At 67.9% G+C, this 56,211-nt stretch carries 57 protein-coding genes and 2 tRNA genes (1 of these 59 only partly in view); 34 read left to right on the top strand and 25 right to left on the bottom strand.

The genetic code is table 11. The features are described 5' to 3' along the window. The 3 genes from Pth03_RS31405 to Pth03_RS31395 all read left to right on the top strand — a co-directional run. Window positions 1-191: the 3' portion of a serine hydrolase domain-containing protein gene (locus Pth03_RS31405; protein WP_203948054.1), read on the top strand. 937 nt of this gene lie to the left of the window's left edge; the window shows 191 of its 1,128 coding nt (coding positions 938-1,128); its start codon lies beyond the left edge, outside the window; the stop codon is at window positions 189-191. A gap of 122 nt (window positions 192-313) precedes the next feature. After that, window positions 314-940: a class I SAM-dependent methyltransferase gene (locus Pth03_RS31400; protein WP_203948053.1), complete on the top strand. Its 627-nt coding sequence runs from the start codon at window positions 314-316 to the stop codon at window positions 938-940. A 94-nt stretch (window positions 941-1,034) separates the two neighbouring features. Further along, entirely contained in the window at window positions 1,035-1,640 is a 606-nt protein-coding gene (locus Pth03_RS31395; protein ID WP_203948052.1) for an HAD family hydrolase, read from the top strand. Between the two features lie 73 nt (window positions 1,641-1,713). Here Pth03_RS31395 and Pth03_RS31390 read toward each other — a convergent pair whose 3' ends face one another. From Pth03_RS31390 to Pth03_RS31375, 4 genes are all read right to left on the bottom strand, one after another. Next, on the bottom strand, window positions 1,714-2,358 hold the full coding sequence (locus tag Pth03_RS31390) for a hypothetical protein (protein WP_203948051.1): 645 nt from the start codon (window positions 2,356-2,358) through the stop codon (window positions 1,714-1,716). Continuing rightward, complete coding sequence (locus Pth03_RS31385) at window positions 2,355-2,912, bottom strand: RNA polymerase sigma factor (protein WP_239119498.1); 558 nt, start codon at window positions 2,910-2,912, stop codon at window positions 2,355-2,357. Before Pth03_RS31385 ends, Pth03_RS31390 begins: the two co-directional genes overlap by 4 nt. Window positions 2,913-3,051: 139 nt before the next feature. Next, window positions 3,052-3,546 (bottom strand): P-loop nucleotide/nucleoside kinase family protein, encoded by a 495-nt coding sequence (locus Pth03_RS31380; protein WP_203948050.1) that lies wholly within the window; start codon window positions 3,544-3,546, stop codon window positions 3,052-3,054. Between the two features lie 34 nt (window positions 3,547-3,580). Continuing rightward, window positions 3,581-4,186, bottom strand: coding sequence for a PadR family transcriptional regulator (locus tag Pth03_RS31375; protein ID WP_203948049.1), 606 nt, complete (start codon window positions 4,184-4,186; stop codon window positions 3,581-3,583). A 96-nt stretch (window positions 4,187-4,282) separates the two neighbouring features. Here Pth03_RS31375 and Pth03_RS31370 point away from each other — a divergent pair, with 96 nt between their 5' ends. The 6 genes from Pth03_RS31370 to Pth03_RS31345 all read left to right on the top strand — a co-directional run bounded on the left by Pth03_RS31370 (window position 4,283) and on the right by Pth03_RS31345 (window position 12,926). Beyond that, window positions 4,283-5,200 (top strand): alpha/beta fold hydrolase, encoded by a 918-nt coding sequence (locus Pth03_RS31370; protein ID WP_203948048.1) that lies wholly within the window; start codon window positions 4,283-4,285, stop codon window positions 5,198-5,200. An 84-nt stretch (window positions 5,201-5,284) separates the two neighbouring features. Beyond that, the gene (locus Pth03_RS31365) at window positions 5,285-6,217 is read left to right on the top strand and encodes an NAD-dependent epimerase/dehydratase family protein (RefSeq protein WP_203948047.1); all 933 of its coding nucleotides are present in this window, start codon (window positions 5,285-5,287) and stop codon (window positions 6,215-6,217) included. Continuing rightward, complete coding sequence (locus Pth03_RS31360) at window positions 6,214-7,137, top strand: RNA polymerase sigma-70 factor (protein ID WP_203948046.1); 924 nt, start codon at window positions 6,214-6,216, stop codon at window positions 7,135-7,137. Before Pth03_RS31365 ends, Pth03_RS31360 begins: the two co-directional genes overlap by 4 nt. A gap of 160 nt (window positions 7,138-7,297) precedes the next feature. After that, on the top strand, window positions 7,298-7,579 hold the full coding sequence (locus Pth03_RS41745; RefSeq protein ID WP_308442394.1) for a glycosyltransferase: 282 nt from the start codon (window positions 7,298-7,300) through the stop codon (window positions 7,577-7,579). A 1-nt stretch (window position 7,580) separates the two neighbouring features. Next, window positions 7,581-9,728, top strand: a complete 2,148-nt coding sequence (helR, locus tag Pth03_RS31350) for an RNA polymerase recycling motor ATPase HelR (protein WP_203948045.1) — start codon at window positions 7,581-7,583, stop codon at window positions 9,726-9,728. Window positions 9,729-10,202: 474 nt separating this feature from the next. Next, on the top strand, window positions 10,203-12,926 hold the full coding sequence (locus tag Pth03_RS31345) for an RCC1 domain-containing protein (RefSeq protein WP_203948044.1): 2,724 nt from the start codon (window positions 10,203-10,205) through the stop codon (window positions 12,924-12,926). 72 nt (window positions 12,927-12,998) lie between these two features. Here Pth03_RS31345 and Pth03_RS31340 read toward each other — a convergent pair whose 3' ends face one another. After that, window positions 12,999-13,613 (bottom strand): trimeric intracellular cation channel family protein, encoded by a 615-nt coding sequence (locus tag Pth03_RS31340; RefSeq protein WP_239119497.1) that lies wholly within the window; start codon window positions 13,611-13,613, stop codon window positions 12,999-13,001. Window positions 13,614-13,856: 243 nt separating this feature from the next. Here Pth03_RS31340 and Pth03_RS31335 point away from each other — a divergent pair, with 243 nt between their 5' ends. Further along, window positions 13,857-14,423, top strand: coding sequence for a PH domain-containing protein (locus Pth03_RS31335; RefSeq protein ID WP_203948043.1), 567 nt, complete (start codon window positions 13,857-13,859; stop codon window positions 14,421-14,423). Between the two features lie 55 nt (window positions 14,424-14,478). Here the strand turns inward: Pth03_RS31335 and Pth03_RS31330 are convergent, their stop codons facing one another. Continuing rightward, window positions 14,479-15,342 (bottom strand): alpha/beta fold hydrolase, encoded by an 864-nt coding sequence (locus Pth03_RS31330; protein WP_203948042.1) that lies wholly within the window; start codon window positions 15,340-15,342, stop codon window positions 14,479-14,481. 257 nt (window positions 15,343-15,599) lie between these two features. On the opposite strand from Pth03_RS31330, the gene Pth03_RS31325 reads away from it, so the two are divergent. After that, window positions 15,600-16,214, top strand: coding sequence for a hypothetical protein (locus Pth03_RS31325; RefSeq protein ID WP_203948041.1), 615 nt, complete (start codon window positions 15,600-15,602; stop codon window positions 16,212-16,214). A gap of 258 nt (window positions 16,215-16,472) precedes the next feature. Here Pth03_RS31325 and Pth03_RS31320 read toward each other — a convergent pair whose 3' ends face one another. Beyond that, window positions 16,473-16,934, bottom strand: coding sequence for a winged helix-turn-helix transcriptional regulator (locus Pth03_RS31320; protein WP_203948040.1), 462 nt, complete (start codon window positions 16,932-16,934; stop codon window positions 16,473-16,475). Between the two features lie 99 nt (window positions 16,935-17,033). On the opposite strand from Pth03_RS31320, the gene Pth03_RS31315 reads away from it, so the two are divergent. The 4 genes from Pth03_RS31315 (at window position 17,034) to Pth03_RS31300 (ending at window position 19,075) form a co-directional block, all read left to right on the top strand. Next, entirely contained in the window at window positions 17,034-17,702 is a 669-nt protein-coding gene (locus Pth03_RS31315; protein ID WP_203948039.1) for a DUF899 domain-containing protein, read from the top strand. 53 nt (window positions 17,703-17,755) lie between these two features. Then, window positions 17,756-18,223, top strand: a complete 468-nt coding sequence (locus Pth03_RS31310) for a pyridoxamine 5'-phosphate oxidase family protein (RefSeq protein WP_203948038.1) — start codon at window positions 17,756-17,758, stop codon at window positions 18,221-18,223. A 124-nt stretch (window positions 18,224-18,347) separates the two neighbouring features. Continuing rightward, on the top strand, window positions 18,348-18,668 hold the full coding sequence (locus tag Pth03_RS31305) for a type II toxin-antitoxin system Phd/YefM family antitoxin (protein ID WP_203948037.1): 321 nt from the start codon (window positions 18,348-18,350) through the stop codon (window positions 18,666-18,668). Further along, a complete protein-coding gene (locus Pth03_RS31300; protein WP_203948036.1) occupies window positions 18,665-19,075 on the top strand; it encodes a type II toxin-antitoxin system VapC family toxin in 411 nt (136 codons plus the stop codon). Before Pth03_RS31305 ends, Pth03_RS31300 begins: the two co-directional genes overlap by 4 nt. Window positions 19,076-19,304: 229 nt before the next feature. Here the strand turns inward: Pth03_RS31300 and Pth03_RS31295 are convergent, their stop codons facing one another. Continuing rightward, window positions 19,305-20,690 carry a serine hydrolase domain-containing protein gene (locus Pth03_RS31295; RefSeq protein WP_203948035.1) on the bottom strand — a complete coding sequence of 462 codons (1,386 nt, stop codon included), beginning with the start codon at window positions 20,688-20,690 and terminating at the stop codon, window positions 19,305-19,307. 119 nt (window positions 20,691-20,809) lie between these two features. Here Pth03_RS31295 and Pth03_RS31290 point away from each other — a divergent pair, with 119 nt between their 5' ends. After that, the gene (locus Pth03_RS31290; RefSeq protein ID WP_203948034.1) at window positions 20,810-21,559 is read left to right on the top strand and encodes a TetR/AcrR family transcriptional regulator; all 750 of its coding nucleotides are present in this window, start codon (window positions 20,810-20,812) and stop codon (window positions 21,557-21,559) included. Window positions 21,560-21,861: 302 nt separating this feature from the next. Here the strand turns inward: Pth03_RS31290 and Pth03_RS31285 are convergent, their stop codons facing one another. After that, entirely contained in the window at window positions 21,862-22,344 is a 483-nt protein-coding gene (locus Pth03_RS31285) for a hypothetical protein (protein WP_203948033.1), read from the bottom strand. A gap of 164 nt (window positions 22,345-22,508) precedes the next feature. Here Pth03_RS31285 and Pth03_RS31280 point away from each other — a divergent pair, with 164 nt between their 5' ends. The 5 genes from Pth03_RS31280 to Pth03_RS31260 all read left to right on the top strand — a co-directional run bounded on the left by Pth03_RS31280 (window position 22,509) and on the right by Pth03_RS31260 (window position 26,455). Continuing rightward, window positions 22,509-23,843 (top strand): sensor histidine kinase, encoded by a 1,335-nt coding sequence (locus tag Pth03_RS31280; RefSeq protein WP_239119496.1) that lies wholly within the window; start codon window positions 22,509-22,511, stop codon window positions 23,841-23,843. Next, on the top strand, window positions 23,807-24,484 hold the full coding sequence (locus tag Pth03_RS31275; protein ID WP_203948032.1) for a response regulator transcription factor: 678 nt from the start codon (window positions 23,807-23,809) through the stop codon (window positions 24,482-24,484). The genes Pth03_RS31280 and Pth03_RS31275 overlap by 37 nt, the downstream gene beginning before the upstream one ends. Window positions 24,485-24,599: 115 nt before the next feature. After that, on the top strand, window positions 24,600-25,499 hold the full coding sequence (locus Pth03_RS31270; protein ID WP_203948031.1) for an aminoglycoside phosphotransferase family protein: 900 nt from the start codon (window positions 24,600-24,602) through the stop codon (window positions 25,497-25,499). 354 nt (window positions 25,500-25,853) lie between these two features. After that, entirely contained in the window at window positions 25,854-26,099 is a 246-nt protein-coding gene (locus Pth03_RS31265) for a hypothetical protein (RefSeq protein ID WP_203948030.1), read from the top strand. Continuing rightward, window positions 26,096-26,455 (top strand): YlcI/YnfO family protein, encoded by a 360-nt coding sequence (locus Pth03_RS31260; RefSeq protein WP_084463645.1) that lies wholly within the window; start codon window positions 26,096-26,098, stop codon window positions 26,453-26,455. The genes Pth03_RS31265 and Pth03_RS31260 overlap by 4 nt, the downstream gene beginning before the upstream one ends. Before the next feature lie 137 nt (window positions 26,456-26,592). On the opposite strand, the gene Pth03_RS31255 is transcribed toward Pth03_RS31260, so the two are convergent. Then, window positions 26,593-26,663 (bottom strand) — tRNA-OTHER (locus Pth03_RS31255). 125 nt (window positions 26,664-26,788) lie between these two features. On the opposite strand from Pth03_RS31255, the gene Pth03_RS31250 reads away from it, so the two are divergent. Then, complete coding sequence (locus tag Pth03_RS31250) at window positions 26,789-27,232, top strand: hypothetical protein (RefSeq protein ID WP_203948029.1); 444 nt, start codon at window positions 26,789-26,791, stop codon at window positions 27,230-27,232. A gap of 1,120 nt (window positions 27,233-28,352) precedes the next feature. After that, entirely contained in the window at window positions 28,353-28,706 is a 354-nt protein-coding gene (locus tag Pth03_RS31245) for a hypothetical protein (RefSeq protein WP_203948028.1), read from the top strand. A 127-nt stretch (window positions 28,707-28,833) separates the two neighbouring features. On the opposite strand, the gene Pth03_RS31240 is transcribed toward Pth03_RS31245, so the two are convergent. The 6 genes from Pth03_RS31240 to Pth03_RS31220 form a co-directional block, all read right to left on the bottom strand. Further along, a tRNA-Ala gene (locus Pth03_RS31240) sits at window positions 28,834-28,906 on the bottom strand. Window positions 28,907-29,013: 107 nt separating this feature from the next. Then, a complete protein-coding gene (locus Pth03_RS31235; protein WP_239119495.1) occupies window positions 29,014-29,727 on the bottom strand; it encodes an HAD-IA family hydrolase in 714 nt (237 codons plus the stop codon). 39 nt (window positions 29,728-29,766) lie between these two features. Beyond that, the gene (locus Pth03_RS41740) at window positions 29,767-29,886 is read right to left on the bottom strand and encodes a DLW-39 family protein (RefSeq protein WP_239119494.1); all 120 of its coding nucleotides are present in this window, start codon (window positions 29,884-29,886) and stop codon (window positions 29,767-29,769) included. A gap of 322 nt (window positions 29,887-30,208) precedes the next feature. After that, window positions 30,209-30,592: an ATP-binding protein gene (locus Pth03_RS31230; protein ID WP_203948026.1), complete on the bottom strand. Its 384-nt coding sequence runs from the start codon at window positions 30,590-30,592 to the stop codon at window positions 30,209-30,211. Window positions 30,593-30,719: 127 nt separating this feature from the next. Further along, a complete protein-coding gene (locus Pth03_RS31225; protein WP_203948025.1) occupies window positions 30,720-31,628 on the bottom strand; it encodes a Sco1979 family transcriptional regulator in 909 nt (302 codons plus the stop codon). A 77-nt stretch (window positions 31,629-31,705) separates the two neighbouring features. Continuing rightward, window positions 31,706-31,945: a DUF397 domain-containing protein gene (locus Pth03_RS31220; protein WP_203948024.1), complete on the bottom strand. Its 240-nt coding sequence runs from the start codon at window positions 31,943-31,945 to the stop codon at window positions 31,706-31,708. 132 nt (window positions 31,946-32,077) lie between these two features. On the opposite strand from Pth03_RS31220, the gene Pth03_RS31215 reads away from it, so the two are divergent. Together Pth03_RS31215 and Pth03_RS31210 are read left to right on the top strand one after the other, a co-directional pair. Then, complete coding sequence (locus Pth03_RS31215; protein WP_203948023.1) at window positions 32,078-32,665, top strand: ATP-binding protein; 588 nt, start codon at window positions 32,078-32,080, stop codon at window positions 32,663-32,665. 262 nt (window positions 32,666-32,927) lie between these two features. Continuing rightward, complete coding sequence (locus tag Pth03_RS31210) at window positions 32,928-33,527, top strand: DUF305 domain-containing protein (protein WP_203948022.1); 600 nt, start codon at window positions 32,928-32,930, stop codon at window positions 33,525-33,527. A gap of 19 nt (window positions 33,528-33,546) precedes the next feature. Here Pth03_RS31210 and Pth03_RS31205 read toward each other — a convergent pair whose 3' ends face one another. After that, window positions 33,547-35,370 carry a glycoside hydrolase family 15 protein gene (locus tag Pth03_RS31205; RefSeq protein ID WP_203948021.1) on the bottom strand — a complete coding sequence of 608 codons (1,824 nt, stop codon included), beginning with the start codon at window positions 35,368-35,370 and terminating at the stop codon, window positions 33,547-33,549. A 99-nt stretch (window positions 35,371-35,469) separates the two neighbouring features. Beyond that, entirely contained in the window at window positions 35,470-36,420 is a 951-nt protein-coding gene (locus Pth03_RS31200; RefSeq protein WP_203948020.1) for a lactate/malate family dehydrogenase, read from the bottom strand. 98 nt (window positions 36,421-36,518) lie between these two features. On the opposite strand from Pth03_RS31200, the gene Pth03_RS31195 reads away from it, so the two are divergent. After that, complete coding sequence (locus tag Pth03_RS31195; protein WP_444544181.1) at window positions 36,519-38,318, top strand: pyruvate dehydrogenase; 1,800 nt, start codon at window positions 36,519-36,521, stop codon at window positions 38,316-38,318. 3 nt (window positions 38,319-38,321) lie between these two features. On the opposite strand, the gene Pth03_RS31190 is transcribed toward Pth03_RS31195, so the two are convergent. Both Pth03_RS31190 and Pth03_RS31185 read right to left on the bottom strand, forming a co-directional pair. Next, on the bottom strand, window positions 38,322-39,266 hold the full coding sequence (locus Pth03_RS31190) for an aldo/keto reductase (protein WP_203948019.1): 945 nt from the start codon (window positions 39,264-39,266) through the stop codon (window positions 38,322-38,324). 53 nt (window positions 39,267-39,319) lie between these two features. Beyond that, window positions 39,320-40,183: an NAD(P)-dependent oxidoreductase gene (locus Pth03_RS31185; RefSeq protein ID WP_275413252.1), complete on the bottom strand. Its 864-nt coding sequence runs from the start codon at window positions 40,181-40,183 to the stop codon at window positions 39,320-39,322. 59 nt (window positions 40,184-40,242) lie between these two features. Here Pth03_RS31185 and Pth03_RS31180 point away from each other — a divergent pair, with 59 nt between their 5' ends. The 3 genes from Pth03_RS31180 (at window position 40,243) to Pth03_RS31170 (ending at window position 43,349) form a co-directional block, all read left to right on the top strand. Further along, a complete protein-coding gene (locus Pth03_RS31180) occupies window positions 40,243-41,514 on the top strand; it encodes an NUDIX domain-containing protein (RefSeq protein WP_203948017.1) in 1,272 nt (423 codons plus the stop codon). A gap of 108 nt (window positions 41,515-41,622) precedes the next feature. Continuing rightward, the gene (locus tag Pth03_RS31175) at window positions 41,623-42,066 is read left to right on the top strand and encodes a CBS domain-containing protein (RefSeq protein WP_203948016.1); all 444 of its coding nucleotides are present in this window, start codon (window positions 41,623-41,625) and stop codon (window positions 42,064-42,066) included. Next, window positions 42,063-43,349: an ArsB/NhaD family transporter gene (locus Pth03_RS31170; RefSeq protein ID WP_203948015.1), complete on the top strand. Its 1,287-nt coding sequence runs from the start codon at window positions 42,063-42,065 to the stop codon at window positions 43,347-43,349. The genes Pth03_RS31175 and Pth03_RS31170 overlap by 4 nt, the downstream gene beginning before the upstream one ends. Here Pth03_RS31170 and Pth03_RS31165 read toward each other — a convergent pair. Further along, window positions 43,337-44,173, bottom strand: coding sequence for an NAD(P)H-binding protein (locus tag Pth03_RS31165; RefSeq protein ID WP_239119493.1), 837 nt, complete (start codon window positions 44,171-44,173; stop codon window positions 43,337-43,339). The genes Pth03_RS31170 and Pth03_RS31165 overlap by 13 nt on opposite strands. 158 nt (window positions 44,174-44,331) lie before the next feature. Here Pth03_RS31165 and Pth03_RS31160 point away from each other — a divergent pair, with 158 nt between their 5' ends. From Pth03_RS31160 to Pth03_RS31145, 4 genes are all read left to right on the top strand, one after another. Further along, on the top strand, window positions 44,332-44,751 hold the full coding sequence (locus tag Pth03_RS31160) for a VOC family protein (protein WP_203948014.1): 420 nt from the start codon (window positions 44,332-44,334) through the stop codon (window positions 44,749-44,751). 130 nt (window positions 44,752-44,881) lie between these two features. Beyond that, complete coding sequence (locus tag Pth03_RS31155) at window positions 44,882-45,241, top strand: hypothetical protein (protein ID WP_203948013.1); 360 nt, start codon at window positions 44,882-44,884, stop codon at window positions 45,239-45,241. A gap of 455 nt (window positions 45,242-45,696) precedes the next feature. After that, window positions 45,697-45,939 carry a hypothetical protein gene (locus Pth03_RS31150; protein ID WP_203948012.1) on the top strand — a complete coding sequence of 81 codons (243 nt, stop codon included), beginning with the start codon at window positions 45,697-45,699 and terminating at the stop codon, window positions 45,937-45,939. A 530-nt stretch (window positions 45,940-46,469) separates the two neighbouring features. Next, on the top strand, window positions 46,470-49,592 hold the full coding sequence (locus tag Pth03_RS31145; RefSeq protein ID WP_203948011.1) for a discoidin domain-containing protein: 3,123 nt from the start codon (window positions 46,470-46,472) through the stop codon (window positions 49,590-49,592). A gap of 57 nt (window positions 49,593-49,649) precedes the next feature. On the opposite strand, the gene zwf is transcribed toward Pth03_RS31145, so the two are convergent. From zwf to Pth03_RS31125, 4 genes are all read right to left on the bottom strand, one after another. Next, on the bottom strand, window positions 49,650-51,026 hold the full coding sequence (zwf, locus tag Pth03_RS31140; protein WP_203948010.1) for a glucose-6-phosphate dehydrogenase: 1,377 nt from the start codon (window positions 51,024-51,026) through the stop codon (window positions 49,650-49,652). Window positions 51,027-51,209: 183 nt separating this feature from the next. Continuing rightward, entirely contained in the window at window positions 51,210-52,079 is an 870-nt protein-coding gene (locus tag Pth03_RS31135) for a dihydrodipicolinate synthase family protein (protein WP_203948009.1), read from the bottom strand. 83 nt (window positions 52,080-52,162) lie between these two features. Further along, window positions 52,163-53,170, bottom strand: coding sequence for an aldo/keto reductase (locus Pth03_RS31130; protein WP_203948008.1), 1,008 nt, complete (start codon window positions 53,168-53,170; stop codon window positions 52,163-52,165). Window positions 53,171-53,281: 111 nt separating this feature from the next. Further along, window positions 53,282-54,055, bottom strand: coding sequence for an SDR family NAD(P)-dependent oxidoreductase (locus Pth03_RS31125; RefSeq protein WP_203948007.1), 774 nt, complete (start codon window positions 54,053-54,055; stop codon window positions 53,282-53,284). Between the two features lie 348 nt (window positions 54,056-54,403). Between Pth03_RS31125 and Pth03_RS31120 the strand changes: the two genes are divergently transcribed. Beyond that, window positions 54,404-56,119 carry an ArnT family glycosyltransferase gene (locus Pth03_RS31120; protein WP_203948006.1) on the top strand — a complete coding sequence of 572 codons (1,716 nt, stop codon included), beginning with the start codon at window positions 54,404-54,406 and terminating at the stop codon, window positions 56,117-56,119. Window positions 56,120-56,211: the final 92 nt, after the last annotated feature.

Here is a 56,211-nt window from a genome sequence, read left to right as displayed (position 1 = left end):
CCAGAGAGCCGTTGAGCTGCGGCGGCTCCGCGTGGTTCCACGACGGCGACCTTCCCGGCGTGTCCACGGTGAGCGGAACCGACCGCAAGGGCAGGCAGGCGACCGTCTACGTCACGGGTTCGGCGGACACCCCCGCCAGACGGAGTGACCTGTACGCCGTATTCGATGCCGCGCTCTGTCTCAAGCACTGACCCAAATCCTTTGCTCACCGCCCGGTGCGTGTTTGAGCAAGGCCGTCGTGCCAACAAGGGATGTTCCGGCGGCTCATGTCGTGAAACGATCTGCGAACTTCCCGTTCTCGAAAGGTCGCATGATGCGGACGACCACGGATGCGGACGTGCGCCGGGTGTTCGACCGGCTCGCGGATCGGTACGACCCTCAAATGCTGGCCTGGGAGCGACGCCTCTTTCCGGGAAGCCGGGAGTGGGCCGTCGGCCAGGCGCGCGGCCACGTCGTGGAGATCGCGGTCGGCACCGGGCTCAACCTGCCGCTGTACGGCGCCGACACCACGGTGGTCGGGATCGAGCTGTCCGGGCGCATGCTGGAACTGGCGCGGCGGCGGGTGGCGCGGGCCGCCCTCGGTGAGCGGGTGGAACTGCGGCAGGGCGATGTGCAGCGCCTGGACCTGCCCGACGGCATCGCGGACACCGTATTGTCCACGTTCACGATGTGCACCATCCCCGACCCGGCGGCCGCGGCGCGCGAGGCCTACCGCGTGCTCAAGCCGGGCGGGCGGTTCGTGCTGGCCGAGCATGGGCCGTCGAGCAACCCGATCATCCGGGCTGGGATGCGGCTGCTGGAACCGGTGTCCGTACGGTTCGAAGCCGACTACCTCACCCGCGATCCCCGGCCGTTCCTGGAACAGGCAGGTTTCGAAATCGAGTCGGTGTCCCGGATGACGCGCGGCATCAGCTTCCGCGTGCTGGCCCTCCGACCATGACCCGTGCGCCGTAGCCGGGGCAGGCACGGCCACGGGTCTTCGAGGGCCCCCTGGTTAGGGTGGAGCGGCGACCCTTTCCCACAGTCAGGTGCTCATGCTCGACTCTTCGCTCCTCCCCGCCCTGCCGTACGCCGCACTGATCTTCGATTGTGACGGCACCCTCATCGATACGACCGCCGCCAACGAAAGCGCCTGGCGTGCCGCTCTGGCGGAGTGGGATGTCGAGCTCGACACGACGTGGTACCGCGCCCGCACCGGCTTACCCGCCGACGACCTGCTGATGGAGCTGGCGAAGGAGACCGACCGGGAGTTCGACCACGCCGCCGTCCGCGCCGCCGCACTCGACGCCTACAGCCGGCTCGTCGGCACGGTGGAGCCGAACGCGCCCGTGGTGGCCGTGGCCCGCGCGCATCACGGGCGAGTGCCGCTGGCGGTGGCATCGGGCGGCTCGCGGCGCGCGGTCGAGGAGAGCCTCCAGGCCACCGGCCTGCGTCCGCTGTTCGACGCGGTCGTCACCAGGGACGACGTGCGATACGGCAAGCCCGCCCCGGACGTCTACCTGCTCGCAGCTGAGCGGTTGAAGGCCGACCCGGCGCTCTGCGTGGCCTACGAGGACACCGACGAAGGCGCTGCTGCGGCGCTTGCCGCGGGCATACGGGTCATCGATGTACGGCCGATCCTGGGCCGGGCCACAACGTGACCGCGCTCCAACAGGGCCCTCCCCAATCTGCGCACCGTGCCGTAAAGCATCGCGTAGCCGCAGGATTCACCGATCAGTTCTGCCTGCTGTAGCGCAGATCCATGGTGTCGGTGCGCCCTGACCACGTGAGGGTGAGATGCCAGCAGCCACTGTCGGGAAGGTCGATGATCGAAGGGCCTGGGCCGCCGGCGACGGTGCGACTGACCACCGTTCGCGAGCCCGCGAGCCGGGCCTCGACGACGAGCGGGCTGCCGTCGGTGGGTACCCGTGACACCCAGAGGATCTTGTTGCTGAGATCAGGTCGTGGCGGTGCCGCCAGCGGGTTGCCGAAGAGAATCGCCGCGATGTCGCCGCGGGTGCCGAGGACGTACGGCATGCGGGGCTCTGCTTCGGTGAAACCGCGTCTGGCCCACTGCGGGAGCACCCGGCTGGGGACGTCCGGGGCGCAGGGCGCGATCGGCGGCACAGTCGGTGGCACGGTCACCGGAGCCGGACGGGGAGACGCCGGCCGGATCTCGTCGGAGCCGACGCCGAGGCTGATCAGGGCGACGCCTGCCGCCACGACCAGGACAGCGGTCGCGGCCATGAGCGGAGCGAAACGGCTCCTCCTGACCCGGCGCCGAGGGGTCGTCGCCCAGTCCGGCTGTTCAGGGTCCGGGACGACCGCCGTACGTGCCTGGAACGCGTTCCGAACCCGCTCCTGGAGATCTTCCGTCATCGCTGAACACCTTCCAAACGCGCGCCGAGCGCCGTGAGGGCACGAGAGATCGTGGATGACACGGTGCTGCGGCTCACCCCGAGCGTGACAGCGATCTCCGGATCATCGAGATCGAGATAGAAGCGGAGCACCAGGACCTCCCGTTGCCGCCGCGTCAGGTTGCTGATCGCGGTCAAGACGGCGGCGTGCTCCTCCCGGAGCAAGACCACGGCCTCTGCCGAGGTCTCCTGGATCCGGGGCTCGATCCCGGCCAGCGAGGCGAGCCTGCGCCGGCGGAGCGCCGACCGGCATCCGTTGACGACCGAGGTGCGCAGGTACGCCGGTGGGCTGTCCGGCGGCCCTTCTCGCTGCCAGCGGCGATGCAGTCCCATGAAGGCGTCTTGCACCACTTCCTCGGCCAGTCCCTCGTCTCCGGTCAGCAGCACCGCGACCCGGACGAGGGATCCGGCATGGGCGCGGAACAACAGCGTGAGCTGCTCCGCCGCAAGGGCCGGTGATTCGGCTTTCGCCGGCCGGTCGCCATACGGCGAAGGAAGGTAGTCCGTCGTCGGCACGCCTGAGCCGCCTCCCTGAATAGCCCCGAGGTTTTACCCAGTAAGACGTCCGAGGGCCCGATCTGCTGAAGGGAATCGGTGACGCGGTCAATTCCCGCCGCGCGGCCCCAGCCGGATGATCACGGGTAGGTGCAGCAGTTCATGCCTCGACGTTCTCTTCAACCCATCGCTCCAAGTCGAGACCGGCGTTGTAGACGATCGGCCGCTCATCTGCTGTCGGCTCCTCGAACATGCCGAGCGCCGTACGCATCGTCTCCCCTTTGAGGTGTGCTCGTTCTCGGGTGGACACGTTCTTGAGTCGCCGCTCGGCCGTTTCCTCCGGTGACGTGTCGACGTAGACGAGCACTGGTACGGCGCCGCACTGTTCTGCGATGGTGCGTAGATTCCGCCGTTCACTCCGCGTCAGGCTTGCGCCGTCGAAGACGACCGTCTGCCCAGCTCGCAGGAGACTTTCGAGCTTGTCGTAGGCCCTGCTGTAAACGTCGTTCCAATCCGGTTGGCTCATCGTGGTCACGTCGTACCGGCCACTGGTGATTTCGTCGTCAACCGAGGCGTAGCCGAATCCGAAGCGCCGCACCAACTCGCGCGACAGCACACTCTTGCCGGCGTACGGCAAGCCGGTGACGATGTACAACTTCGGCCTGCTCATTTCACCTCGAAGCGACAACTCACTCGGGGCCCTCGGCAAATGCCAAGAGGTCAGCGGCCGACCAGTTCAGGTTGCCGCCACCCAGATCGTCGATCACCGCGCGAAGCCACTGCAATTCGGCCGCCGTGACAGTGCGCAGATATTCGGCTTCGAGCATGGCGATGCGGGGGAGACCGTGTCCGGTCTCAGCGCTCATTTCGGTGTCCAGTGTGGCCAACGCTTCGTCGAGCGTCCTCGCGCGCCGCTCAAGGGCGTCGCGTATCTCCAGAGGGGTGAGCATCAGCAGGTGGGACAACGCCGCCGGGAACTCGGGGAACTCCCGCTTGGGCATGGCCAGCATGTCCAGCAGCCACTCGCGAGCCACGGCGCGTCCCGAATCGGTGATCTCATACACCGTCCTCTCCGGGTATGCCTGATCGCGCTCCATCTCTCGCACCTTGATCAGGCCGGCTGCGGTAAGGCGGTCGATCGTCCGGTAGAGGCTCGTTCGCTGGCCCACGTTGACCACCTTGTCCTTGCCCCACTGCTTGATCAGCCGCTGGACGCCGTAGGGGTGCAACGGCTTGTACTGCAACAGCGCCAGCACGGTCAGGGCGAGTGGTGAACCGGTCGGAGGAGTGGTCATGTCCCCGATACTAGCGCCAAAGTTACTAGTTGACTGGACACTAGTGTCCGTGACACTATTTCGACGTCAGCCAATAGCGCTCGGAAGGACTCTGCGATGACCACTCATGAACGGCCTCAGGCGGCGGAACTCACCACGAGCTTCGTCACCTCTGACGACGGCACCCAGATCGCCTTCCACACCATCGGCCACGGCCCGGGCATCGTGCTGTTACACGGCTCCATGGAGACGGCCAGGAATCACCTGGCCATGGCGCAGGAGTTGGCCGACGCGTTCACCGTCCACCTTCCCGACCGTCGCGGCCGGGGCCAGAGCGGGCCGTACGGGGATGGCTACAGCGTCCAGAAGGAGGTGGAAGACCTCGACGCCGTTCTGCGCGAGACGGGTGCCCACTACGTCTTCGGCGTCAGCGCGAGCGGCGTCGCCGTGCTCCAGGCGGCACGCGTTCTGCCCCGGATTCACAAGGTCGCCGTCTACGAGCCGGCACTGATTCTGGAGGACATCCCGCAGTTGACCGGGTGGGTCGACCGCTTCGATCGGGAAATGGCCGAAGGCAAGGTGGCGGCCGGGCTGGTGACCAGCATGCTCGGCCTTCGGCTTGGGCCGCCGATCATGAACGTCATGCCGCGAGGGCTGTTGACCTGGCTGACCGGCCTGCTGATGAAGAGCGAGGACAAGAACGCCAAGCCGGGCGACGCGACCATGCGGACGCTCGCCCCGACTCTGCACTACGAAGGCGTCCTGCTCGCCGAGATGGCCGGCACCGCGGACATCTTCGCCGATGTCCAGGCTGAAGTGCTCCTGCTCGGCGGAAGCAAGGGACTTCCCTTCCTCAAGCCCGCACTGTCCCGCCTGGAGAAGACCATTCCCAACGTCCAACGGGTCGAGTTCCCCGGGCTCGATCATGGCGCGTCGGCCGACGTCAGCAAGGCCAACACCGCCGGCCGTCCAGAGGTCGTGGCAGCCGAACTGAGGCGTTTCTTCACCTCGGCAGCCGCCACCGGCACGAGGTAGCCGACAAACCGATGTCACAGGCGGCCGGGCTGTCTCGTCTCGGGTTTTGAGAGACGGACTCTGGTGTGCGGAAGGGTGATGACGGTGCGGGTGTTCGTGGCAGGTGGGACCGGGGTTTTGGGGCGGCGACTGGTGCCGCAGCTCGTGGGCCGGGGGCACCAGGTGACGGCGACGACGACGAGCGCTGCCAAGCTGGGCTTGCTTGAGCAGTTGGGCGCCGAGGCGGTCGTCATGGACGGGCTGGATGCGACGTCGGTCGGCGAGGCCGTGGCCAAGGCCCGTCCGGACGTGATCGTGCACCAGATGACCGCGATTTCCATGGCGCACGCCGGCAAGCCCGATCTGAAGCACCCGGACCGCTGGTTCGCCGCCACCAACCGGCTGCGCACCGAGGGGACGGACCACCTGCTGGCCGCCGCCGAGGCGACCGGCGTGTCTCATTTCGTCGCCCAGAGCTACGCGAGCTGGAACGGAATCCGCACGGGCGGATGGGTGAAGACCGAGGAGGACCCGCTGGACCTGATGGAGGGAACGGCGGCGCAGGCGGGGATGGAGGCGATGCGCCACGTCGAGGACGTGGTCGTCAGGGCCGGTGGCGCGGCTCTGCGATACGGCGCGTTCTACGGGCCGGGCGCCATCGACGACCAGGTCGAGCTCGTGCGCAAGCGGCAGTACCCGCTCGTCGGGCGTGCCACCGGCTACAGCTCGTGGGTGCATCTCGACGACGCGGCGAGCGCCACCGTCCTGGCCGTCGAGCAGCGGGCGAAGGGCGTGTTCAACATCGTCGACGACGAACCGGCCCCGGCCGGCGAGTGGCTGCCCTACCTGGCGGCGTGCGCGGGCGCGAAGCGGCCGATGCGGGTCCCCAAATGGCTCGCCCGGCTGCTGGCCGGCGAACAGGCGGTCGTGATGATGACCGAGGGGCGCGGCTTCTCCAACGCCAAGGCCAAGCGGGAGCTCGGCTGGGAGCTGCGCTACCCCTCGTGGCGGCAGGGCTTCAAGGAGGAGCTGGCGTGAGCCGGGCTGAGGAGTTCGAGGAGCTGCGGCCGCTGCTGTTCTCGATCGCCTACCGGATCCTCGGCAGCGTGAGCGAGGCGGAGGACGCGGTCCAGGAGGCCTGGCTTCGCTGGGACGCCTCCCCGACGCAACCTGCCTCGGCCAAGGCCTTCCTCTCGGCCGTGGTCACCCGGATCTCGATCGACGTCCTACGGTCGGCCCGCTACCGGCGGGAGGAGTACGCCGGGCCGTGGATGCCTGAGCCGCTGCTCACCGACCCCTACCAGGACCCGGAACGGTCGGCGGAACTGGCCGACTCGGTTTCGATGGCGGCCCTGCTCCTGCTCGAACGGCTCAGCCCGCTCGAACGGGCGGTCTTCGTGCTGCGGGAGGTGTTCGGGTTCGGCTTCCCCGAGGTCGCGTCGGCCGTGGGGAGCTCGGAGGCGGCGTGCCGCCAGCTCGCCGTACGGGCGCGCCGCCACATGGACGCAGGCCGGCCCCGGTTCGAGGCCGACCGGAGGGGACGCCAGGAACTCGCCGGACGCTTCTTCGACGCCCTCCGGGAGGGGAACGTCGACGGGCTGCGGAGCCTCCTCGCCGCCGACGTGCACCTGGTCGGCGACAGTGGCGGCAAGGCCCCGCAATGGAGCAAGGGCGTCATCGGTGCGGAGAACGTATCCCGGCTGCTCGCCGCCCTCGTCTCGCCGTTCGCCCAGATCGGTGGTGTCATGGAGCCGCACGAGGTGAACGGCCAGCCCGGCGCGATCTTCCGCGACCGGGACGGCAAGGTCATCAACACCTGGACGCTCGACATCCTCGACGGACGGATCCAGACGATCCGTACGGTGCTCAACCCCGACAAGCTCGGGCACGTAGGTCCGGTGGCAGACGCCTGGGCGGTCATTCGCGATGTGACCCGGGCTCGCCGACCCACAGGCTGACCAGCGTTGTCCGTCCACAGCGGATGTTGAGAGTGGAAAGGGGGACTACCGCTCCTTTCCACTCTCAACGTATAGCGCGCCGGGGGGCTTGCGGCAAGACCCGGGTCGTACCGCAGAATCGTCGGCCGAGGCCAGAAGCTGCGGAAACGGGGGATGCGAAGTGCGTGTGGTGTTGTCGACATATGGGTCGCGCGGGGACGTCGAACCGTTGGTGGCACTCGCGGTGCGATTGCGGGCATTCGGCGCGGAGGTGCGCGTGTGCGCGCCGCCGGACTTCGCGGAGCGGCTGGCAGAGGTCGACCTGCCGCTGGTGCCGTTCGGCCGGTCGGCGCGCGCGCTGACGACCGCAGATCCGCCGCCGTGGCCGGCACGATCCGCACCGACGGTGCGGCGGTGGCCGCGACGCTGCTGCTCGACGCGATCAGCCAGGAAAGGCCAATGACGTGAATCCCCTGACTACCAGCGCGTTCGACCTTCCCGACCACCTTGCCCCCAAGGCCGACCCGACGCTGATCGCCGGCGATGAGCAGCACTTCGCGGCCATCGCGGAGAGCCTCGAGCAGTCGATCGCCGAGCTGTCCGACCGCCTCGATACCGAGCGCAAGGCCCCCGGCGGCGCAGGCCGGCAGGCGTTGGACCGCGACATGGAGATCCATCGGCTGACCGCCCGTCTGCGCGCACTGCGTCGCTTCGGTTTGGACCTGTGCCTCGGACGCATGGTCGGCGCGGACGACCCCGAGCCCGTGTACGTCGGACGGCTTGGCCTTACGGACAGCGCGGGTCGCCGGCTGCTGATCGACTGGCGTTCCCCCGCGGCTGAGCCGTTCTTCGGAGCCACCCATGCCAACCCGATGGGTCTCGCGAGCCGCCGCAGGTATCGCTGGACCCGCGGCCGGATCAGCGACTACTGGGACGAGGTGTTCACCTCGGACGGGTTCGAAGGGCACGCCGCGCTCGACGACCAGTCCGCCTTCATCGCCAGCCTGGGCGGCAACCGGTCGGCCCGGATGCGAGACGTGCTCGGCACCATCCAGGCCGACCAGGACGCCATCATCCGCGCGGGATCCCGCGGCGCTCTCGTCGTCGACGGCGGTCCGGGTACGGGGAAGACCGTCGTCGCCCTGCACCGCTCCGCCTACCTCCTCTACTCCGACCCTCGCCTCGGTCACCACCGGGGCGGCGTGCTGTTCGTCGGTCCGCACCAGCCCTACCTGGCCTACGTCGCCGACGTCCTCCCCAGCCTCGGAGAGGAGGGCGTGCAGACCTGCACCCTGCGGGACTTCGTCGCAGAGGGAGCCGCGGCGGCGATCGAGACCGACCCGGACGTGGCCCGCCTGAAGGCGTCCGCGGACCTGGTGAAGGCGATCGAGCCCGCCGTCAAGTTCTACGAGAACCCGCCCACCAAGGGGATGACGGTCACGACCCACTGGGCCGACGTCTGGCTGAGCGCCGACGATTGGGCCGAGGCGTTCGAAGCACCGGAACCCGGTACTCCGCACAACGAGGCGCGCGACCAGATCTGGGAGGAGTTGCTCACGATCCTGGCGGACAAGCATGACGACGACGTAACGGCTGACCTGCTCCGCACGTCGCTCCTGCGGAACAGGGAGCTGCTCACGACCTTCAACCGCGCGTGGCCGCTGATCGAAGCGGCCGACCTCGTCGGAGACCTGTGGTCGGTACCCGCCTACCTGCGGATGTGCGCTCCCTCGCTCGGCCCCGACGACGTTCGGAAGCTGCAGCGCGAGGACGCCCAGGCCTGGACGGTGTCCGACCTGCCGCTCCTGGACGCGGCCCGGCAGCGCCTCGGCGACCCGGAGGTGTCACGACGCAAGCGCCGGCAGGAGGCCGCTCTCGCCGCCCAACGCGAGCGCATGGCCCAGGTCGTCGACAACCTGATCGAGGCCGACGACGACGGCGAAGGCCTCGTGACGCAGTTGCGCCGAGCGGACCTCCAGCGAAATCTGGTCGACGAGTCCGAGCTGCCCACCCTCGACCCGGACCTGCTCGCCGGCCCGTTCGCGCACATCGTCGTGGACGAGGCTCAGGAACTCACCGACGCGGAGTGGCAGATGTTGCTGCTCCGCTGCCCGTCCCGGAGCTTCACCATCGTCGGGGACCGTGCCCAGGCCAGGCACGGGTTCACCGAGTCGTGGCAGGAACGGCTCGAGCGGATCGGGCTCGACCAGATCAACCTGGCCTCCCTGAGCATCAACTACCGGACGCCGGAAGAGGTCATGGCGGAGGCCGAGCCGGTCATCCGGGCCGTGCTCCCGGACGCCAACGTGCCGACCTCCATCCGCAGCAGCGGCGTCCCCGTCGTACACGGATCCGTTTCGGATCTGAGCTCGGTCCTCGACACCTGGCTCGCCGAGCATGCCGACGGGATCGCCTGCGTCATCGGCGATCCCACGTTCCAGTCGACGTCCCGCGTCCGGTCGCTGACCCCGGAGTTGTCGAAGGGTCTCGAGTTCGACCTGGTCGTCCTCATCGACCCAGAGGCGTACGGCAAGGGCATTGAAGGAGCGGTCGACCGCTATGTCGCCATGACCCGGACGACCCAGCAACTCGTCATCCTCACGAGCCCCTGACGTCGGCCGGGCCGAGCCGGTGGCGTTCCTGCCGCTGCGTCGCCCTGCAGAAACCTCCCTGTAGCGACTTCATCATCACCCGGCCATAAAGTCGATAAATGGTTGTAATCGAATCAATAGCCTCGTAAACCATGTATCGCCCCAAAGCGTGATAGATCATGATAGTGAACCAGTTCGCGGGACGATCTCTATCCGCGAATGGTCGTGACCGCCTGCGGGTTGTGTCGGTCGCCGACATCAGAAGGAACCCCATCTCCCTGTACGGCGATCCGATGCACGGCCGACCTGGCAACGACAAGGAACAACCGCAGCGAAAACCGTTGGCTGCGCTGATCATGAAGGACGCATCGCATGGCTGGTCTGATGACCGGGGCTTCGCCCGGCTCTGTCTCCGTGGCGACGGTGGGTGGGCGGTTGAGAAGGTGGGGCCAAGGCGCTCGGTTGCGTGCCGTGGCGGTGGGTGCGGTTCTGGCCGTGAGCGCTGCCGGTGTGGCGGCGCCAGGTCCGGCGGCGGCAGCCTCTAGCGGCACCTCGTACACGTACGCCTGGGGTGACGGTGACTACGGGCAGTTGGGCGACGAGTCCACGGCCGACCATTCCTCCCCGGTCGCTCTGACCGCGCTGAGTCAGGTGGCCCAGGTCAGCGCTGGCTTTCGGCACACTCTGGCGGTGCGCGCAGACGGCACCGTGTGGGCGTGGGGCAGCAACGACCACGGGGAGCTGGGCAACGGGACGACGACGAAAAGCTCGACGCCTGTGCAGGTGACAGGCCTGACCGACATCGTGCAGGTCGCCGCGAGCTACTACGACAGTCTGGCGTTGCGCTCGGACGGCACGGTGTGGGCCTGGGGCTACAACTACTACGGGGAACTCGGTGACGGCACCAGCACCGACCGCACGACCCCCGTGCAGGTGGCCGGGTTAACCGGGGTGACCCAGATCGACGTCGGCAACTACCACAACCTCGCATTGCGCTCGGACGGTACCGTGGCGGCCTGGGGTTACAACAATTACGGGCAACTTGGTGGCGGTACCAAGTACTCCCGCTCCGCCCCCGTTACCGTGCCGGGCCTGAGCGACGTGACCCAGATCGCGGGCGGGTATTACCACAGTCTTGCGTTGCGCTCGGACGGCACCGTAGTGGCCTGGGGCTACAACGCCCACGGGGCGCTCGGTGACGGCACCACCACCAACCGCACCACCCCAGTCGTGGTAAGTGGCCTGACCAACGTGACCCAGATCGCGGGCGGCTCTGCCCACAATCTTGCGTTGCACTCGGACGGCACCGTAGCGGCCTGGGGCAACAACAACTACGGGCAACTCGGCGACAGCACCACCACCGCCCAAACCACCCCCGTTACCGTTCCGGGCCTGAGCGACGTCGCAGTGATCAGCGCGGGCTACTGGCACAATGTCGCCCTACGCTCGGACGGCACCGTGGTGGCCTGGGGCTACAACGGTGACGGCGAACTCGGTGACGGGACCAGCACCACCCGAACCACCCCGGTCATCGTGCCCGGGCTGAGTTCGGTGACCGAGATCTCGGCTGGGGCCTACCACACGCTGGCGAAGGTGGGACCGCCGGGACTTACCGCCAGAGTGGCGATCACCGGTGAGGTTGGGACCACGCTCAACTGCAAGCCCGCTTTCGTCGGTGCCACCTCGGTGAGTTACACCTGGCTGTGGGACGGCGTAGCGGTCCCTGGGGCGACCACCGCCACCTACACGCCGGCCTCATGGGACGCCGGCCACCAGGCCACCTGCCAGGTCACCGCCACCAACGGCCTCGGCACCACGGACACCTCGGCAACCGTCACCATCGCCCCGGCCAAGCTCGCTGCGGGCAGCGCACTGATCGCAGACATCGGCAAGTCCTACAGCTATCACTTCGCGGTGACCGGGTGGCCGACGCCGAAGATCGCCCTGGTCTCCGGAGCGCTCCCGCCGGGGCTGAAACTGGCCACGGACGGCACCCTGTCGGGAACACCCAGCCAAGGCGGCACCTATCAGTTCACCCTGTCGGCGACCAACGGCGTCGGCACCGCCGCCACAGTTGAGAGGAGGGTTGTCGTCCAAGTCCGGCCTGAGCTGATCGCCAAAGCCACGATCACCGGCAACGGCAACGTCGGCACCACGCTGACCTGCGAGGCCTCCTTCCTCGATGCCAACTCGGTCAGGTACACCTGGCTGCGCGACGGAAACCCGATCCCCGGCGCGACCACCTACACCTACACGCCCGTGGCGGGCGACGTCGGCCACACGGTCACGTGCCAGGTCGTCGGCACCAACAGCGTGGGCAGCACCGAGACCTCGGCAAGCATCAGCGTCACATTGGGGACATCGATCGGTGGATTCAGTGCGTCGCTGAGCACGTCCGGAAAGCTGTCGGTCAAGGGGACGGTGACCGGGCCTCCGAGTGCCGTCCCGGTCCAGATCGAGTACTCCACGAACGGCTCCACGGGTTGGACGACTGTCCAAACCCTCAACACCGTAGGCGCCTTCACCTCGACGTTCACCCCGCCGTCCGTGCCTGCGTACTACCGGGCCGAGACCCTAGCCAGTGCCGCTTACACCGGCGCGGTCAGCGGCAGCGTTAAGGTCGACAAGGTGGTGACTTCGATCAGCGGATTCACCGCGTCGGTCAACGCCTCACATATCCTCACCGTGCATGGCACCGTCGGCCCGAGCGGCCTCAAGGTTCCCGTGCTGATCGAGTACTCCGCCGACGGCAAAACCGGCTGGAAGACCGCCAAGACCATCACCGTGGGCGGCGCCTTCACCACCACCCTCAAAGCGCCGCTGACCAGCGGCTACTACCGTGCGCACGTCCTGAACGCGACCTACTACAAGGGCACGGTCAGCCATGCCGTGAAGGCCGCTCGTACGCTGACCCGGATCGCCGGGCTGAAGGTGTCCGCCACTCGGGTCAAGAAGAACTCCTACTTCACCGTCACCGGCACCCTGCAGAAGTACTCAGGCGGATGGAAGGCGCTGACGGGGCAGCGGGTCCAGATCGTCTTCCACGTCAAGGGCGGCACGGCCCTCCACCTGTACAGCACGCCGCTCACCGGCACCGGAGGCAAGTTCACGGCAAGGATCAAGGCCACCAGAGAGGCCTACTGGAAGCCCATGTATCCAGGAGCGACCGGCTACTACGCCTACACACCGAGTCCGTACATCCACGTCACGCTCCGCTGAATAAAGATCAAAAGCCCAGGTCGGGAATCGCAACCTGACCTGGGCTTTCGTTTGGGTAGAGCCTAGTGATTCTCACATCGACCCGCTGATGCCCCTGGCCAGCGGGGCGCGCCAGCCGTACCGCATGGCGAGAAGGCGGAACGCGAAAGCGAGCACGGCCGAGGACAGGGTGGCGACGAACCCCCGCACGCCCAGCGTGTACAGCACGGCCATGGCCGTCGAGCCGAGCATCGCCGGCACGGCGTAAAGCTGGCGGTCGTAGAGCAGGGTCGGCCTCTCGCCTGACAGCACATCCCGGATGACACCGCCGCCGACCGCTGAGCAGACCCCGAGGAACACGGCGTGCAGCGGCGCGAGGCCGTAGTCCAGCGCCTTGGTGGTCCCGACCGCGCAGAACAGGCCGAGGCCCGCCGCGTCGAAGACCAGCACCCCAGGCATCGCCCGCTCGACCTGCGGATGCCAGAAGAAGGCGATCACGGTGGCCGCGACCGGCACGAGGAGATACTCCGCATCCCGGAACGCGGCGGGCTGCACACCGATGAACAGGTCACGCATGACGCCGCCGCCGACGGCGGTGAAGAACGCGAGCACCACCATGCCGACCACATCGAACCGTTTGCGCACGCCCTGCAGCGCTCCAGACAGGGCGAACACGAAGATTCCGGCGAGGTCGAGCACGGACGTCACATCCGCGCAGTCTCCCATAAACCCCGCGAGCCGCCTCATGCTGGGCCCCCACGCGGCGGAGGCTGCCGTCTCGTTTAACCCATGGCCGGGGCACCGAAACATGCCCAGGGGGCTGCCGCTTTCGGCGGTGATCCCTCGCAGGGTGCCGAATATGGCATGCGTCTGCCAGCAGGAACGGAGCCGGATGACGGCTACCCAAGGGCAGTTGATCCATTCGAGGGCGGGAGATGTAGCGTGCGTTCCGTGAACGAGCTGAGCTTCCGGGGAAAAGATCGGTACCGCCCATCCTGGCCGCAATTTTCGGTGCTGGGTCTCGTGTTGGTCGCTGAAGGGGTCTTTGCCTTCTTTCGACTCGGCGTCGTGGGCTTCTGCTGGCTGTTCGGCCTGACGGCCGCGCTCGTCGGTATCGGCATCTCCATGGCACTCCGGAGCCGGACCACGGTCGGAGCGGTCGGAATAACCATCTCCCGGGGCCTCGGGCGTGGTCGCACCTATCCGTGGCAGAAGATCCAGTGGATCGACGTACGCGAGACCAAGAGCCAATATGGGACGTCGCTCACGGCTCGGATCACCCTCACGGACGGGCGGCGTCGCTCACTGCCTGCGCTCCAGCACAGTACCTGGTATCCCGACCCCGATTTCCAGGTGGATTTCCAGCGGGTCGTCAACTGGTGGGAGCTGAGCACGGACCCGGCCGCACGGTTCCAGCCGCCGAAGAAGTTGCGGAACCGGCTGACGCCCCCGGTGGTCGGACTCATCCTGGGTCTGCTCACAGTGGTCGTCATCGCGTTCGGTGTCCTCGTCGGCTGATCGCAGAGCGCCGCAAGGACGGGCGGCCTGATGGGGGACAGGGCTGTGCGCGTCCTCAAGCGGTGAGGAAGTCTCTGATCGCGGCGGCGAACGTGTCGGTCGCCTCCAGCGGGGTGAAGTGGCCGACGCCGGCGAGCCGGTCGAAGCGGTGAGCGGTGAAGAAGTCGCCGAGCCTGTCCGCCCAGGCGACAGGGAAGATGGGATCGTGTTCCTGCCAGAGCACCCTGGTCGGGGTCGACAACCTGTCATCGGCGGCTGGTGTCTGCTCATGCGCGTATGCGGTGACCGGATTGCCCGAGGACCGGTACCACATGATCGATGCCGTGAACGAGCCCGGTGGGGAGTACACCCGGGTCAGATGATCGAGCCGTGACTTGGCTATCGCGTACCGTGGCCCCGACCAATGGTCCCAGAAGTGCCGTAGGTAGGCGCGGACCGCGGCGGGGTCGCCGTCGACCAGGTCGTCCGCGAGTTGAAGTTGGTGGAATGAGGTGTACCAGAACTCCTTGACCGCTTCCAGGTCGAGAACGCGGCGGCCCGCGCCGGGCAGCGGGGGTGACACCACCAGTGCGCGCACCAGGTCGGGACGCATTCGCGCGGCGCACTGCGCGATGAAGCTGCCAATGTCGTAACCAGCCACAACGGCGCCGGAGACGCCGAGTTGTTCCAGCAGGGCGATGACGGCCGAAGCCTGCGCCATGCCGGAGTAGAACTCCTCGGCGTCGGCGAGATGCTTGTCGGATTCCCCGAAGCCGCGCAGGTCCGGAACGATGACATCGGCCTGATCCGCAAGCATGGGGACGAGCTCGTCGTAGTCGGTCCGGTCGCCCGGCCAGCCGTGCAGCAGAACCACGCTCTGCCCGAAACCGTGACGGTCGAAGGCAATACGAAACCCCTGGAACGGTTCTGAATACGGCATCGACCTACCCCCGTCAGATCACTGTGCCTTGATGCCACTTTCCCCTCCGAGAGCCGGGCACTCACCCAGCGTGCGCTTGCTGTGCCGTCCGAGCATTGATCCGTACGGCAGGCGGGCGGATGAGCGGCGGCACCAGGTGGCCAGATCAAGCTCGGCCTCGACAACCGAACCCAGATAGCGCTCCTCGCCCACGATGCCGGCCTCGCCTGACCTACCCCGCGCGGCTGACGCACCGGCCGATACGGCATCCTCATCGAATGACCGAAGGAAAGGGCGCAGTTCCCATGCGTGGTGTCCAGGATGGCCTAGTACTGCGGCCGGATCGCGGGAGAGCGCTGGTCACTCTGGTCGTGCTAGTGCTGATCAGCGTGGGCGTCGTCGCCGCGATCCTGCGCGGCGACGCCCCGAAGGTGTTCGCCCCGGTCGTGGGCGCCTTGTTCGCCGTGTTGATCATTCTGGCGATCACGGCCCTCGTCCGCGGCCAGATCATCCTGACGTCGCAGGAAATCGTCATACGAGGTTTGGTCACCCAGCGCCGGTCACGCTCGCGCGTCGCCGAGGTGGTGCGTGCGGCCATCGTCGTACCCCAGACAGGCGCCACCGACAGTCTGTTCCTGCTCGACGCGCACCGCAATCTGGTCATCAGGGTGTCCGGCACCACCTACACGCGCAGGCAACTCGACCAGTTGGTGGACGCACTCGGAGTGCCGTGCAGCGGTCCCGACCGTCCGGTCAACGCCAACCAACTCGCCAAGACGTACCCGGGCCTCGTGTCGTGGGTCGAACGGCATCCCTACCGGATTGCCTTCGCCATCCTCGCGTGCTGCATCGTCATCGCACTGGTGGCCGTTTGGATCGCGGCAGCGTCCTGACCCGTCACGCCCGAGTCGCGCGTCGGCCCTCTGCTCGACGAACACCTCGCGCGCCGTGTCGATGAGGACCCACCGGTCACGCCGAGCGTCGGCGCGCAGGCCAAGAGCCTCGTTCTCGCTGGGCGCGATGTGGCCTCCGTCGCTTGCCGTACCAAAAACGTTGAGCGACGCTCCGCGAGTGACCGTGGCCGCCCCCTGTTGGTCGCCCTTAATGGCCCGCTGATGGCCCGGCGATCATCGCGGGTCAAGGGGGACGAGTCAGGTGGTGATGGTGGCTCCCGGACCAGGCAGGATGTCGATGCTGGTGACGTCCATGGGCCGGTCGCACACGGAACAGTGCAGCTCGACGTGGCCGATCTCCCCGCAGGCATGGTGCCGGTACAGTACCGGCGGCCCGGCCTCGCCCGCCGTCCAGCGGTCGCCCCACCGCACCATCACCATCAGCAGGTCACACAACTCCGTCCCCTTGGCGGTGAGCGCGTACTCGTACCGGGGCGGCCGCTCCGAATACCGCCGCCGTTCCAGCACGTCGTTGTCCACGAGCCATCTGAGCCGCTCAGTCAGCACCTTCCGGGAGATGCCCAGACTCTGCTGGAGCTGGTCGAAGCGGCCGATCCCCACCATGACGTTGCGCAGGATCAACGGCGACCACGGCTCGCCGATCACGTCCAGTGTGCGGGCAATCGAGCAGGCCATCTCACCGAACCGGGTTCGCTGCATGAGGTCGATGATAGCCGAGAGGGTTCCCTGAGGAGACGAACCTCTGCTAGCGTCGGGCCAGCCGTAAGTTCCCTCAAGAGACGCACTGAGGAGCCTCCCGTGAACCGTCCCCTGGTCGTGTCGGCACAGGAATGGCAGGCCGCGCGCGAGGCGCTGCTGGTCAAGGAGAAGGAGCAGACTCGAGCACTGGACGCGCTGGCCGCGGAACGGCGCAGGCTGCCGATGGTCCGCCTCGCCGACGGCTACCGCTACACCGCGCCGGACCGCTCGACGGTCGATCTGCCCGGCCTGTTCGAGGGCCACCGCCAGTTGGTGATCTACCACTTCATGCAGGCCCCGGGGCAGGACTGGCTGTGCACCGGCTGCGCCACTTTCACCGACAACATCGCCGACCAGTCTCACCTCAACGCCCGGCAGACCCGGCTGATCCTGATGTCCCGCGCACCGCAGGACGAGATCGACGTCGTATGGAGGCGGATGGGCTGGACCGTGCCCTGGTACTCAGCCGGCGACGACTTCTACGACGACCTTGGGCTCGGCAACGGTTTCGGGCTGAGCGTGCTGCTACGCGACGGCGCGGAGGTCTTCCGCACCTACTACACCAGCGGCCGCGGGGTCGATCGACTCCGACTCGACTTCAACCTGCTCGACCTCACGCCTTATGGACGTCAGGAGGAGTGGGAGGACTCCCCCGAGGGCTGGCCGCAGGACCCGACGATGAGCCGGCTCCGGCCGCGTGACGAATACCCCACACCGCCGCGGCCGTGACCCCCACCGCCCTCAATTTCCGCAGCCCCTGACCGCTTGCCCAGGAGGCAGCCATGGCACGCACCCTCACCGCCCCTGAGCGCGAGAACTTCCTCGCCCTGCCGCACGTCGGCGTCCTCAGCGTCGCCGCGGACGACGGCCGTCCCCCGCTCACCGTGCCCGTCTGGTACGCCTACACGCCCGGCGGAAATCTGAACTTCTTCACCGGCAGTCAAGGCCGGGTCGCGCGCAAGACCCGGCTGCTCCAGCGGTCAGGGGTCCTGAGCTTCTGCGTGCAGCAAGCCGAGTTCCCCTACAAGTACGTCACGGTCGAGTGCACGGTGGTGGAGGAGGACTGGACGCCCTCGGTCGACGAGGTGACGGCCATCACCTCCCGCTACCTGCCGTCGGACCTCGCCCGCTCCTTCGCCGAGGCTGAGACGGCCAACCCCGCCGGCACCTTCGTGCTGTTCACTGCGCGTCCCGACCGGTGGCTGAGCTTCGACTTCGCTGATGACGCGCCCGCCTCGGCCGGAGACTAAGGCGCAGGAGCTCCGGTCCGGAACGCTAGATCCATGCCTCGCCCTGCTGACAGACCACCTCTCACGGCACCACAAGGTGTGCTACCTCGTGGCACTTGATAGCACTCGGCTGTATCCTTGAGGCGTGAGTACTCCCGAACCGGACCCCTCGCATCAGATCTCCCAGCGCGACCTTCGCAACCGGTCAGCCGAGATCATGGACGGCTTGGAACGAGGAGAGAGCTACGCCGTGACGCGCAACGGCCACCACATCGGCGACCTCATCCCGATTCGCCGTCGGCGCCGGGCTGTCTCTCGGGCGGAGTTCGCCGCTGTTTCCCGAGGGATGCCTCTGCTGGACGACCGGAAGTACCGCGAAGACATGGATCACCATGTCAACGACGATCTCTACGACCCTTACGACCGCGCCTACGGCCGAGGCGAGTTCGCACAGGACGAGGAATGACCCACCCTCAAGGACTGCTCGACACCAACATCCTCATCCTGCGTGCAGGCATCGACCCCGACGAACTGCCCGACGAGATGATGATCAGTGCAATCACCACCGCGGAGTTGTCTGTCGGCGTGCTCGTAGCGGCTGGACCACAGGAACTAGCCCAGCGGATGAAGATCCTTCAGACCGTCGAGGCCGAGTTCGACCCCCTGCCCTTCGACGACACCGCCGCACGCGAGTACGGCCAGCTGTGGACCGCTGTCATCGCCTCAGGCCGCAAACCTCGCCCCCGAACGGCAGACCTGATGATCGCCTGCGTGGCCATCGCCAACCGGCTGCCTCTGTATACCTGCAACCCCAAGGACTTCGAGGGCCTCGACGACCTGCTCTCGGTGGTCCCCGTCGCCCGCCCACGATGAGGATCACGTACCTGACAGCCGATCCCCAGGACGGTGACCGCCGGGTCAAGGGTCAGCGAAGCCGATCGCGAAGTGACGCCGCAGATGCCACGGCCAGGAGAATCAAGCAGCCAGGACGACAGTGACCGTCCGGCTGCCGCTGACGGAACCAGAGAAGACGTGAAATCGTGGCGCAAGCGAAAACCCGGCCCACAAGGGGCCGGGTGTGTGGCTACGGACCCGACCGCTGCTATTCGGAGGCCGCCGGGACGCGCTTGGACGACCGGCCGGCGAGGTCTACTCCGACGACCGCGTTGTCGTCGCGGGTAAAGAAGCCGCGCTGGCCCTTGAGGGCGCCGCTGGTGACGATGTATTCGTCGGTGTCGCCGGCCAGCAGGCCGAGATCGGCCGGCGGGAGATCCGGGGGGAGTTCGGTGTCCGTGGCCGCGCGGATTTCCGGTTTGATCATGCATTCGATCGTCAATCCGGTCCCATTCGTGGCGATGATGAGCCTCATCATGTCGTTTTCGTAGCTCCCGACAACCTCGCGGGCCCGGGCCTCGTCGAAGGGAAGCGGCTCCGGGTCCCGGTCGACCACCCCCACGAAGTGCTCGAGCGCCCATCGCACGACGGACTGGTTGAAGGCGAGGCCTCCGTCCGGGCCCGCGTTGGAAAGCGCGACGACGGCGAAGTCCCGTTCAGGCACGATGAGAAGCTCGGCGAACTGGCCGTTGGCTGATCCGCCGTGCCCAACGGTGCGCACACCATCCACGTCGCGCAGAAACCAGCAGATGCCGAAGGCGTCGCCGAGCGTGCTGCCCCGCAGTTCGACCGTCTGCTCCTTCATCCGCTGCAGCACCTCGGCGGGCAGCACCTGGGCACCGTCCTCCGCACGACCGTCACCGAGATGGAACCGGGCCCATCGAAGCTGGTCCGCCACCGAGGACGCGCCGCCACCGCCGGGGTTGTTGGCGCGGGTGTCCTTCCACTGCCGGGCGACGGCCAGTGTCCCGTCCTCGCCGAGGTTGTGCCCCACCGCGAACCGCCGGGTCATGACGTCACTGGTCGCGAAGGAACTGTGCGACAGCCCCAGCGGCTCGAACAGGAGCGAGGCGACGGCTCGTTCGTAGGTCAGACCCGTGACTTTTTCGATGATCCTCCCGGCGAGGTTGTACCCCACCTGGCTGTAGGAGGCCCCGGCACCAGGTGGTGCAATCAGCTCCGACTCGGCCATGTTCGCCACATACGCGGCTAAGGCGTCATCCCCCTCGCCGGTCTCGACGCTCATCCTCCAGTCCAGCCCTGCGGTGTGGTTGAGCAGCTGCAACACGGTGATCTCCGCGGCGGCGCGCTCGTCCGGCAGCACCAGTTCGGGGACATACCGGCGCACCGGCGCGTCCAGGTCAACCCGCCCCTCTGCGACCAGGCGCATCAGCGCGGTCGCCGTATAGGTCTTCGTGACCGAGCCCAGTACGAACAGCGTGTTCTTGTCGACGGGCAGCGGGTTTTCGACGCTCGTGACGCCGTGGCATGCGTAGATCTCCCGCCCGCCCACCCACACCCCGACGGCGACGCCGGGAACACCGAACTCGGTGGCCGTCGTGTCGACGAACTGCTGCAGCGTGTTCTGTGACATGTCATCTCCGTTCGCGACTTGCACTGTGTTCAAGTGGGACGCTAGCTCATACTTGAACGCTGTGCAAGTGGTCTCTTGAACATTGTGCAAGAACCAGCCGGATGGCATATGGTGGGCGGATGCCGCGTGACACGCTGACCCGCGAACAGATCGTCAAGGCAGCCATTGACCTGCTGGACGAGGAAGGCCTGGAAGGCATGAACATGCGCGCGCTGGGCAAGCGGCTGGGCTCTGCAGCCACCGCCGTCTATTGGCACGTGGGCAGCAAGGACAACCTCATCACCCTCGCCGGCGACGAGGTGTGGCACCAGATCGCGCTCCCCGACCTGGCCACGATCGACTGGCGGACGGCCGCCACACAGATGGCCACCGACCTGCACGCGATGCTCACCCGCCACTCCTGGCTAGTGCAGGCCTTCGGCTCGTACATGATCTTCGGCCCCGGCAAGGCCCGCCACGACGACCACGGTTACGCCATCTACGAGGCGGCCGGATTCACCGGTGCGCAGGTCGATCAGGCAGCAGCCACCGTCTTCACTTTCGTGCTCGGCAACGCCCTCGTCCCGGCCGCAGCCGCCTCGTTCACCAGGAAGCTCGGCCGCGACGGCGGTAACGCCGAGGCCCTGATGCACGAAAGCATGGCAAAGGCCCACGAGATCGCGGCGCAGTTCCCACGGCTGCGCGCCCGCCTCGACACAGCCGCCGAATACGCCGCTGCCCCCGACAACACCTTCCAGTTCGGCCTCCAAGCCATCCTCGACGGCCTCGAAGCCCAACTCAGCGCCCCCAGCACACCAAGCGAACAGAACCCGCGCAGGGCAGACCGCCACTACCACGAGCCCTCCGCAACGCCGCTCACCACCCCATAACTGTCAGCGGCGCCGACACCGAACCGGCCGAGGACGCGGTACTGCGAGGACGTGCCATCCTTCGGGCGCCATTGCGTCCCCGGAGTTCGTGGGGATCAAAGCGGTCCGCCCCGTGCTCTTCGACGCTGTGTCCGCGTTCTTCCAGGAGGCCGATCTCGCCGTCCGAGAAGCGGCTCTCGCCGCCGCGAGCTAATGCCCGTTAATGGCCCGAACGCCGCTTTCCTCGATCGGGAAAGCGGCGTTTTTCCTGGTGGAGCCTAGGGAATTCGAACTCCTGACATCCTGCTTGCGAAGCGACCCGCTCAGCGGCTCTTCTTCACCGATGCCTTGGCGATCCGGGCACGGACCTGCGGGCGGGTGACGGTCCAGGCGACGCCGAGCAGCAGCAACCCCTGTACGGCCTGCTCCACACGGGCCCACATCGGGTACGGGCCGGGCAGCAGGACCAGGGCGGCGATGCCGATCGGACCGACCACCGACACCCACAGCATGCGCAACCACGCCGAGCGGGCGCCGGAACGCATCCTGGCCGCCCAGCGCAGCGACATCAGCGCCAGCAACGTCACCCCGGCCGCCCGGATCCACACCACCGGGTCGAGACCGTCGCGGAACACGAACGCCAGACCGAGGAAGGCCACACTGAGACCGGCGTTGGCCCGAAGCAGCGTGAAGGTCCACCGCGTCGGGGCATCGATGGCAACCGGGACAGGGCTGACGAAGACGTCGGCCCCGGCGGGACCAGTGTGGGCGGGAACGGCAGTGGCGGAGGTGAGCTGAGTGGTCATCGTCTTGAACCTTTCGCGGTGTGTTGCGGCGACATGGACGACGCTACGGATCAGACATCGGCTGCCGGTATCCCGTTAGCCACCGTCCCGGGTGGGTCTGGACCCACTGGATCGTGGGGCCCAGGCGGGTAGTGGCTCCGCGACGGGACGGCACACTTGGGGCTGTGGTGAACATCTGGGTGACCGCCCGCGCGCACGTCGTGGTACTGGCCCGCGGTCTACTGCTCGCAGGCCTGAAACCGGTGGCGGCCGTGCTGGCCCTGCTCCCGGTTTTCGTCGTGGCCGACGGCTACGCCAGTGTGGTGTCCCTGACGCTGCTGATGATGTTCGTCCTCGGGCGCCGGCTTGCCGGGCTGAGCCGTAAGCTGGCCGGTCGTTGGGGCGGCGTCGAGATCCCGGCCCCCTACCTGCCCCGCCCGGCCCTCCAGCAGGTCGAGCACGGGTGGTACTGGACCGGCTACGACTACCACCACTCGCGCTGGGTGGCGAAGGCGTCGCTCTACACGAACTGGTTCTTGCGCGACTCCGCGACCTGGCGGGACCTGCTCTGGCTGCTGGTCGATCCGGTAGTCGGCAGCGTGTTCGCGCTGGTGCCCGCCGCGCTGGTCACGTACGGACTGGCGAGTGCGGTGCTGCCGTGGCTCCCATCGGAGGGCACCGCCCTGCCGGAGCTGGCGAGATACGGCGTCATCCACGGTGGCTCCACGACCACGGCACTGCTCGGGACGCTGGTCGGGGCAGCCACCGTGCTCTTCGGGATCGCCGTGGCGCCCTCGGCCGTGCGCGCGCATGCACGCTGGACCCACGCCCTGCTGGCCCCCACCAGACAGGCGTGGCTAGCCCAACGCGTCGAGCGCCTCACCGAGACCCGCACCGACGCGATCAACGCGCAGGCCGCCGAACTGCGCCGGATCGAGCGCGACTTGCACGACGGTGCCCAGGCCAGGCTGGTGGCGATCGGCATGACGCTCGGTGCGGCCGAGCAGTTGCTGCGTAGCGACCCCGAAGCCGTCGCCCCGCTCCTCGCGGAGGCCCGCGAGAGCTCGGCCGCCGCGCTGCGTGAGCTGCGCGACCTGGTGCACGGCATCTACCCGCCGGTGCTGGCCGAACGCGGCCTCGGCGACGCGCTGCGCCTGATGGCCCTGGAGAATCCGCTCGACGTCACCGTGCAGTCCGACCTGGACGGCAGACCGGAGCCGCCGCTCGAGTCCGCCGCCTATTTCGCGGTGTCGGAGGCGCTCACCAACGCGGTCCGCCATGCCTCCGCTCGCCTCGCGCAGGTGGAGATACGGCACGACGGCAAGATGCTGCGCATCGTCGTGCGCGACGACGGGCAGGGCGGCGCCGACCCTTCGCGCGGCTCGGGCCTGCGCGGGCTGCAGCGCAGGCTCGGTGTCTTCGACGGTAACGTGATCGTCGACAGCCCCCGGGGCGGTCCGACCGAACTGACGATGGAGATTCCGTGCGTGTTGTCCTCGCCGAGGACCTCTACCTCCTGAGGGACGGGCTGTCCCGGCTCCTGCAGGCCCACGGCCTCGAGGTCGTAGCGGCAGTGGAGAGCGGCCCCGAGCTCGCCGACGCCCTGGCCGAGCATCGCCCCGACGTGGCCGTCGTCGACGTGCGGCTGCCGCCCACCTTCACCGACGAGGGATTGCGAGTCGCGCTGGAGGCCCGCCGGGAGAGGCCCGGGATGCCGGTGCTGGTGCTCTCGCAGTACGTCCAGCAGCTCTACGCCCGCGAATTGCTCGCCGACGGCACGGGCAGCGTCGGCTACCTGCTCAAAGACCGTGTCTTCAACGCCGAGCAGTTCGTCGACGCGGTACGGCGGGTCGCCGCCGGGGGTACCGCAATGGACCCCGAAGTGATCTCGCAACTGCTGGCCGGCACGAGGCGCGAGAGCACACTGAGCCGCCTGAACCCGCGCGAGCTCGACGTGCTGGCCCTGATGGCCGAGGGCTATTCCAATGCCACCATCGCCCAGCGACTCTTCCTCAGCGAGGGCTCGGTCAGCAAATACACCACCACGATCTTCGCCAAGCTCGACCTCGCGGCCTCGAACGACACCAATCGACGGGTGCTGGCCGTCCTCGCCTACCTCAACGGCATCGGACCCGGTGATCCACGCATCACCTCCGACTGAGGTGGCTACCGGTCCGGAGCGGGATCGAGGAAATCCGGTCGACAGGCAAGTCCACGGTGCACTGTGATGGTCCGGCCACCCGCCGCGCGGAGCGGGCCGATCGCAGGAGTTGCTCTTGGCAGCCTCAAGAACCGCGGACACCCGCCCCACGATCGATGCCGCACTGGTCAGGAGGCTGGTCGATACGCAGTTCCCGCAGTGGGGCGCGCTAACTCTGGAACTGCTCGATCCGGCCGGCTCGGACCATGTGATCTACCGGCTGGGCGAGCAACTGTCCGTCCGGCTGCCCCGCCACGCCGGCGCCATCCGACAGGCTGAGAAAGAATTTGAGTGGCTGCCCCGGCTCGCCCCACACCTGCCCCTGGCCATCCCCGTACCGGTGGGAGTAGGTGAGCCCGACTTCGGCTATCCGTGGCGGTGGGCAGTGTCCCGCTGGCTGAAGGGAGAGGTGGCCACCGTCGAGACACTGACCCACTCGTCCGCAGCCGCCGTCGAACTGGCGGAGTTCCTGGCAGCTCTTCAGCAGTTCAGGGCCGAGGACGTTCAGGCACTGAAGGCTCGCGAGGATCTCACCGCCCGGCCGTTGGCCGACCGGGATCGCGCGACGCGGACCGCCATCGCAGAGGTCGGCGACGTGTTCGACGCCATCGCCATGACTGAACTGTGGAACGCGGCCCTGAGCGCCCCCGGATGGGATCGCCCTCCAGTCTGGTTCCACGGCGACTTCCACACCGGCAACCTGCTGACCGCCGACGGCCGTCTCAGCGCGGTCATCGACTTCGGCGGGCTCGGCATCGGCGATCCAGCCTGCGACCTGACCATCGCCTTCACCCTGATGTCGGCCGACAGCCGAGCCGGCTTCCGCGCCGCACTCGGCGTGGACGACGCCACCTGGACCCGAGGTCGCGGCTGGGCCCTTGCCACCGGCCTGAACGCCTACACCGCCTATGCCGCCGTCAACCCGAGGATCGCCGCGCAGACCACCCGTCAGATCACCGAGGCCCTCATCGGCTAGATCAGACTTCGGGGAAGGTGTAGCTGTACTCTGCAGCTGTACAAGATCGAAAGGCCACTTCCTGACCATAGGAAGTGGCCTTCTACGTGCGGTGGAGCCTAGGAGATTCGAACTCCTGACATCCTGTTTGCAAATCGGCCTGGTCTTCAGGGGAAACGGGCGCGACCTGGGCGAGGGGCAGTCCGCGAGTGACCGTGACTGCCTCCTGTTGACCGCCCTTAATGGCCCGCTGATGGCCCGATGATCAGCTCAGCCACGCGGATCCCCGAGTCACCCCCGGACACGCACACGCACCATGTGCGCGGGTCCGGGGAACGCCCTACCCGTCATGGTTGTGTCGGACATAATATGGGCATGAGGAAGTTGCGCTTCTACCGGTCGGCACGCAAGCACCGCATCGGGCAGGCGCGTGCTCTTCACGTGGTTCGATCCGGACCGCCGGCCATTGTTCCGGCCGCCGACCCTAATTTGGAGGACCGATGGGTGTGGATCGGCCCAGATGATAGGGGCGTCGAACTGGAAGTGATAGGCATCCTCACCGATAAGTACATGGTGATCATTCACGTGATGCCGACTGCGTTGAGGAGGAGGAAGCCATGACCGAGCACCGAGAAGCGTGGCCGCCCGACGATATCGAGTTGGTCCTGGATCACGACTCCGAGATCGACAGTGACGTCGAAGAGATCTATGACAGCAAGGGCAATCGGATCACCGACAAGTATGTTGATGATGCGATCGCCGATGTTCACCATGCGATCGATGAGGGCCGCGTGCCCGTCCCGACCAGCCGCGGCGGGCGTCCCTCCCTGACACGCGAAGGGACGCACTCACCAAGGGTGTCCTTCCGGGTACCCGAAGAACTACGCGAACGCGCGAAGGCTCGAGCCGAGCAAGAGGGTAAGACGGTGTCCGCACTGGCCCGAGAAGCCTTCGAGCAGTTCCTCAAGGCAGGGTGACTTTCAGAACGCTCTGTTGATAGCGGAAACGCAATCCGCCGGATGGCCGATTGCCGCTGCGCCGGTTCCGTACTTCGCTGCCTCGCAAGATCGAAAAGGCCACTTCCTGATCATGGGAAGTGGCCTTTGACCTTGGGTGGAGCCTAGGAGATTCGAACTCCTGACATCCTGCTTGCAAACGAGCGCCAGTCACGACGTAGAAGGCTCCTCGCCCTGCTCACTGGGTAGTTACGGGCCGCTGATGTGTGGTCACGTGAGGCCGTGTTGCTGTACTTCGCTGCTGTACGTCTTACCGGGGCATGGCACCCTGGCCCCGACTTGCCCGGGGTCGGGATGGCCGCCTTTCTGGTGGGAGAGGTGCACCATGATTGTGTGCCATGGCGTCCTCTGACCGACGACCCGATGCGGCGTGATCCGCGGCTAGATCCCTTTCGCGAGCGTGCGGCGTTTCTGATTCGGGACGGTGAGCGGGTCGCAACGCTGTACCTCCGCATGGAGGCGTGGTGGGAGCAGACCGGCGGGCATCTGTGGTGGCGGACCTGGTCTGAAGCGAAAGAGCACGTCCACGGTTTCGTGCTGACGCAGGCTGGGGCCTTCGACGATTTCATTGTCCACGCCGACGACGTCCACGACGAGCTGCCAGACTGGGTCAATAACATGATCGAATATCGCGGCGAGACCTTGACCGTCCAGTGGCTCGACGACGCCTCATCCCGGACTGTTCGGGCCGATGTCTTCGGGCTGGACGAAAATGGGGAGCCGACCCCTCGCTTGTAAGGCAAACCCGGTGAAGGCGGGACGATGGCGAATACCCCGCGTAGCCAGTTTGGAAGACTTCGGTACGCGGCGCGCTGATCTGCTGCGGTCCATGCCAGAGGCGATTTCGCCGTATCCGTGACTCCCCGTGATTCCCCCTTGTTTCCCTGCCTTACTGGCACGGGAGTGGCACGCCCTGAGAACCCTGGGCGGACGCACGCATCCCTCCTAGACTGATCTTCCCGTCTGCCTCGTCCCACCCGGAGGGCAACAGCCCGGGGACGGAAGAACAAGCCCGTCTTCGCGTGTACGTTAGCCCGAAACTCCTTCCTCGGCCATTGGACGTCTGTCGAGCGAAGGCGAGTCGTGCGAGGTGGACGTGTCTGCTCGTGATCGCAAATTGTCCCGGGGAGCTTCATGGCCGTTGACCCGGTCGGATCTGGGCGAAGCGCTCGGGGAGAACTTCCAACACGTCCAAGAACTGAAATTCTTGGGCGAGATGCCACAGGACTGGGTCTTGGCGGTCAGTTGGCGTCCTGGCCGTGCGGGCGATATCCATCCAGACATCTATGGGATCGCGCTATCGGTTCACCCTGTCCGGTCTGCGGATCGTGCTGAGATCCGGCAGGAGCTACGCAAGGCCGTTTTACCAGAACTGCACGACTGGGTGGCTCATGCGGTGACGGCTACCGAGACCTGGAAGGCCGCGTCTCACTGGCGCGGGTGGCAATGGACGGAGCGTCGGGTGTTCGAGCCGCGAGAGACGTCATGAGTGTTCGACGTCGGAGCAGTTTGATCAGCACGGCCAAGACTAGGACGACGAAGAACACGGCGATGAGGAGGCTGACCCCGCCCACGACCAGTTCATACCCTGTCCTGATCTCTCGCCAGTTGTCGACTCACGCGGCATGCTCGGAGTTCCGGGCTGAGAAGGGGGACCTCTTCTTTATCAGGGAACGGGGACGGATGCCTGAGCTGCCCGGATACGTTGCTGACCTGCTCTGATTCGTCCACGGACTTCCGCCAGTGTCCAGCACCGAGCACCAGCGTTGTCACGCAGTTGGTCACACATCCGGCCCTGAAACTTGCCCCCACTAGTGTGTATGAATTCTGCCGGTCGGCTCGTGCTGCAGGGAGGTGGATGGTGCATCGGTCAGATCTGATCCACACGGGATGGATCTGGGAGGAAAACACGAGAGTTCTCTGTGAAGTTCTCGCGCAGCTGGTCGGCTATGCAGTCGATGATCTTGACTGGATGGCGATCGATACCGCCTTGCCAGATACCGACGATGAGAATGACGAACGCTGGTACAGCTACCCCCTGGTGGGTGCCAAGGCCACACTCGAACTGAGGCTGGCACAGGCGGTGGGCGGTTTCGAATTGTCCTTCGAAGTGTTCGGACCTGCCGATGAGGCCCTATCTGCACAGATCAAGCTCGTGGGGGACCTGGCAGCTCAGTATGTGATCATGCCCCGGGCCGGCCTAATGCTCTGACCGCGGCCGAGTCTCCGGGTGGTCGCTCAAGATCAGATCGGCTATGCGGGCGAGCCTCTGAGCGCTAATGGCACGCTAATGGCACGAAAGCCCCGTTTCTTGATCAGAAACGGGGCGTTTTACCAGGTGGAGCCTAGGAGATTCGAACTCCTGACATCCTGCTTGCAAAGCAGGCGCTCTGCCAGCTGAGCTAAGGCCCCCGGAGAACAACCATTGACCTGCACGAACACGCGTGATCACGAAGCTGTGCGGCCAGTACACCGTAGCAACAGGCCGGGCTTCTGCGCCACTCGGTATGCCTCCTGGATCACGCGGGCGGCATGACCTCGTCTGCGCCGACGTCGCTGCCGAGCACCAGGGCGGGGAAGTCGGCGATCGAGTCGATGATGTGGGTCGCGCCGGCGTCGACCAATCGGGCGCGGCTGTGCCCGCCTGTCATCACGCCCGCGACGATGGACGCTCCCGCCCGGCGGCCGCACAGGATGTCGCTTTCCGCGTCGCCGGCCACGGCGACCTGCCGCACGTCTTCGATGCCTGCCCGCAGCACCGCCGTGAGGATCATGTCGGGGAAGGGCCGCCCCCGGCCGGCGTCTTCCGGGCACAACGCCAGATCGAACTTGTCTGCCCAGCCGAGGGTGCTGAGCACCCGGCCGAGCGTGGACCGGCTGAATCCCGTGATCAGGGCGATCTTGATGCCGGAGGAGCGGAGTTTGTCCAGGGCCTCGACGGCGCCCGGCATGGGAACCAGCCCGGCGCGCTCGATGGCCCCCTCGTAGGCACGCTCGAACGTGAGATTGGCCGCCTGCGCCTGGGCTTCGTTGCTCGGGAAGATCCCGTGGAAGATCTCAATCTTGGGGCATCCCCGGGACCTGTGCACATGCACCATGGCACGTGCATATGCACTGGTCCCGGGGACGATGCCCTGCGTGGCTATCGCCTCGGCGAAAGCCCGCTCCACCATGGCGATGTCACCGATCGTGGTTCCCGCCAGATCGAGGCAGGCCAGTTTCACGGGTGCCATTCCCGGACCCTTCCCACGATCATGACCCATCTCGGGTGGTCAGTTCTCAGTGCCTGTCGCCTCGGTCCACAGGTCGAGCTCGGCGCGGTTGGTCTGCACCTTGCGCCAAACGAGCAGTCCCCCGAGAGCGACCAGCGCGAGAACGAGCAGCTTCTTCACGGTGTGACCCCACTTCTCAACGGTCTCACCTGCCGGGTGAGACAACGCCCGGTTCTACGGTTCCCTGCAGCCTAGCAAGGGTTCGGCGTCCACCCCTGATTGCTTGGGAATCGGTTGCACCGAATAGGTCATTTACGGACCGTCTGCCGGACATGCCGTACGGCGTGCCCGGCCGGGTGCTCAATCAGGATTGCCCAGGTCGCGCGGGTGCTAATCCTCAGGCAAGGTCACCGGCGCGACACCGTTTGGGCCCGGTTTCGGGCCGAGGGCTCCGCCGTAGGCGGAAGAACTCCGGCATCAGAAGTCACAGGCATGCCGTACGTCAGGGAAATCTCTTGCGGAGCACCAGTACGGTGCCGTCGGGCCCGGTGCGGACCTCCCTTTCCGCGAGCCGGTCCATCAGCCAGAGTCCCCGGCCGCCGAAGTCGAGCCGCGTCCGGGGGTAGCCGGGCCGGAGGGCCTCCTCGGGGATGCCGGGCCCGGAGTCGGAGACCTCGCAGATCAGGCAGCCCGGCTCCCGCCACATGGCGACCCCGCACGGGGGCATCCCGTACCGTGCCGCATTGGTCAGGGCCTCGTGCACGGCGAGGACGAAATCCTCCAGCGCCGTGCCGTCCAGCCCCGCCTCTCGCGCCGACTCCGTGACGAGATGCCGCGCCCTAGTGATCGAATTAAGTTCGAACTCCAAGGTCAGCAGGCTGCTCACCAACGTCATCATCGCCCTTCCGCTCCCGCATGGTGGCACTGACTCCCCTTACCACCAGGAAGCGCCTGACACATTCCCGCTCAGGCGATGTGGCATCACGTCTGTGACCCGCCAGAACGGAGAGACCTCAGAGGTCGTCCCTGACGGCGCGCAGAATGCGCCTGGTCGCGGCCGCGGGCTCGGCTCTGATGCACAGGCGTTCCATGACCGCGAGGTAGTGGTCGACGTCCTCGCGCTTGTCGAGGTAGGTCGCGGTGGTGAGCTGCTCGAGGTAGACGATGTCGGGAAGGTCGGTCTCGTGGAAGCGCAGGATGCTGAACGGGCCTCCCGCCGCGGCGTGGCCTCCCGCGCTGAACGGCACCACCTGCACCGTCACGTTGGGCAGCGCGACCTGCTCGAGGAGCCGGTCGATCTGTCCGCGCATGACCGCGGGCGCGCCGGGCGAGCGCCGCAGCACGGCTTCATCGACGACCGCCCACAGATGAGGAGGCCCAGGTCGGGCGAGCACCTCCTGGCGGGCCATACGGAAGGTGACCCGGCGCTCGATCTCGTCGCTTCGGGCGTCCGGATGCCCGAGGCGGATGACCGCGCGTGCGTAGTCCTCGGTCTGGAGCAGGCCGGGGACGAACTGCACCTCATAGTTGCGGATGCCGCCGGCCGCCTGCTCCAGGCCGACGTACGACTCGAACCACGACGGAAGGACGTCGTCGTAGGCGTGCCACCAGTCCGGTATGCCGGCCTGGGACACCAGAGCCAGCATGGCGTCGCGCTCGGCGTTGTCGGCCACGCCGTACAGGGTGAGGAGGTCGGCGACGTCACGCCTGCGGAACCCGACCCTGCCGAGCTCCATGCGGCTGATCTTCGAATGGGACGCCCGAATGGCCCGCCCGGCCTCTTCGAGGGTGATGTGCCTGCTCTCTCGCAGGCGGCGCAACCGCGTGCCCAGCATGATCCGCAACACTGCCGACGTCCGGCGCGGTTGCGCCGGAAAAGTGCCGGGAAGCGGCCTGGCTCCATCCGCAGGGGCGGTAGTCATTTAGGGTCCTTTTGGGCCGACCAATGATTGCGCCCGCTTCACAATACCCGCAGGACCCTTTTGCGCAAGTGGCGATTCTAGCTCTCGAGGAAATCGTCGAAGGCGCCATTCTTGGCCGATGTCAGGAAGGCCGCCATGTCGTCGCGCTCGTATACGAGGACGGGCCCGGAGGGATGCCGGGAGTTGCGGATCGCGACGCGCCCGTCGGGCAGCTCGGCGAGCTCCACGCAGTTGCCACTCGGGTTGCTCCGGCGGCTCTTGCGCCAGACCAGCCCCGCGAGTTGCGGATCATGCACTCCGTTGCGACTCTCGGTCATCGGCCCCGCCCTCCCCGTTCCCGACAGGATACGGCCCCGGTGACACGTGAGGCTGCACGTGCATCCGCACTTGCATAGGTGTGTCAATACGGGCCATGATGACTAACCTATTCAACTCATCACAATCCTCACATGGACCTCACAGGGCTCGGGATGACTGGCTATCGGACGGACGGCACTTCCCTCGCGGAAGCCGAAGGTGACCGCTGGGACGAGTGGTTCACCACTGCCGACCAGGCCTTTCCCATCGGCCGCGCCTGGCCGTGGGAGGCCGTGGAGCGCCCGGGCGGGCAGCGCGAACTGGAGGTCGCCGCCCACGAGTGCCTCCGCGACATCACCGCAGCTCGTACGGCACGGCACTTCACGACCAGCGTGCTCAAGACGTGGTCCATGTCGGACATCGCCGACGACGCCTCACTCGCAGTCAGCGAACTTGTCGCCAACGCCGTCGGCCACGGCCTGCGCCGGATGACGGCCGATCCCCATCCCGTGCGACTCTTCCTCTTCCGCTCCCGGGAGTCGGTGGTGTGCATGGTCACCGATCCGAGCGACGACCCCCCGATGCCGCGCGAGCCCGACTTCGTCGCCGAGAGCGGACGCGGCCTGCACGTCGTCGCCGCGGTGAGCCACACGTGGGGCTGGACGCCGCTGCACCCCAGGGGCAAGGCGGTCTGGGCCGGTTTCGTCGTCACGGGGATCGGCATCACCGGCCGCCTCTGAGCGCGCATACCCAAACTCGGCCGGCCACTTAAAAAGCAAATCCATTCGTTGTGAAATCACACAGCGAACCCTCGGAAAACGCGGTTCCGGCGAATTCCAGCCGGGGAATCCGGATGCCGCCCGGAGAAATTCCGCGCGAATCGTCGCGCATGACGGCCATGACGATCGGCGCCCATGCGTCCACACCGGATGAACCCCGCCGCGACGCCCCCGCGTACCTGCCATCGAAGCGACTTCCCCGCATGAACGAGGACGGGCTCCGATGAAGACGACAGCGCTCATGATCCCGGCCGTGGCGCTCACCCTCGCCGCGTGCTCGGCCACCGCCGGCGCGGGCTCGGCCGGCCCGGCGAATCCCGCGGCCGTGCCGTACGCCGCCGGCCAGGCCGGAAACGCGGCCGCCGGCCAGGCGGGCAACGACGCCGACGTGCGGTTCTCCCAGGAGATGATCCCCCACCACTGGCAGGCGATCCAGATCGCCGCTCTCGCCTCGGACCGCGGCTCCGATCCCTACGTGCGGAAACTCGCCCGCGAGATCACCGAGAACGAGGCGGCCGACATCCGGGTGATGTCCGGCTGGCTGCGTTCGTGGGGAAAGCCCGTGCCGTCGGGCGACCTCGGCTCCGGGCACGACATGCCCGGCATGATCTCGCAGACCCAGATCCTGGCGCTGGAGGGCAGGTCGGGCGCCGACTTCGACCGGCTCTGGCTGACCGTGCTGGCCAAGCACCTGGACTCGGGGATCGCGATGGCCGAGAAGGTGCTCGGCGCGGGCACGCACCCGGGCACCAGAGACCTGGCCAAGAAGATCGTCACAACGCAGCGGGCCGAGATCGCCCAGATCACCGACCGGCTCGGCTGATCCTGACCGGCGTGGCGGCCTAGCCGAGCGCGAGATCGAGCTTGAACGCCGCGCTGATCAGCGCGAGGTGGGTGAACGCCTGGGGGAAGTTGCCGAGCTGCTCCCCGGTGTGCCCGATCTGCTCCGCGTAGAGGCCCACATGGTTGGCGTAGGTCAGCATCTTCTCGAAGGCCAGCCTGGCGTCGTCGAGCCGCCCGGCACGGGTCAGCGCCTCGACGTACCAGAACGAGCAGATCGAGAACGTGCCCTCGTCACCGCGGATTCCGTCGGGGCTGACCGCGGGGTCGTAGCGGTATACCAGCGAGTCGGAGACGAGCCGGTTCCCGAGCGCATCGAGGGTCGACAACCACTTGGGGTCGGTGGGCGCGACGAACTTGGCCAGCGGCATCATGAGGACGGCCGCGTCAAGCACGTCGTCGTCGTAGTGCTGGACGAACGCCTGCAGGTCGGCCGACCAGCCGCGCCGGAAGATCTGCCGGTAGATGTCGTCGCGGGCGACGCGCCAGCGTGCGAGGTCGGCGGGCAGGCCGCGGTGCGTGGCCATGCGGATGGCCCGCTCGATGGCGACCCAGCACATCAGCCGTGAATACACGAAGTTCTTGCGTCCCCCGCGGGTCTCCCAGATGCCCTCGTCGGGCTGGTCCCAGTTGTCGCAGACCCAGTCGACGATCATGCAGACCTGGTCCCAGCGGTCGCTGGAGATGGGCCTGCCCCACTTGTCGTAGAGGTAGACGGAGTCGATGAGCGCGCCGTAGATGTCGAGCTGGAGCTGGTCCACGGCTCCGTTCCCCGTGCGCACCGGGGCGGATCCCTCGTAGCCCTCCAGGTGGCCAAGCTCGGTTTCCGGCAGCTCGCGCCGCCCGTCGATGCCGTACATGATCTGCAGAGGCCCCGCGGGCCCGGAGCTCGACATGGTGGCGTTGGAGGTCAGGAAGTCCATGAACGCCTCGGCCTCGTCGACGAAGCCCAGCCTGAGCAGCGAATACACGCAGAACGCGGCATCTCTGATCCACACGTAGCGGTAGTCCCAGTTGCGCTCACCGCCGACGCGTTCCGGGAGGCTGGTCGTCGGGGCGGCCACGATGCCCCCGGTCGGGGCGTAGGTGAGCAGTTTCAGCGTCAACGCCGACCGGTGGACCATCTCGCGCCAGCGGCCGCGATAGCGGGAGCCCGCCAGCCAGGACCGCCAGAACCGCACCGTGGCGGCGAACTGCTCCTCGGCCTCGGCGAGCGCACAGGTCTTGACCGCGACCTCGTCGCACAACCGGTCGAGGGCGAAGACGGCCGACTCTCCCTCGAGGAGCTTGAACTCCGCCCGCACGTCCGTGCCGTCTCCCTCCATGGGCACGCTGGCGGTCAGCATGAGTGACAACGACGGCGACTGGAAGATCGCGCGGTCGCCCCTGAAGGACAACGTATGCGTCTCGGTCCCGTAGCCGAACCGGGGGGCGATCCGCGCGCGGAAGGGCAGTGCTCCCCTCACGCAGAGCACCCGCCTGATCAGGCGGTGCCGGTCGATCTCGCGGGATTCGTCCTCGACGGGCATGAAGTCCTGGATCTCCCCCACCCCGTCGGCGGCGTAGAACCGGGTGATGAGGACGTTGGTGTCGGGGAAGTAGAACTGCTTGGTCTTGGACGGCACGCAGGCGGCCAGCTCGAACGAGCCTCCGCGGTCGGCGTCGAGGATCGACCCGAACACGCTCGGGGCGTCGAAACGCGGGCAGCAGTACCAGTCGATCGTGCCGTTGACGCCCACCAGCGCCGCCGTGCGGAGATCTCCGATGAGTCCGTGATCGGAGATCGGCAGGTAGCGCGAGGCGCCGGAAAACCCGGATTCCGTCATGTCGGCCCTCTCCCCCTGGATGCCTTTCACGGTATTTCGTGGGGACGGGCCCGCAGGTCAGCCGTAACCCAACGGAGGGCCAGGTTTCGGCCAACCGGTTCATTCCCGCAGTACGGCCAGGGCCCGGTCGGCGGCCTTCTTCAGCGCGGCGACGCTGCGCTCGAGGGCGGCCCGCTCGCCCTCGTTCATGGCGGGCATGAACATCTGCTGCACCCCGCCGGCGCCGAGCACGCTGTCCAGCGAGAGGGTGACACCGTACGGCGGGTAGTAGGCCGCCACCGGCAGAACGGCACGCTCGTCGCGCAACACCGCCTCGACCAGCAGCGCGGAGACGACGCCGATGCCGTACTGGCTGGCTCCGGTGCCCTCGATGATCGTGATGTTGGCGTATCTGATGTCGTTCTCGATGTCCTGCCGCACCTGGTCGACGGGCTCGGGGCAGCGGGCGAGCAGGTCGAGCGCGGGCGTGCCGCCGACCGACGCCGACGACCACAGGAGCACCTCGGAGGTGCCGTGCTCGCCCACCACCATGGCCTGCACGTCTCTGGGCCGCACCCGCAACCGGTCGGCGAGGTGCACGCGGAACCGCAGGCTGTCGATCAGCGTGCCGGTGGAGAAGACCCGGTCGTGGCCGGCCAGGCGTCGGGTGAGGTCGGCCAGCGGGTCGGGCGGGTCGGTGACGACCATGAGCACCGCCTCCGGCGCGACCGCGACGACGCGAGGCACGACGTCGGCGTAGACCCGCGCGTTGGCCGCGATGAGCCGCAACCGGCCCTCGGGGTCGGAGCGGTCGGTGGCGCCCCCCGCCTTCTCGTTCAGCCCCGCCGTGATCACCACGACGGCGGCGCCGTCCAGGTCGTCATAGCCGCCGCTGCGCACCTCGACGAGCGGGGACAGGGGAGTGGCGTAGCGCATGTCGGCCGCCACTCCGTCGGCCCTCCGGGCGTCGAGGTCGATCAGAACGATCTCGCAGCACATCCCGCCGCGCTCGATGAGCGACAACACGGTGGCCGCGCCGACCGCGCCCGCTCCCACAACGCCGACCTTCACGCCGCACCGCCTCCCCCTCTCGGGGTTCCCCTCCGTACGGACGACCCGGCCGGGCCCGGGGAGATTTTGGACGCCACCGACCTGCACAAATAGGAGAAATGGGAGACTCGGGAAAAGACCTCACGTCGCGCCGGACCCAGGGGGAGGTCGTCGCCATGGCCAGACGCACGGTCGCCGACCAGTTCGTGGAGATCATGATGGCCGCGGGTGTGCGGAGGATCTACGGCGTGGTCGGGGACAGCCTCAATCCCGTCGTCGACTCCGTCCGCAGGCACGACGGCATCGACTGGGTGCACGTGCGCCACGAGGAGGTGGGCGCCTTCGCCGCGGGGGCCGAGGCGCAGCTCACCGGACGGCTCACCGCCTGCGCGGGGAGCTGCGGGCCGGGCAACGTGCACCTGATCAACGGTCTCTACGACGCGCACCGCAGCATGACGCCCGTGCTCGCCCTGGCCGCTCAGGTGCCCAGCACCGAGATCGGCACGTCCTATTTCCAGGAGACCACCCCCAAGCTCTATTTCCAGGAGTGCAGCCACTACTGCGAGACGGTCAGCCACCCCGAGCAGATGCCGCGGGTCGCCCAGATCGCGATCCAGGAGGCCATCGGCAACGACGGCGTGGCGGTCGTGGTGCTGCCCGGCGACGTGGCCGACGAGCCGGCGGCGGCCGCCCAGTTGGAGCACCCGTACCGGCTGGAGCAGCAGCCCGCCGCGCGGCCGTCGGACTCCGTGCTGGAGGAGATGGCCGAGATGATCGACTCGGCGCAGCGGGTGATGCTCTTCTGCGGGCGCGGCGTCGCAGGCGCCCACGACGAAGTGATCGCGTTGGCGGCCCGGCTCAAGGCGCCAATCGGGTACGCGCTGCGCGGCAAAGACTGGATCGCCTACGACAATCCCTTCGAGGTGGGAATGTCCGGCCTGCTGGGATACGGCGCCTGCTACGACGCCATGCACGAGTGCGATCTGCTCATCCTGCTCGGCACGGATTTTCCGTACACCCAGTTCATGCCGACGGAGCCCAGGATCGTCCAGGTGGACGTGCGCCGCGAGCGGCTCGGCCGCAGGTCGCGGCTGGACCTCGGCGTCTGGGGCGACGCGGGGGAGACCGTGCGGGCGCTGCTCACCCAGGTCGTCGAGAAGTCCGACACGTCCTTCCTCGACCGCATGCTCCGCAGGCACGACGAGCTCGTCGGGCGGCTGCGTTCCTACGCCGAGGAGGTCGGCGACCGGCGGCCGATCCATCCGGAGCACGTGGCCGCCACACTCGACCGGTTCGCCGCCGACGACGCCGTCTTCACTGCCGACACCGGCATGTCCACGGTTTGGGCGGCCCGGCTGATCAGCGCCACCGGACGGCGGCGCCTGCTGGGCTCGTTCGTGCACGGGTCGATGGCCAACGCGCTGCCACAGGCGATCGGCGCCCAGATCTGCTCCCCCGGCAGGCAGGTCGTCGCCATGTGCGGGGACGGCGGCCTGGCCATGCTGTTGGGCGACCTTCTCACCCTCGCGGAGTACGACCTGCCAGTGAAGGTCGTCATCTTCAACAACGGCTCCCTGGGCATGGTCGCCCTGGAGATGCTCGTCGCGGGCTATCCGCCGTATGAGACGGCTCTCAAGAACCCCGACTTCGCCGCCCTGGCGGCCGCGGCCGGCATCGGAGGCCTGCGCATCGAGGACCCCGGCGACGTGCGGGAGGGCCTGCGCGACGCCCTCCAGACGAAGGGGCCGGTCGTCGTCGACGTGCTGACCGACCCCAACGCCCTGTCGATGCCACCCAAGATCCGCAAGGAGCAGGTGAAGGGATTCGCCCTCGCGATGACCAAGCTGGTGCTGGCCGGGGAGGCCGACGAGGTCGTCAACATGGCACGCAGCAACCTCCGCAACCTGCCCCGGCCCTAGATGTCAGGCGGGGCGGGGCGCGATCTCGTCGAGCTCGGCCAGCGCGGCCTCGTCCGGAACCCAGACCGCCGCGGCCGCGTTGGCCTTGACCTGCTCCGGCTTGGTGGCGCCTGCGATCACCGAGGCGACCGCGGGCTGGGCGAGCAGGCCGGCGATGGCGACGTCGAGCAGGGTGACGCCCTGCCGCTCGGCGAACGCCTCCAGCCCCTCGACGACGTCGAACCGGGTGTCGGTGAGGTACTCGGGACGGTCGGCCAGCCGGGTGCCCTCGGGCCTGGTCTGGTCACGGCGGTACTTGCCGGTGAGCATGCCGTTGGCCAGGGGGAAGTACGGGAGCAGGCCGATGCCGTGGTGGACCAGCGCGGGACTGAGCTCCCGCTCCACGCCGCGGTTCAGCAGGCTGTACTCGTTCTGTGCGCTGATGAAGCGCTCATGCCCTTCGGTCCGGGCGATCCACTCGGCCTCGGTGACCTGCCAGCCGGCCAGGTTCGATGAGCCCACGTACCGCACCTTGCCCTCGCGGACCAGGTCGGACAACGCCGAGAGCGTCTCCTCCAGCGGCGTCGACGGGTCCGGCTTGTGGAACTGGTAGAGGTCGATCCAGTCGGTCTGCAAACGGCGAAGCGACCGCTCGACGGCCTTCCTGATGTACCGCCGCGAGCCCCTGGCCCCCCAGTCGGGACCGTTGGCGCCGCCGGTGTCCCAGCCGAACTTCGTGGCCAGCACCACCTCGTCACGGCGCCCCTTCAGCACCTCGCCGAGGAACGTCTCCGACTCGCCGTAGCTGTCGGCCGTGTCGATGAGGGTGACCCCGGCCTCGAAGGCGGCGTCCACGACGGCCCGCGTGGCATCGAGGTCGATCCTGCGGCCGAAGTTGTTGGCCCCGAGGCCGACCGTCGAGACGACGAGTCCCGAGTCTCCAAGCCGGCGATAGGTCATGTCCGCCATGTCATCTCTCCTGATCTCGCGAATACGGCACTTGAGTAGCACACGTCACTTGGTCAGCGTGTGCCGCGCCTGACCAATTCCACGACGGCGGCGACGTCGGAGTCCGCCCAGCCCTCGTCGGCAGCCTCCTCGTACAACCGCTCGACGAGGTGGGCCAGCGGCAGCACGAGGCCGTGCGACTCCGCGATCTCCCGCGTGAGCCGTACGTCCTTGGCGCCGAGCAGCGTGGTGAACCAGCCGGCGTGATCGCCGCCGATGATGTCGTCCAGCCGGTTGTGGAGCAGGGGCGGCACGGACGGCCACTTGAAGAGCAGTTCGCGGAACGCCTTGCGGTCGATCCCGGCGGCCTCGGCCGTGGCGACGATCTCCGAGACCAGCACGATGTTGGACATGAGCAGGTAGTTGCTCAGCAGCTTCAGCGTGACCGCGCAGCCGGGGTCGTCACCGCAGTAGGTGAAGGAGGCGAAGGCGTCCCGCCAGATCGGGGTGATCCGCTCGACGGCCACACGGTCGCCGCCGAGCAGCGTCCTGGCGTTCCCCAGCACGACGTCGAGGGGGCCGCCGAGGATCGGCGCGGCGACGAATCTCCCGCCGGGCGCCAGGTCACGAAGGCTCCGCGACGTCGCAGGGGAGACGGTGCTGGTGTCGGCCACGACAAGGTCGTCCCGGCCCGACGCGGCCTCGGCCACCTGCTCCATGACCGCGTGGACGGCGTGATCGTCGGCCAGGGAGAGCACCACGGCCTGTGCGTTCCGGACCGCCTCGGCCGGAGACGGCGCCAAGGTCGCGCCCTCGTCGAGCACATCGGCGGCTTTGCCCGGGGACCGGTTCCAGACCGTGACGGAGAAGTGTTGCCTGAGCAGCCGCTCGGCTAGCGCCCGGCCCATTCTGCCCATCCCCAAAACCGCGATCCGCATAAATCATCCCCCCGTCCGATTCTCACCTTCTGCTGGTCAGGACCGACGCGGGGGTGGGCATGCAGCAGGATGAGCACATGCATCCCGTACGGCACAGCGTCCGCGCGATCCTCTTCGACGGCGACGAGATCATCCTTTTCCGGCGGATCAGGCCGGGTGTGGAGCCGTACTGGATCACGCCGGGAGGCGGCGTCGAGCCGTCGGACGCCGGCCCGGAGGCGACCCTGCGCCGCGAGCTCGACGAGGAGCTGGGCGCGGTCGCCGGCCCCGCGCTGAGGGTGTTCTCCGTGGCCGAGCCGGGCAGGCTCAGCGCCTTCTACGCCTGCCGGCTCGTGAGCATGGACCTGACCCGGCGGAGCGGTCCCGAGTTCCTCGATCCAGCCGCCGGGGTCCACGAGATCGTCCGGGTGCGCCCGGAGAAGGCCGCCGACCTCAACCTGGTGCCGCCGGAGCTGGCCGGTTTCCTCACGGAGAACGCCGAGACGCTGCCCGCGCTGCTGGACGCGGCGACCTACGCCCCCGGCCGTTACCGCCCGGTCGTCGACGTGCACCTCCTGCTGTTCGACGACGCGGGCCGGGTGCTCCTCGGCCGCCGCCAGGGCACGGGTTATGCGGACGGCGAGTGGCAGATCATGCCGTCGGGCCACTTGGAAGAGGGGGAGTCGGTGATCGAGGCGACGGCCAGGGAGGCCAGGGAAGAGCTGGGCGTCGAGGTCTCCGGCCTGACCGTGGCCCACGTGATGCATCACCGCAACCCCGGCGGCACGGCGCGGATCGGGATGTTCCTGGTGGCCGAGACCGTCCACGGCACGCCGGTCAACGCCGAGCCCCACAAGTGCGCCGAGCTGGGCTGGTTCCCCGTCGACGACCTGCCGTCGGCCACGGTGCCCTACGCGCGGGCGGGCGTGGAGGCCGTCAGGGACGCCCCCGGCTTCTCCCTCCACGGCTGGGCCCTGCCCGTCGCCGCCCACCTGGAGGCCGAAGCCGTACGAGCCGGGTTCGCGGAGACGTCGGTGACGCTCATCGCGCATCGGGCCGGGCACGTGCTCGTGCTCTCCGACGGCGAGGCCGACCGCCTGCCGTCCCTCGTCGTACGGCACGGCCGGAGCCTGGCCGACGCCGTAGCCGAGCTCGCTCAGGGAGACGCGGAGTTCGCGGGCGCGGACGACTACGTGACTTTGGACGGCAGGCTGGGCAGGCGATTCGCCTTCGCCGCGCCCTTGGCCGGCGACCCGCCCGCGACGGGCCGTCTGATTCCGCTCTCCTCCGTCGGCACGAGCCGGCTGCCCCGTGCCGAGCAGATGCTGATCGAAAGCTGGTTCGGCGGGTAAAACACGTCGAAGGTGTGCCGGGAAGTCTGGTCGGCGGAAAGTGTCGTCAACGGCAGGAGTCCGACTGATGGATGCCGCACAGCCGTGCTCCGTGAGCGGGTGAGCGATATGCGCGCACACGATCTCGTCGCACCTTTCCCGACCGTGACCCTCGACCTGCCGGTCGAGCAGGCGGCCCGCCTGCTCGCCGACCAGGACCTGCCCGGCCTGATCGTGCTCGACGAGCGGGGCCGGCCCTTCTCGATCCTGCCCGGCACGCAGGTGCTCAGGCTGGCGGTGCCGCGCTACTGCCAGGACGATCCGGCGCTCGCGCGTGTGATCGACGAGGCGCACGCCGACACGTTCCTGCGCGCCCTGGGGGAGCGCACGGTGCGCGACTCCCTGCCCGGGCGGCCGCGCGAACTGCCGGTGACCGACCCCGACGCGACGCTCCTGGAGGTCGCGGCCCTCATGGCGCGCACCCACAGCCCGGTCGTCGCCGTCGTGGACGGCGGCGAGCTCCTCGGCGCGATCACCCTCCAGGCGCTGATGGACCGGCTGGTCGGCACATGACGTGGACCGCCTGGGCCTCGACGGTCGTCTTCGTCGGGGCCTACGTCCTCATCGCCACGGAGAAGATCCACCGGGTCAAGACAGCCCTCGGCGGGGCGGCGATCATGCTGCTCCTGCACGCGACCACATCCCGCTCCGCGTTCTTCTCCGAGCACTCGGGGGTCGACTGGAACGTCGTCTTCCTGCTGCTCGGCATGATGGTGATCGTCGGCGTGCTCCGCCAGACGGGCGTCTTCGAATATCTGGCGATCTGGGCGGCCAAGCGCGCCCGAGGCCGGCCGTTCCGCCTCATGGTGCTCCTGCTGATCATCACCGCCGGGGCGTCGGCCCTGCTCGACAACGTCACCACGGTGCTGCTGATCGCGCCCGTGACGTTCCTCGTGTGCGAGCGCCTGGGGTTGCCGGTCGCGCCCTTCCTGATCGCCGAGGCCATGGTGTCCAACATCGGCGGCACCGCCACCCTGGTCGGCGACCCGCCCAACATCATCATCGCCAGCCGGGCCGGGCTCACCTTCAACGACTTCCTGATCCACCTCGCGCCGCTCGTCGTCGTGCTGGTGGTCGTCTTCGTCGGGTTGTGCCGGGTCATGTTCAGGAAGTCCTTCGTCTACGATCCGGAGCGCGCCGCCGAGATCATGCGGCTCGACGAGAAGGCCGCCATCCGCGACCGGCGCATGCTCGCCCAGAGCATCGCCGTGTTGTGCGTCGTGGTCGCCGCGTTCGTCCTGCATCCCGTGCTGCACTACGAGCCGTCCGTCGTGGCCCTGCTCGGCGCCGGACTGCTGGTGCTCGTGACCCGGGTGACCACGGAGGACGCCATCCGCGAGGTCGAATGGCCGACGCTCGTCTTCTTCGCGGGGTTGTTCGTGATGGTGGGCGCGCTCGTCGAGACGGGCGTGATCGAGCGGATCTCCTCCGCGGCCGCCGAGGTGACGACCGGCAGGCTCGGCCTCACCACGATGGTCTTGTTGTGGGCGTCGGCCGCGTTGTCCGGCATCGTGGACAACATCCCCTACGTCGCCACGATGAGCCCCATCGTGTCCGACCTCGTCCACAACACCCCCGGAGACGCCACCGTGCTCTGGTGGGCCCTCGCGCTGGGCGCCGGCCTCGGAGGCAACGCCACGGCGGTGGGCGCGTCGGCCAACGTGGTGATCCTCGGCCTCGCCGAACGCAACAACGCCAGGATCAGCTTCTGGGAGTTCACCAAATACGGCCTGGTGGTGGCCGCGATCACCGTCGCGATCGCCATGCCGTACCTGTGGGTGCGCTATCTGATCTGAGCGCTGAGGGCCGCGGCGACGGCCTGCCTGAGGGTCGTGGGGGACCGGCCCAGCAGCAGCGCCAGGTCGTCCGTCTGCGTCTCGAGCATCCCCGCCCGCGCCTGGCCGTGCAGCCAGCCGAGGGCGCCGGGGACTGCGGCGTCCCCCCGGTAGGAGACCGGGCGGCCCGCCACCTCGGACAACACGTCCACAAGCTGTGGATAAGTCCACAGCGGGCCGGTGAGGTCGTAGGCGTGGCCCAGGTGGCCGTCCTGGGTGAGCACGACGGCCGCCGCCTCGGCGAGATCGGCACGCAGGGCGGTGTTGAGTCCGCGTCCACCCGTGCCGCTGGTCAGCTCCCCCGACGCGACGGCCTCGCGCAGGCCCGCGTTGATGAACGCCTCGCTGTAGAAGGGGTTGCGCACCACCGTGTACGGCAGGCCGGAGGCGAATATCGCCCGCTCGGTGGCGTGGTGAGCCTCGGCGACGCCCGTGTCGCCCACGTCGGCGCCGAGGACGCTCGTGTAGACGACCGACGAGACCCCGGCCTCGCCCGCCGCCTCGATCGCCGCCGTGTGCTGGGCGATCCTGCGGCCCGGGTCGAGCTCGGGCGACGAGATCAGCAGCAGGCGGGCGGCTCCCTTGAACGCCTCCCGCAGGCTGCCCGCGTCGTCGTAGTCGCCCCGGCGCACCTGGACCCCGCGGCCGGCGAGGTCGGCGGTACGGCCGGGATCGCGCACCGCGGCGACAATCTGCCCGGCGGGAACGCGGGAGACGAGATCGCCGATCACCAGGCGACCGAGCGCCCCCGATGCGGCCGAGACAACGATCAACGTGTCGTTCACGCCGCACACATTGGGGGTCCGGGCAGCCGCCCGGCAACTCATTTACGGCCCCGCCCGCCAACGCTTGCGACGCTCTGTCTCGGTGTTCGGCACCCGAGCTGTCGACACGCGCCAGAATGATCTCGGCTGATCCACACGAACGATCGAGGAGAGGCGCCATGAGCGAGCACCCGATCTCCGCCCAGGGATACGGACCCGACCACCGGTCCCCGTACGGCTACGGCCTGCACCACGTGCTGCTGGCCATCCCGAAGGACAGCGAGGAGGAGTGCCGGGCGTTCTACGTGGGCGTGCTCGGCATGCTCGAGATCGACAAGCCTCCTGCGCTCAAGGCCCGCGGCGGACTGTGGGTGCGCGCCGACACCCTGGAGATCCACCTCGGCGTGGAGCAGGGGTTCCGGCCCGCGCGCAAGGCGCATCCGGGCATCCGCGTCACCGGCCTGGACGAGCTCGCCGAACGCCTGGCCGGCCGCGGGGTGGAGGTCGTCTGGGACGGCGACTTCCCCGGGCACCGTCGCTTTTACGCGGACGACCCGGTGGGGAACCGGCTCGAATTCATCGAAAGAGACGCCGGCTGATCTTCGTCCGGATACACGACAAAGAGCCGGTAATCATCTCCGCCATAGACCTCCGCGCGGGGGTCCCCGCACCACCAGAGGGTATGCAGCCTGACGTCACTGACGTCTGGGCCTTTGGGGGGTGCGCGCGATGAGAGGTTCTCTTGCGGGGAATCCGCTCGCTGCGATGGTCGTCGGCATGCGGCGCGCGGCGCTGACCGTGGCCGTCGTCGCGATCGCCGGGTTCGTCGCCGCACCTCAGCAGGTCGCGATGGCATCCGACCCCAACGAGGGTCACGGCACCGGAAACGGCAACGGGCCGGTGTGGAGCCGCAACCAGGGCCAGCACAACCAGAACGCACCGGCCATCAACAGCCCGACCACCGTCGTGGGCGTTCAGCAGGTGAACAGCGTCAGCGAGAACACGAACACGCAGAACGGCCTGTGCAGGAAGGGCTTCCGCTTCTGCAAGATCAAGCAGAAGATGCGGCTCTCGCGTCGCGGGTGGTGACGCGGCGGCGGCCCGAAATGGTTGCTCACCGCGGTCAATGTCTTCGCACGTGATCCACCAGCCGTCTCCCGGGCGCTGGGAATCATGCGGCAATAACGTGCGCCCCGGCATATCAGCGGCATGTCCCCCGCCTGACCTGCTCGTAAGCTGGCCGTCGTTTGAGATCGCGAGGCCGATTCAGCGGGGGGCGGACGATGATGTGCCAGAGTGACGGCAGGGCACGCGGGATGAAAAGCGCCGCGACACGTTTTCTGGTCGGCGCCTCCGCCTCGGCCGCTCTCGTGGCGATCGTGGCTCCGATCTCCGCCGGTGCGGCCACGCCGAAGCCGCCGCGTACGACCGCCGCGGGTTCTGACACCGGAGGCGACCCGACCGGTGCGGACGGCCCCACTGTTGCCACGGAAAATCACGGCTACCAGCACACGTCGAGCTCCTCCACGGATGGGACGACCGCCGTGCAGAACGCGCTGTGCCGCAACACCAAGGTCTGCAACATAAAGCAGAAGGTCATCGTGATGACCCCGGAGAAGACGATCGAAGTCACCCCGTCATCCACACCGACACCGGAGCCGGTCGTGACGGAGCAGGCCACCATCCTGCCCGCGCCGGTGGCCACGCCGCAGACGGCGCCGCTGCTCAGTCTGGGGATCTTCATCGGCCTGAACGCCGATTCTCCGGCGCCGGCCCTCTCTCCGTGACGCCTCCGTGTGACCAAGACGGCGATGGTTCGCGGGGATGGGTCAGGCCGTGTGCCTGTTGGTGGCAACGGGACGTTGATCTGCCTGAGGGACGTGGGCTTCGCTGCTATGAGATCGAAGGCGCGACTGCGGTACGGATAGGGGTTCGCTACCCCAATTGGAACTCTCAGGACGTGGCGGACGACTCTGATCGTCTCCGCAAGGTCGGCCTGTTGCTGATCACCAGTGCGGCATCGGAGTCCATGTGAAACACCACGGAAAAGACGCCGACATCCTCACGAACTACAGCATCCCCAGCTTCGTTATCCAACGGTGATCTAACCGACATCTTGACACTTGTGTCGACCACGATCACTCTCGCGGGAGAGCGCTCTCCCACCTTCCACGAGACATGACCGGCACTTCGGCGGCGGCATGTCGTGACCCCCTCCGCAAGCCCTTCGCGGCCTCTCCCGGCCTGCCCCGGCATCACGGCCCCTCAGCAGGCGCGGCTTCCCCGGGTCGCGACCCGTCCGAACGAGGAGATGCGCATGGAGCCCCCGACCCGTCCCGCCACACGACCCCCAGGGCGCCCTTCCCTCCTGGTGGCGGCCTTCGCCGTACTGACGTTGATCTTCAGTGGTGCGGCGGTCACGCTGGCGACGCCGGCCGGCGCGGCGGCCTCCCTGCTGTCGCAGGGCAAGACGGCCACCGCGTCCTCGACCGAGAACGCCGGAACCCCGGCGTCGGCCGCCGTCGACGGCAACCCCGGCACCCGCTGGTCCAGCGCCGCGGCCGACCCGCAATGGCTCCAAATCGATCTCGGCGGTACGGCGAACATCTCGCAGGTCGTGCTGACCTGGGAGACCGCCTACGCCACGGCCTTCCAGATCCAGACGTCCAGCAATGCCACGACCTGGACATCCGTCTACTCCACGACCACGGGCACCGGCGGCACCCAGACCCTCGACGTCACCGGAACCGGCCGCTACATCCGCATGTACGGCACGGCCAGGGCCACCGGATGGGGCTACTCCCTGTGGGAATTCGCCGTCTACACCGGGGACACGGGAGGCCCCGGCGGACCAGGTGGACCGGGTGATCCCGGGAATCCCGGTGTGACGCCGATCTCCGCCTTCAAGCAGGTGTCGGCCTCTTCGTGGGAGGGCGGCAACGCCCCGGCCGCCGCACTCGACGGACGCACCAACACCCGCTGGTCCAGCCAGTTCGCCGAGAACCAGTGGCTGCAGGTCGACCTGGGCGGCTCCGCGACGATCACCGGCGTGACGCTCAACTGGGAGTCGGCCTACGCCACCGGCTATCACATCGACGTGTCCGACAACGGCACGACGTGGACTCCGATCTACACCACGACTACCGGCAAGGGCGGCGTCGAGAACCTCAATGTGTCCGGCAGAGGCCGCTACGTGCGGTTCTTCGGCACGGCCCGGGCCACCGGCTACGGCTACTCCCTCTGGGAGTTCCAGGTCTTCGGCACGGTGGACACCTCGGCCGCCACCGCGCCCCTGCTCTCCCGGCCCACGAAGGCTCCCGCGACCACCGGCCAGTTCGCGCTGGCGGCCCCCGCGGACCGCGCGATGATCACGAACACACGCCGGCCGGCGTTGTCGTGGGCTGCCGTGCCGGGCACTACGCGGTACGAGGTGTGGATCAACGTCAGCCGCACCGACTACGACTTCACCGCACCGGGCAAACTCCTCGACCTCTACACCAAGGTCGCCGAGACGACGAGCCCGACCTACACCCCGACCTGGGACATCACCGATCGCTGGACCTACAAGTGGTTCGTCGTCGCGGTGAGCGGCTCCGGGGCGACGACCACGTCGAACATCCGCACGTTCAGCGTCTATCTGCCCGACATCGAGGCCGTGGCCGACGGCGTGAACATCGTGGGCGGCGCTCGCGACCTCAACAAGAACGGCACCATCGAGCCGTACGAGGACTGGCGTCAGCCGGTCGAGACCCGCGTCAACGACCTTCTCGGCAGGATGACCACCGAGGAGAAGGCGTACCAAATGTTCTACGTCGCCCAGACCTACCCCCAATCGGGGTGGCACTTCGGCCCGGCGCTTCCGGCCGACCTCCACAACGTGCTGCTCGGCGCGGCGGGCACCCGCCTCGGCATCCCGCCCGTCTCGGCGGGCGACACCATCGCCGGATACCAGACCACCTATCCGCTCCAGAGCGCCCTGGCGGCGGGCAAGGACTACGCGCTCGACTACAAGCTGGGCGACATGCAGCGGCGTGAGGAACTCGAGGTCGGCGCACGCGGCGTGCTCGGTCCCCTCGCCGAGGTCGGCACGAAAGTCCTGTATCCCCGCATCCAGGAGGGCAACGGCGAGAACGCGGACGTCGCCGCGGCCCAGGTGAGGGCGCTGGTCGCGGGCCTTCAGGGCGGCCCCGAGCTCAACCCGGGCTCGGTCCTCGCGACCGTCAAGCACTGGCCCGGGGAGGGCGCCGGCGGCGAGGCCGGCATCACCTTCGACGCGGTGACCATCAAGTACCACATGATCCCGTTCCGGGCCGCGATGGACGCCGGAGCGGTCAACATCATGCCCGGCTACGCGGGCAGTTCCTACCTCGACCCCGGCGGCCCCGGCGCGGGCGACAGCAAGCCGATCCTCGACTACCTGCGCAACAACCTGGGCTACACCGGGCTCATCACCACCGACTGGCTGCCGTACGGCGCCTGGATCAACGCGGCGAACGCCGGATCGGACGTGATGGGCGGCGCCGACCCGGGCACGGCCGGCTTCTCGATGGCGAACTTCATCTCCAGCGTGCCCGTCGCCCGGATCAACGACGCCGTCACCCGCGTCCTGCGGCTGAAGTTCCAGCTCGGCATCTTCGACCATCCGTACGGCGACCCGGTGAACGGTCCGTACCGGTTCCACCAGCCGTCCTACGTCGCGTTGGCCAACCAGGCCGCGCGCGAGTCGATCACGCTACTGAAGAACACCAACTCCGCCTTGCCGATCAAGCTCAAGGCGGGAGACAACATCGTGGTCGCGGGCCCCCGCGCCACCGACGGCACCGCCTGCTGCATCTGGACCAGCTACTTCCACGAGGAGCAGGGCTCGCTCAACCTGCTCAATGCGATCAAGGCACGCGCGGCCACGGCCGGCGTCAACGTCTACCAGGACACCGGGCCTGCACCCAAGCTCGCCGTCGTCGCCGTCGGCGAGCCGACCTACACCCACGGCACCGCATGGGTGAAGGAGCAGCCTTACCTGCCCGCCGACCAGGTCGCCGTCATCCGTAACTTCCACGACCAGGGCATCCCGGTCGTCGTGGTCATGGACCTGCCCCGTCCCACCGTGATCACCGACTGGTACGGCCTGGCCGACGCCATCGTGATGACCTACCGCGGCGGCGAGGAAGTCGGGCCCGCCACGGCGAGCCTGCTGTTCGGCGACTACACCCCGCGCGGGAAGCTGCCCTGGCAACTCCCGCGCAGTGTCGACCAGATCCTCAGGCCAGGCGGCACTGACGTGCTCGCGGACGCCGTGGAGGACTGGAACATCCCGTACGACCTGGGCGCCACCGCCGCCGAACGCGCCGACATCCGGGCGAAGATCGACGCTGGGCAACCGGTGCCCAGCACCTACGGAAACCCGCTCTATCCGTACGGCGCCGGCCTGCAGGGCTGGTGATGTGAGGAAACGAACACGACCCGGCGGGGCACCCGCCGGGTCGTGGGTCGGCGGTAATCAGCCGATGGGCGTGTGCCACCCCTGGGCGGGCAGGTTCGCCTCGTCCGGCCCCCACGCCCCCTCCTGGTAGGTGAGGACGTCGCCGGGCAGGTCGAGGACGGGCTCGACGATGCGCCACTCCTGCTCGATGAGCTCCTCGCGGGCGAAGCGCACGTGCCGGCCGTCCATCGCGTCGTCGAGAAGCCGCTCGTAGGCGTCGGGCCGCGGTCCGAGGACGTCGCCGAAGTTCACCGACAGATCCACCGGCCGGCCCGTCACCTCGACGCCCGGGTTCTTGACCTGTAGGGACATCGTGATGCCGTCGGCGCGCCCGAGCCGGAAACGCAGCAGGTTGGCCGCGGGCTCGACCGAGCCGGACGCCGGGATCAGGGTCTGCTGCGGCTGCTTGAACTCGACGACGACCTCGGTCGCGTTCTTCGGCAGGAGCTTCCCGGTGCGCAGGAAGAACGGCACCCCGGACCAGCGCGGGTTGTCGATCGTCAGCCGGGTGGCGACGAACGTATCGACGTGCGAGTCCGGCGCCACGCCCGGCTCGTCGCGGTAGCCGGCGTACTGCCCGCGTACGGTCGTGTCCGGCGAGAGCGGAGCGACCTGCCGCAGCACCGCGACCTCGGCCTCACGGAAGCTTTCGGGGTCGCTTCCGGCCGGCGGCTCCATCGCGAGCAGGGCGACGATCTGCAGCACGTGGTTCTGCAGCACGTCGCGCGTCGCGCCTACCTTGTCGTAGAAGCCCGCCCGGCCCTGCGTGCCGAAGCTCTCGGCGACGGTGACCTGGATGTTGTCGATGTGCTCCCGGTTCCAGAGCGGCTCGAAGAGCCGGTTGCCGAACCGGAAGACGCTGAGGCCTTCGACCGGCTCCTTGCCGAGGTAGTGGTCGATGCGGAAGATCCGGTCCGGTGCGAACACGCCGCGCAGGGTGTCGTTGAGTGCGCGGGCGGACGCAAGGTCGTGGCCGAACGGCTTCTCCACGACGACCCGGCCGCGCTCAGCCAGACCGGCGCCGGCGATGCCCTGCACGACCGCGCCGAAGACCGCCGGAGGGATGGCGAGGTAGAACACGGGCCGCTGCGCGCTGTCGAGCGCGTCGGCGAGCCGCTGGTAGGTCGCGGGATCGGCGTAATCGCCGGAGATCATGGTCAACCGCTGCGCAAGGGTGTCGAAGACGTCCTCATCGATCACGCCGCCGGACTCGGTTATCGACTTACGAGCCGCGGTGACGAGCTGCTGGTCGTCCCAGGGGGAGCGGGCGACGCCGATGACCGGCCCGTCCAGCCGGCCGCGGCGGGTCAGCTCGTACAACGCCGGGAACAGCTTCTTGGAGACCAGGTCTCCGGTCACGCCGAACAGCACCGTTGCGTCAGAACGCACGTCCATGGATCGGACTCACCTCAAGGTGTGGAATCTCTTTACCACGCGCATAACCGCTGGCCAGATCCCTCAATTCCCGTCGACCCAAAGCTGCGCAGGGGCTGAGGCAACCGCTGTCCACATCCGGCGCCTGCCGATCGGCCGGCATCATCTGATGATCGGCGAATGCGCGGACCGGGCTGACGTGGTTCACGCATACTTCTCGACCGCTCTGCGCAACTCGGCGAGCATCGAGTCCGACGGCTGCTCCACCGCCATGCGGGTGTAGCCGGCGTCGATCCCGCGCATCCGCAGGGCGGCCTTCAACCGGGCCGGGTTGCCGGCGGTCAGGTCCACAACGTGGTCGACCTGCTTCTGCGCCGCCTCCGCCGCGGTCGAGTCGCTCTGCGCCAAGGCCGATCTGAGCCGGACGAACGGTTCGGGGAACGCCGAGGCGACGCTGGAGATCACCCCGGCCAATCCGTGCTCCTGAGTGGCCGCCAGCAACGCGTCCGCCCCGGCGAACAGGTCGAAGTCGTCTGGTACGGCGGCGCGGTAACGGTCCAGCCGGGAGAGCGGCTCATCGCTGATCTTGGCGCCGCGCACGTTCGGCAGCTCGGCGATGCGAGCCAGCAGGTCGTCACTGACCACGACGCCCGTGCGCGCGGTGAAGACGTAGACGTAGACGTCCATCCCGTCCGCCGCCGCGCTGATCTGCTCGAAGAAGTTCAGCACCGCCGCGTCCGTCGTCGGCAGGTAGTACGGCGTGATCGCGGCGACCGAGCGTGCGCCGCAGCCGCGTGCGTCCCCGATCAGGTCGAGCACCTCGCGGGCGCTCGACGCGCCGACGTGCACCACGTTTTCCACCCCGCCCAGCTCCTCCGCGCCCAGTTCGACGAGCGCACGCCGTTCTGCGCGTTCGAGCGAGGGGAACTCGCCGGTCGTCCCGAGGGTGAACGCACCGTCGACTCCGCTGGCCGCGACGAAGCGCAGGATGCGGCGCGATGCCGCCAGATCGAGGGTGCCGTCGGCGGCGAAACCGACCGGCGCCGCAGTGAGGATCTTCCGTCCCAGGTTCATGCCACGCCTTCCTGAAGTGCCTGCATCGGCAGGCCGCTGGACACCACGGTCTCATGCACCTTGTCGCCGGCTGCCGATGGAAGTCAGGAGGCGGGCACGGGGGCATCCGGCGCGATGAGGCTCTCCTGGCGCAGGGCCGTCCAGAACTCCACCGGGATCTTCTCGCCGATCGCGGCGACGTCCTCGGCGGCGTGGCTGGGCCGAGAGGACCCGGGGATGACCGCCCGGGTGGCGCGATGGGCCAGGGAGAACTGGAGCGCGGCGGCCTTGACGCTGATGCCGTACTGCTCACACAGAGCCCTGATGCGCTCCACCTTGTCCACGACGGCTCGGGACGCCTCCTCGTATTCGAAGTGGTCCCCGCCGGCCGTGATTCCGGAACTGTAAGGGCCGCCGACCACGATGTCGACGTTCTGCTCTACAGCTTCGGGCATGAGCCGCTGCAGAGCGCGCCGGTGGTCCAGCAGGGTGTATCGCCCCGCCAGCAGGAAGGCGTCCGGTCGCGGCTCGTCCAGCTCAAGGGTGACCTCCAGCGGCTCGACCCGGTTGACGCCCAGGCCCCAGCCCCTGATGACGCCCTCGTCCCGGAGTTGCTGCAGCGCGCGGAAGGCGCCGGTGCGCGCCTGGTCGTAGACGGCCGGCCACTCGTCGCCGTGGAAATCGGGGGCGACGTCGTGCACCCAGACGATGTCGATGCGGTCGAGGCCGAGCCGCTCAAGGCTGTCCTCGATCGATCGGCGGGCGCCGTCGGCGCTGTAGTCGTAAACGATCTTGTTGGGGCGGCCGTGCTCGAAAAGGCCGCCCTTCTCGCCCAGACCACGGGCCGCGGGGTCTTCGATCTCATCCAGGATGAGCCTGCCGACCTTGGTGCTCAGGACGAACTCGTCGCGCGGATGTGCAGTGAGCACCTGTCCGAGCCGGCTCTCGGCCAGGCCCGCGCCGTAGAAGGGGGCGGTGTCGAAGTAACGAATGCCGTGGTCCCAGACGGCCTGCACGGTGGCGATGGCCTCCTCCTCCGGGATGGCCCGGTACATGTTGCCCAGCGGCGCGCTGCCGAAGCCCAGAGGGCTGGGCAGGAACTCGATGCTCATGCCGGCGACCCTTTCTGCGTGTTACGTTCCTTCGCTTCCCTGGCGATATCCACAAAAAGATCCACAATGCAGGGATTGCGACGTGTTGGCGGTTCTCAACGGCGATGAAAGTCACGGGAGGATGGTCGGGATCATGCCGCCGTCGACGCTGAGCGCGGCGCCGGTCGTGGCCGAGGACTGATCCGACGCGACGTACGCGATGAGGTTGGCCACCTCTTCGGGCCTGATCAGGCGGCCCAGCAGCGAACCCGCAGTGCGGCCCTGGCTGACGAACCTGTGTTCCTGCTCGGCCGGATCGAGACCGGGATAGAGGTCGGCCCACATCTTCCGTATGCCCTCGCTGAGGGTCGGCCCCGGAAGGACACTGTTCACGGTGACCCCGGTGCCGGCGACCTGCTGGGCCATCCCGCGTGACAGCGCCAGCTGTGCCGTCTTCGTCATCGCATAATGGATCATGTTCGTCGGGGGTTGGACGCCCACCTCGCTGCTGACGAAGATCACCCGACCCCACCCGCGGCCGACCATCCTCGGCGCATAGTGCCGCGCCAGCCGTATCCCGGACAACACGTTGACCTGGTAGATCCGCAACCACTCGTCGTCGGTGATCTCGAACACCGGCTGGATGGTGTAGATCCCCACGTTGTTGACCAGGATGTCGACGTCGGGCAGCTGCTCGGTCAGCGTCGCGGTTCCGTCCGCGGTGCCGACGTCGGCGGCGATCCCGCGCACGCCGAGCCGCTTCGCGGCCTCCGCGACGCGCTCGGGGCTCACGCCGTTGATCACGACGTCGGCGCCGGAACCCGCCAGCGCCTCCGCGGTGGCCTCACCGATCCCGGAGGTGGACCCGGTGACCAGCGCGGTGCGCCCACTCAGGTCGATCTTCATCGAACGTGCCCCCACCTGCGTCTCGACCGACGCGTCCGTGTGCTCCTTTCGTTCCGCCCTATCCGTACGGAGATCCACAATTCAGGAGTTGGGCAACACTTGAACAAGGGCGAGCTCCGCGTGTGGGCCAGGCGAAGGGCTACGTCGGGAGTGATCACGTACTTGGTCGGCCAAGAAGGCGGTCCCGCTCGGTTGTGCCGGGTCCCGGAACCGCGTCGGACCTCAGAAGTAAAGCTTTTGAGCTGGATGCGAGCGCACCAGTGGACGATTGATGAAGGAAGCGTGAATCATGGATGTCCCTAATAGACCCGATAACGGGGCATAGTGCCATGCTGGTAAGTTCCGCGTGTGAACGACTCGGGCTTCCTCAGGCTTCCTCGCGGCACCCGCAATCTCCTCCGGCCGACGAGCTTGAGCGCCGCACTCGTCACATGCGTACTACTCGGGTTCTCCGTGGCGACCGCCCAACTGACCGGAGACATCAGGTACGTCCTTGCGTGCCTGCGCACCGGCGGGGCCGCCGGCTTCTCGCCGTCGGAGACCTTCACCCATCGGCCGTACTTCTACCGCTGGTTCATCGCCGGTCTGGACGCGCTGACGCCGGACTCGCTCATGGTAGGGGAGATGGTCATCCGACTGGCCGGGGTCGCCCTGTGCGTGGTCGTGGGCCTGCTGCTGCGTTCGGGACTCAAGCGCCGTCTCGGGCCCCGGGACGCGACGCTGGCGGCCGCCATGGTGGCGCTGTGCCTGGCGCTCGCTCCCCGCAACGACTACCTGCAGCCGGAATGGACCGCGACACTGCTCTCGGTGTTGGCCGTAGCCCTGGTCCTCAGGTTCGACCGGCCGTGGGTGGGCGCAGCCGTGGCCTCCGCGCCTCTGGGTCTGGCGGTCATGATGAAGTACTCCACCGCGGCCGTGGCCATGATGGCGCTGCTGGTGGTCTTCGCCGCCGACAGGATGCGGGCGGTCCTTCTCGCCGTCGCCACAGCGGTGTCCGGGGTGGTGCTTCTCGGCTTCAGCTTCTGGTCGGGCTCACACGAACTGCAATGGGCACGCGACATGCCCCAGATGAACAAGGCGTCGCTTGCCAGGCAGGCGCTAGACCCGGGGTTCGTACTACACCGAAGCATCGAATATCTGGCCGACCGAATGCTTCTCAGCCCGATCGTCGCCCTGCTGCCGGCCGCGCTGGTGATGGTGCTGATTTTGACCCGGCAGGTCAGCCGGCGTAGACGCGCCGAATGGGCGGCGCTGGCCGTGCTGATCGTCCTCGGCTGTATCGCTGCGGTGGCCTTCCAAGGGAACTGGTTCATCTACCACAGTGCGGCGCTGCCGATCTGTGCCGCGGGGCTCTGGGGCCTGGCTGTCGCGCGGTCATACGCCGCGCACGGCCGGCCGCCGCTGTTCCTCATCGCTGTCACAGTGCTGCTGGCCGCGCTCGTCCCGTTCGCGGACAGCACTCTCAAGCCGCTGGTGAACGTGGGCACGGTCTGGCTGGCAGTCGGCATCGCCCTCGTCGCGGCGCTGGCCGACCTGCTTGTCGCCCGTCGCCGGGCACCCCTTCCCACTCCGAAGCGGCGCCAGAAAGCCGTGCCCCTGGTGGCCCTGGCTGGAGTCGTCTGCCTCGCCGCGCCTATCTGGCCCGGGTCACCGCACCTGGCAAGTGGCGGGCACGTGCAGTCCACGAACGCGGACTATTGGAGGCTGACCGAGGGAAGGGAAGCGGACGCTGCCGAGGTCAACCGCGAGGTCCCCGAGGGCGCGCCGGTGCTGTACCTCGCCTTCGGGGACGTGGCCTACTTCGTCCAGCACCCGGCGCAGTGCCGGTACCCGATCCCCACCTTCCTGCAACGGGTGAAGTTGGTGCCCGACGTCAAGAACCTTAAGTCGACCAAGGAGAACGACCATTGCATCACGGATAACCCGGCGGGCTATGCGGTGTTGCAACGCTCCTGGTTCCCGCTGACGCGGATCGACCCGAAGGTGACAAGGCAGATCAAGAACGTGTACGACTGCCCCAAGACGCTGCCGAACCAGTACCTGGTGGTGTGCCGCCGCCGGTAGGTCGCGGTGAGCTTGTCCCGCTTTCACGTGTAGCGGCCAGGCAGCCGCGGTCTGAGTGGAAGATCACCGGGCTGGCGGCGGTACCGCTACTG

The organism is Planotetraspora thailandica, assembly GCF_016863335.1.
Lineage (GTDB): Bacteria > Actinomycetota > Actinomycetes > Streptosporangiales > Streptosporangiaceae > Planotetraspora > Planotetraspora thailandica.
The sequence above is the reverse complement of the archived record's forward strand: the minus strand, read 5'-3'. Positions and strand labels throughout refer to the sequence as shown.

Coding starts and splice junctions, on each gene's coding strand:
- Pth03_RS31400 (WP_203948053.1), top strand. CDS start 314: ATGCGGACGACCACGGATGCGGACGTGCGCCGGGTGTTCGACCGGCTC.
- Pth03_RS31395 (WP_203948052.1), top strand. CDS start 1,035: ATGCTCGACTCTTCGCTCCTCCCCGCCCTGCCGTACGCCGCACTGATC.
- Pth03_RS31390 (WP_203948051.1), bottom strand. CDS start 2,358: ATGACGGAAGATCTCCAGGAGCGGGTTCGGAACGCGTTCCAGGCACGT.
- Pth03_RS31375 (WP_203948049.1), bottom strand. CDS start 4,186: ATGACCACTCCTCCGACCGGTTCACCACTCGCCCTGACCGTGCTGGCG.
- Pth03_RS31370 (WP_203948048.1), top strand. CDS start 4,283: ATGACCACTCATGAACGGCCTCAGGCGGCGGAACTCACCACGAGCTTC.
- Pth03_RS31330 (WP_203948042.1), bottom strand. CDS start 15,342: ATGCCGTATTCAGAACCGTTCCAGGGGTTTCGTATTGCCTTCGACCGT.
- Pth03_RS31325 (WP_203948041.1), top strand. CDS start 15,600: ATGACCGAAGGAAAGGGCGCAGTTCCCATGCGTGGTGTCCAGGATGGC.
- Pth03_RS31320 (WP_203948040.1), bottom strand. CDS start 16,934: ATGCAGCGAACCCGGTTCGGTGAGATGGCCTGCTCGATTGCCCGCACA.
- Pth03_RS31310 (WP_203948038.1), top strand. CDS start 17,756: ATGGCACGCACCCTCACCGCCCCTGAGCGCGAGAACTTCCTCGCCCTG.
- Pth03_RS31300 (WP_203948036.1), top strand. CDS start 18,665: ATGACCCACCCTCAAGGACTGCTCGACACCAACATCCTCATCCTGCGT.
- Pth03_RS31295 (WP_203948035.1), bottom strand. CDS start 20,690: ATGTCACAGAACACGCTGCAGCAGTTCGTCGACACGACGGCCACCGAG.
- Pth03_RS31290 (WP_203948034.1), top strand. CDS start 20,810: ATGCCGCGTGACACGCTGACCCGCGAACAGATCGTCAAGGCAGCCATT.
- Pth03_RS31285 (WP_203948033.1), bottom strand. CDS start 22,344: ATGACCACTCAGCTCACCTCCGCCACTGCCGTTCCCGCCCACACTGGT.
- Pth03_RS31265 (WP_203948030.1), top strand. CDS start 25,854: ATGAGGAAGTTGCGCTTCTACCGGTCGGCACGCAAGCACCGCATCGGG.
- Pth03_RS31260 (WP_084463645.1), top strand. CDS start 26,096: ATGACCGAGCACCGAGAAGCGTGGCCGCCCGACGATATCGAGTTGGTC.
- Pth03_RS31250 (WP_203948029.1), top strand. CDS start 26,789: ATGGCCGCCTTTCTGGTGGGAGAGGTGCACCATGATTGTGTGCCATGG.
- Pth03_RS31245 (WP_203948028.1), top strand. CDS start 28,353: ATGGTGCATCGGTCAGATCTGATCCACACGGGATGGATCTGGGAGGAA.
- Pth03_RS31235 (WP_239119495.1), bottom strand. CDS start 29,727: ATGGCACCCGTGAAACTGGCCTGCCTCGATCTGGCGGGAACCACGATC.
- Pth03_RS31225 (WP_203948025.1), bottom strand. CDS start 31,628: ATGACTACCGCCCCTGCGGATGGAGCCAGGCCGCTTCCCGGCACTTTT.
- Pth03_RS31220 (WP_203948024.1), bottom strand. CDS start 31,945: ATGACCGAGAGTCGCAACGGAGTGCATGATCCGCAACTCGCGGGGCTG.
- Pth03_RS31215 (WP_203948023.1), top strand. CDS start 32,078: ATGGACCTCACAGGGCTCGGGATGACTGGCTATCGGACGGACGGCACT.
- Pth03_RS31210 (WP_203948022.1), top strand. CDS start 32,928: ATGAAGACGACAGCGCTCATGATCCCGGCCGTGGCGCTCACCCTCGCC.
- Pth03_RS31205 (WP_203948021.1), bottom strand. CDS start 35,370: ATGACGGAATCCGGGTTTTCCGGCGCCTCGCGCTACCTGCCGATCTCC.
- Pth03_RS31195 (WP_444544181.1), top strand. CDS start 36,519: ATGGGAGACTCGGGAAAAGACCTCACGTCGCGCCGGACCCAGGGGGAG.
- Pth03_RS31190 (WP_203948019.1), bottom strand. CDS start 39,266: ATGGCGGACATGACCTATCGCCGGCTTGGAGACTCGGGACTCGTCGTC.
- Pth03_RS31185 (WP_275413252.1), bottom strand. CDS start 40,183: ATGCGGATCGCGGTTTTGGGGATGGGCAGAATGGGCCGGGCGCTAGCC.
- Pth03_RS31180 (WP_203948017.1), top strand. CDS start 40,243: ATGCAGCAGGATGAGCACATGCATCCCGTACGGCACAGCGTCCGCGCG.
- Pth03_RS31175 (WP_203948016.1), top strand. CDS start 41,623: ATGCGCGCACACGATCTCGTCGCACCTTTCCCGACCGTGACCCTCGAC.
- Pth03_RS31170 (WP_203948015.1), top strand. CDS start 42,063: ATGACGTGGACCGCCTGGGCCTCGACGGTCGTCTTCGTCGGGGCCTAC.
- Pth03_RS31160 (WP_203948014.1), top strand. CDS start 44,332: ATGAGCGAGCACCCGATCTCCGCCCAGGGATACGGACCCGACCACCGG.
- Pth03_RS31155 (WP_203948013.1), top strand. CDS start 44,882: ATGAGAGGTTCTCTTGCGGGGAATCCGCTCGCTGCGATGGTCGTCGGC.
- Pth03_RS31145 (WP_203948011.1), top strand. CDS start 46,470: ATGGAGCCCCCGACCCGTCCCGCCACACGACCCCCAGGGCGCCCTTCC.
- zwf (WP_203948010.1), bottom strand. CDS start 51,026: ATGGACGTGCGTTCTGACGCAACGGTGCTGTTCGGCGTGACCGGAGAC.
- Pth03_RS31135 (WP_203948009.1), bottom strand. CDS start 52,079: ATGAACCTGGGACGGAAGATCCTCACTGCGGCGCCGGTCGGTTTCGCC.
- Pth03_RS31130 (WP_203948008.1), bottom strand. CDS start 53,170: ATGAGCATCGAGTTCCTGCCCAGCCCTCTGGGCTTCGGCAGCGCGCCG.
- Pth03_RS31125 (WP_203948007.1), bottom strand. CDS start 54,055: ATGAAGATCGACCTGAGTGGGCGCACCGCGCTGGTCACCGGGTCCACC.